Genomic DNA, 57098 nt, shown 5'->3' with positions numbered 1-57098 from the left:
CCGCCACGATCGTGCGGCTGACCCCGCTGATCGGGCTGGCGTCGATCATCGGGCGGCTGGTCGGTGGCTGGCTGCTCGACCGGTTCTGGGCCCCGGCCGTGGCCTTCGTCATCCTTGGCATGCCGGCGGTGTCCTGCGTGCTGCTGTCCGCCGGCGGTCTGCAGCCGGGCACCGGCGCCCTGGCCATCGTCCTGATCGGCTTCGCGCTGGGGATCGAGTACGACATCGTCGCCTACCTGACCGCGCGCTATTTCGGGATGCGGGCCTATGCCGCGATCTACAGCCTGCTCTACACCTGCTTCGCGGTGGGCGCCGGGTTCGCCCCGCTGGTCTTCGGCATGATCCGTGACCGCGCGCAGGACTATGCCCCCGCGCTGCTGCTGGCGGCGGTGATGCTGCCGGTCTGTTCGGCGGCCTTCCTGCTGCTCGGCCGCTACCCTGTGGCCGGGACGCGACAGTCCGGATAGTCGTAAGCGGCGCCATCCGGCTGACCGTTGGCCGGATAGGGATCGCTTGATTGCGGACAGGACAGGCGGGCATCCTGTCTGGATCACACGGATTGTCCCGCAAGGTGGAGCGCAGCATGGAACTGGTCGGCACGAAGATGGTCAGCGATGGCAGGACCGCGCGGCAGATCTTCGAGGACGTGATGGCCAATCCGGGCCGGGCGAAGTTCGGGTTCGGCACAAGGCTGGCCATCGTGAACGTCGATTTCCAGAACGCCTATACCCGGATCGACCGCTACAAGACCGCCTACGAGACCGATCCGCGCCAGATCGAGCACACCAACACGATCTCGCGCCTGGCCCGGGAGCGCGGCATGCCGGTGATCTGGACCCACGTCGCCTATGCCGACGATGCCAGCGACGCCGGGGTCTGGGGGACCCGCACCAACACGCCGGATTCGCTCCAGAACATCAAGGTCGACAGCGACCGTCACGCCTTCGACGAGCGCTGCGCAATCGCGCCGGAGGATACGGTCTATACCAAGCGCATGCCCTCGGCCTTCTTCGAAACGCCGCTGCAGAGCCTGCTGGTGTGGCACAAGGTGGATACCGTGGTGGTGACCGGCGGCAGCACCTCGGGCTGCGTCCGGGCGACCGCGGTGGATGCGCTGTCGCGCGGCTATCGCACGATCGTCCCGATCGAATGCTGCGCCGACAAGCACGAGAGCTACCACTTCGCCAACCTCACCGACCTCCAGCTGAAATATGCCGATGTCGAGCCGGTCCAGGCCGTGATCGACTGGCTGGAGGCGCGCTGACATGCAGGAAGGTGCGCCCGATCCCGGGCTCTACGACTTCACCCCCTATCGCGGCCGGCGGCCCTTCGCCTGGCCGAACGGCGGCAAGGTGGCGGTCTGGGTCTCGCCCAATCTCGAATATTACGAGATCGATCCCCCGGCCAATCCGCACCGCAAGGCCTGGACGCGGCCGCATCCCGACGTGGTCGGCTATGCCCACCGCGATCACGCCAACCGCGTGGGCCACTGGCGCATGGCCGAGGTGATGAGCAAGCACGGCTTTCCCGGCTCGGTCAGCCTCTCGGTGGCACTGTGCCAGCACCACCCCGAGGTGGTCGCCGACGCCAATGCCCGCGGCTGGGAGTTCTTCAGCCACGGGATCTACAACACCCGCTATTCCTACGGGATGGACGAGGCGCAGGAGCGCGCGATCATCGAGGATTCGATCCGCACCGTGCGCGAGGCGACCGGGCAGACGATCCGCGGCTGGCTGGCCCCGGCGCTGACCCACACCCCGCGCACGCTCGACCTGATCGCCGAATACGGGCTCGACTATACCTGCGACCTCTACCACGACGATCAGCCGTTTCCGGTCCGGACGCGCAGCGGCCACCTGATTTCGATGCCCTACAGCCTCGAGGTCAACGATCACTATGGCTTCTTCATCTACAACATGAGCCCGCGCGAATATGCCCGCACGCTGATCGCCCAGTTCGAGCGGCTCGCCGCCGAGCCGAGCGGGACGGTCATGTGCATCCCGCTCCATTCCTACCTGATCGGCCAGCCCCACCGGATCGGCGCCTTCGAGGAGGTGCTGCGCCACATCGCCGCCGACCCGCGCGCCTGGGTGACCCGCTCGGGCGACATTGCCGACGCCTGGCGCGCGGCCCATCCGGAGGCCCTGGCATGAGCCTCGATCCCGCCTATCTCGCCTATCCGCGCCGCCGGCTGGGCTATGACCACGATCTCTACCCCTATACGCCGCTGCCGCAGCGCGCACCGCTCGCCTGGCCCGGCGGCAAGGGCGTGGCGACCTGGCTGGTGGTCAGCCTCGAATGGTTTCCGATCACCCCGTCGGACACGCCGTTCCGCGCCCCCGGGCACATGCAGACCGCCTATCCCGACTACCGCCACTACACCGCGCGCGAATATGGCACCCGGGTGGGCTTCTACCGCCTGCTCGACGCCTTCGCCAAGGTGGGCGCGCGGGTGTCGGTGGCGGCCAACGCGGCGATCGCCGAACGCTATCCGCAGATCATCGCCGACATCGTCGAGGCCGGCCACGAGCTGATCGCCCATTCGACCGACATGAACGGAACCATCGCCTCGGGCTTGCCGCGCGAGGAGGAAGCGGCGCTGATCCGCCACGCCGTCGACGCGCTGACCGCTGTCTCCGGCCGGCGGCCGCGCGGCTGGCATTCGATCGCGCGCTCGCAAAGCTTCCACACGGTCGATCTGCTGCGGGAGGCCGGGCTCGACTACTGTGTCGACTGGGCCAACGACGAGGTGCCGTGGACCTTCGCCAACGGCCTGGTCAACATCCCGCTCAACCACGAGCTGTCCGATCGTCAGATCCTGACCGTGCAGCAGCAGTCCGTGGGATCCTATGCCGAACAGGTGCGCGACGCGCACGACTGGCTGGCCGCCGAGGCGCAGGCCCAGGGGGGACGGATCCTGCCGCTGCACCTCACCCCCTACATCATCGGGCTGCCCTACCGGATGGACGCGTTCGAGCGCCTGCTGGCGGAGCTCGCCGCGCGCCCCGCGACCTGGTTCGCCACCGGGTCCGACATTCTCGATGCCTTCAGGAGCCAGACGTGAAAGCCTACCAACTCGGCGCCCAAACGGGCCTTGCCTCGCTGACCCCGACCACCCGTCCCGATCCGGTGGCGGGTCCGGGCGAGGCGGTGCTCAAGGTCCGGCTGGTCAGCCTCAACAACCGCGACATCCAGGTCCTGGAGGGACGGTACGGGGCGAAGAAGGCCGAGGACCGGATTCCGCTCTCGGAAGGGGTCGGCGAGGTGGTGGCGGTGGCGCCGGGCGTGACCGCCGTGGCCCCCGGTGACCGCGTGATCTTCCCGCATTTTGCGGCCTGGACCGATGGCGCCTTCGGCTATTTCGCCTTCGCGGCCGACTATGGCATCACCCACGACGGCTGGCTCGCCGAGTTCATCCGCGTGCCGGCCGCCGCGCTGGTCAAGGTCCCCGCCGAGCTCAGCGATGAGCAGGTCGCCCCGCTTTCGGCCTCGGCGCTGACGGCCTGGCATGCCGTGGTCGAGGTCGGCCAGGTCAAGCCCGGCGATCTGGTCCTGGCGCTGGGGACCGGCGGGGTCGCGATCTGGGCGCTGAAGATCGCCAAGGCGGCGGGGGCGCGGGTGGCGATCACCTCGTCGAGCGACACGAAGCTGGCCCAGGCCCGCGCGCTCGGTGCCGACATCACGATCAACTATGCCACCCATCCCGACTGGGAGGCCGAACTGCTGCGCGAGACCGGCGGGGCCGGGGCCGATATCGTGGTCGAAACCGGTGGTCAGGGCACCCTCGCCAAGTCGATCGGAGCTGCCGCGGTCAACGGACGGATCGTGCTGATTGCGGTCGGCGCGGCCGACGGACCGCTGCCCAACTATGGCACGATCATCGGCAAGAACCTGACGATCAAGGGCATCGCGGCAGGCAGCCGGGCCATGCTGGCGCGGCTGGTCCGCGCCGTGGCGGCGCAGGGCATCGTGCCCGAGATCGACCGGGTCTTTCCCTTCGATCAGGCGCGCGAGGCGCTGGAGTACCTCAAGTCCGGCAGCCACGTCGGCAAGGTGATGATCAAGCTGGGCTAGAGCCTGTCCTGTTTAGGTGGATGCGCCGGGATTGGGCGGGCCGATTTTGGCCCAGCGCAGCGTCCCTCGTCGGTCACTATGCCACGGCATAGCTCCCTCCTCGCTCCTCGCCCTGAACCAAAATCGGCTCCGTCACGGCGTATTCACCTAAACGGGACAGGCTCTAGAGCGCGGCAAGGCCCGGACTGACCGCTGGTCGGACAGTGGGCCGGGTGGTTGTCATCCCGCCGTCCGACCTGCCAAACTCCGCTCCGGGCCGCGCCCGCAACCACTGGGGACTGGGGATGGACGTCAACACCGCCGCGATAGCCAAGGACCTGGCCGCGGAGACCGAAGCCCACCGGACCCACCACGTGCCGACCGGCATCGTCCTGCGTTATGGCATCGGCCAGCTTGGCGCGCAGGTGTTTCGCGATACCCCGGCGGTGCTGCTGCCGCTGTTCATGACGACCATGCTCGGGGTCGAGGCCTGGCTGGCCGGACTGGTCGTGCTGGTGCCCAAGCTCTGGCTGATCGTCTGCGACCCGCTGGTCGGGGCCTGGTCGGACCGCGCCCAGCACCGCCGTGGCCGCACCCCGTTCCTGATCGGCGGGGCGATCGCGACCAGCCTGGGCTTCGTCGCGCTGTTCACGCTGACCGCCATGGCCACCCCGCTGCTTTCGGCGCTGGTCACCTGCGCCCTGTTCTTCCTGGCGGCCACGGCCTTCTCGATGTTCTCGGTGCCCTATCTGGCGATCGCCGCGGCCCTTTCGTCCGATCCGCACCAGCGCACGCGGGTGATGGTCTACCGCATGATCTTCGCCACGCTCGGCGTGCTGATCGGCGTCGGCGTGGCGCAGCCGCTGATCTTCGCGTTGGGCGGCGGCATGCGGGGATGGACCGGCATGGCGCTGGTGCTGGGCGCCATCTGTCTGGTCTCGATGCTGGTCACCGCGGTCGGGCTGGCGAAGGTGCCGCTGATCCGTGACGAGGCCCGTCCGGGCAGCCTGCTCAGCCAGCTGGGCGCGATCCGCGGCAACCGGCCGTTTCTGGTGCTGCTGGCCACGACCTTCGTCCAGAACATCGGCCAGGCGGCCTCCTATACCGCGATCGGCTTCTTCTACCTCTACGCGGTCAAGGCGGTGTGGCTGGTGCCGGCCTTCATCCTTGGCCTGACCATCGCCGGCATCCTGGTACAGCCGCTGTGGCTGGGGATCTCGCGCCGGCTGGGCAAGGAGCGCGCCTATGTCCTGGCCTCGCTGGCCTGGACCGCGGTCACGGTCTCGTGGTTCTGGGCCCGCCCGGCCGACGACCTGCTGGTGACGCTGCCGATGGTCGGCGCGCTGGGCACGCAGCATGTGCTGGTCATCTTGCGCGGGATCCTGATCGGCCTGTTCAATGGACCCTTCGTGGTGCTCGCGATGTCGATGCTGACCGACACGATCGACTACCAGCGCCGCCAGACCGGACTGGCCAACGAAGGCCTGTTCGCCGGGCTGTTTTCTGCCGCCGAGAAGCTGGCCTTCGCGCTTGGCCCGGTGATTGCCGGGCTGGTGATGAGCGCCTTCGGCTTCGTCTCCTCGACCGGCGGCGCGGCGGCGCAGAGCGCTTCGGCGGTGCAGGGCATCGTCCTGCTCTACAGCCTGATTCCCGCGGGAATCCAGGTGCTGAGCCTGCTGCTGTTCACCCGCTATCGGCTGGATAAGGCATGAGGCCGGCCTATCCGCCCAATGGCCAGTGCCGCGGCCGCGCCTCGCCTCGCGGGTCGGCCTGCGGCATCCGCTGTTCCTCTTGTGCCACTACCGTGGAGCCCATGCTGTGTTGAACCGCCGTGACCTGATCGCCGCCGGGGTGGCCTCGGCCGCCACCCTGGCCCTGCCGCGCATGACCCTCGCGGCCGAGCGGGCCGACGTGGTGATCGTCGGCGCCGGGCTGTCGGGCATGCACGCCGCGCAGCTGCTGATCGATCTGGGTCTCAAGGTGATCGTGCTCGATGCCAACGCCCGGGTGGGCGGCCGCGTGCAGACGGTTCAGACCATGGATGGCCCGATCGACGTGGGCGCCAGCCAGATCGGCCGCGGCTATGCCCGCGTGCTCGACGCGGTGCAGCGCTATGGCCTCAAGCTGATCCCCGAGGACCGTGATCTGCTGGCGTTCGGAGGCCATTTCAAGGACACCTGGATCGATCCCAAGACCTGGGAGAGCAATCCGCTCAACCAGACCGTGGGAGACGAGCGCAAGATCTCGCCCTTCCTGATGGGCCAGGTGGTGGCGGCCCGGTTCAACCCGCTCAAGGAGGTCGACGACTGGCTCGATCCCCGCTTCGCCGATCTCGACATCTCGCTGCGCCAGCTGATGCAGCGCAACGGCTACAGCGCCGCCGCGATCGAGCTGGCCAGCCACTCGGCCCCGGGCATCGGCATCGACGAGACCTCGATGCTGCGGATGTGGCAGGAGGAGACCCGCGGCGCGGTCGACCGCAAGATCGGCGGCGCGCCGACCAGGCATGATCGCCAGCAGCCGTTCGGCGAGGTCAACGACCGCGCCAACCTGCTCGGCGGGCTCGCCACGATCAACAACATCGTCGGCGGCACCAGCCAGCTCCCGCTGGCCATGGCGGCCAAGCTGGGCGACGTGATCCGGCTGAACCGGAAGGTCGGCCGGATCGAGATGACCGACAGCGCCGCCACGGTGACCTGCACCGACGGCACCGCCTATGCCGCGCGCTTCGTGATCTCGACCTTGCCCTTCTCGGTGCTGCGCGAGGTCGAGATCGTCGCCGCGCCCAATCCGGTCGCCCGGCAGGCGATCACCACCATGCCCTATGCCAACACCGCGCGCATGTACCTGACCGTCGATCGTCCCTTCTGGCAGGACGACGGCCTCCCGGCCTCGTTCTCCACCGACGGCCCGATCGGCATGTTCTGGGCGATCGACAATCACACCGGGCAGGGCCGCCACCGCGCCATGGTGGTGATGGTCGGCAAGGTCGCCCAGGCGATCGCCCGGCTGGACCACGAGGAGGCCGAAGCCTTCGTGCTGAGCGAGCTGGTGCGGCTGCGTCCGGCCGCCAAGGGGCTGCTGCGCTACCAGACCTACAAGGACTGGCTGCGCGATCCGCTGCAGCGCGGCTGCGGCTTCAGCCTTGCGCCCGGACAGGTCAATGGCTTCGCCCGCGACATGCTCAAGCCCTGGCAGGTGCTCCACTTCGCCGGCGAGCACACCCGCCGGCTCGACTACGGAATGGAGGCCGCGATGGAGAGCGGCGAGCGCGTCGCGATCGAAATCGCCGGCCGGGTCTGACGCGATGCGCTGGCGCCGCGGACTTGCGCTGCTCGGCCTCGTGCTGGTCGGTGCGGCGGGCTTCGTGGGGACGGCGCGGAGCGGGCTGCTCAAGCCCGATACCGCCGCGATGCGCGCGCGCTACGGCCTGCCCGGCTCGCGCTACGAGACGATCGCCGGTCAGCCGCTGCATTACGTCGACGAGGGGCAGGGGCCGGCCGTGATCCTGGTCCATGGCTCGTTCGGCAGCCTGCGCATGTGGAACGACTGGGCCGCCGCGCTGCAGGGCCGCTACCGGGTGATCCGGTTCGACCGCCCGCGCATGGGCCTGAGCGCGCCGCCCCCGCCGGGCCAGAGCGGCGCCGACGCCGAGGTGCGGCTGATCGGCGCGCTGGCGGACCGGCTGGGGATCAGCCGCTTTGCCCTGGTCGGCACGTCGAGCGCCGGGGAAAGCGTGGCCCGCTTTGCCGCGCGCCGGCCCGAGCGGGTCAGCGCGGTCATCCTGGCCAATATCGCGGCCGGGCCGATCCGCCCGGCGCCGCCGCATTTTCCCGCCTGGTTCAAGGCGCTGCTGATCGTCGACCCGCTGTTCGGCGGCTGGCACCCGCGCGCGTTCTGGCGCGGCATTCTCGACCAGAACTACGCCGATCCGCGCCGGATCAGTCCGGCGCTGGTGCAGGAGTGGACCGATCTCAACAACCTGCCGCAGGGCAGCCCGCCGGGCTTCGTCCGCGGCGGACCGCCGCCCTTCGCGGGCACCCCGGCCGATCTCGCCGCGACCCGTGCCCCGGCGCTGGTGCTGTGGTCCGACCGTGACCCCGAGGTGCCGCTGGCCACCCATGGCCGGATGACCCTGGCGCGGCTGGGCAGCGCGACCAAGCGGCTCGAGGTGGTGCCGGATTGCGGGCACATGATGCCGCTGGAATGCGGCCCGGCCAGCGCCCGCCGCGCTGCCGCCTTCCTCGATGCTGTGCTGACCGCGGACCGGATAGATCCCCGCGGCCCCGCCCCGGCCGATCCGGCGCAGCTATCGTCGCCGAGATGACTCTTGCGATGGGCCCGGTCGGCTTGCATTCATCCGGCCCGGGCTATGCCAAACCCATCGCGCAACAGGTGAAAGGACCTTCGCACCCATGGCACCGCATTCCAGCCTCGCGCTGATCGCCGCCCTGGCCGCTGCCACGCTGCCCGGCCCGGTCGCAGCCCAGACCAAGCCCGCCAGCCCCGCGGCCGCCGGCAAGCTGGTCTTCATGCGCTGCATGGCCTGCCATTCGGTCGAGAAGAACGGCCCGAACAAGGTCGGCCCGAACCTGTCGGGCGTGGTCGGCCGCAAGTCGGGCGCGGTGGCGGGCTTCCGCTACTCGCCTGCGCTCGCCGCCGCGCAGCTCACCTGGAACGAGGCGACGCTGGACAAGTGGCTGCTCCGCCCTGCCGGGCTGGTGCCGGGCACCTCGATGGTCTTCGCCGGCCTGCCCAAGCCCGAGGACCGCGCCAAGCTGATCGCCTACCTCAAGAAGCCGGTCCCCTGACCGTGGCGGCGCCGGGGGGCTTCACCCGCCGCGCCGCAATCGGCGCAGGGCTGGCCGGCGCGGCGAGCACCATGGCCCCGCGCGCCCTCGGCGCGGCGCCAGCGGAGCCGCGCCGGTTCGATCTTGCCGTCCCCTCGGGCCGGGCCGTCACCGTCACCGAATGGCGCCCGGCGCGCGCGCCGCGCGGCACGATCCTGTTCTTCCACGGGGCCGGTTCCGCGCCGCAGTACTATCCCGACATGGTCGGCGCCTGGGTGCGGGCGGGCCACCGCGTGCTCGCCCCGCTCCACGTCGACAGCCGCGAGCATCCCCGCACCGCCGAATTCACCGGCCTCGCCAGCTGGGAGGCGCGGATCGCCGACATGCGCGCGCTGGTCGCGCACCTCGGGGCCGAGCCCTACGTCGCGGCCGGGCACTCCTATGGCGCGCTGGCCGCGCTGGCGCTGGGCGGGGCCGAGCCGATCCTCCCGGCGGGGCTGGCCGGACCGATCGTGCCGCGCCGCGCCCGCGCGGTGATCGCCTTCTCGCCGCCGGCACCGGTGCCGGTGCTGATCACCGAGCAGGGCTATGCCGCGCTGCAGGTCCCGGCGCTGATCCAGACCGGCACGCTCGACATCGTGCCCGGGATGGGCGCGGGCGGACCGGACGGCTGGCGCGGGCACCTCGCGCCGTTCACCGCCGCGACGCCGGGCGGGAACCGCTATGCGCTGGTCCTCACCGGGGTGAACCACTATTTCGGCGGCGCGATCTGCGACTTCCGCCAGCCGGGACCACCCCAGCGCGAAGGTCTGGCCGCGGCCTGCACGATCTCCGCCCTGTTTCTGGCCGCCCATGGGGACGGCCGTGGCGAAGCCCGCCGCCGGCTGGATCGCATGGTGGGCGATCGCCCCGGGCTGCAGCTGCTGCACAAGTAGCCGCGGCGCCGGAGCGCCGCCTTACTGTTCGGCGATTTCCGCGATGGTCCGGGTGTAGCCCTCGGCCGTCTGGGCCTGGGCAGCCTCGTCGGCGTCCTTGAGCTGGACATAGAACAGCCGCCGCATGAACTCCTGCCGCCGCGCCTCGCGCTCCTCCAGCGCGGCCTGGTCGAAGACCAGGGTCTCGATCCCTGCGGCCAGGTCGATCCCGTGGGCCTTGGCCACGCGCTCGGCGCTGTCGAGCCGGTCGCGCACCACGCACAGTTCGCTGGCCAGCACCATGATCATCGACATGGCCTGGTCGAGGCCCTCGGTCTCGTAGAACTCGGGGCGCTTGCCGCGCGCGTGGCGGAACACGTGGGGGCGATCGGAGGGGGCGGGGTGGGTCATGGTCCTGTCCTTCAAGCCGCGATGGCGCGCGGGCCGGCCTTGTGCGCGATCAGCACTTCCCAGCCGCCGCCGGGGGCGAATTCGCCGGCGGTGAAGTCCCGCTCGGCCACGTGTTCCGAGGCTTCCTGGCTGTAGCCTTCGGCCTGGGCGGCAAACTCCATCACCGCCATCGGCGCCGTGTCGAAGCGCACCTCGGCGCGATCGAACCCGGCGCGCTCGGCCAGGGCGAACTGGTCCATGTCGCGCATCGCCCCCCAGAACGGCTCGTTGTTGTACCAGGTCTCGTTGTCGAGGATGAACTGGGTGAAGGGATCCATCAGGTCGAAGGGCGGCAGGTCGGCGTGGATCATCAGCCCGCCCGGGGCCAGCACGCGGTGCGCCTCGGCGAAGATCCGCGGCATGGCCTTGCCGCTGGTCTCGTGCAGCAGGATGTGGCTGACCACCAGGTCGAAGTGCTCGTCCGGGAAGGTCGTCTCCTCGGCGTTCATCTGCGCGAAGTTGACCTCGAGCCCCATGGCCGCGGCGCGGGCATGGGCATAGCGCACGCAGGGGCCGCCCACGTCGATCCCCCAGACCTCGGCCTCGGGGAACAGCTCCTTGTAGGGCAGGGTCGAATGGCCCACGGTGCAGCCCATGTCGAGGATCCGCCGCGGCTTGAAGCCGGGCATGTTGCGCTTGAGGTAATTCACCACCGAGCGGCCCATGTCGTCGTTGTTCGGCCCGGTGTAGCCCATCGAATAGAGATAGACGCCGCGATCGTAGACCGCGCCGACCGAGATGTCCTCGGGGCAGGCCTCCGAACAGTAGCCGCCGGGCATGCAGTGGATGTCGAGCGCGGTGACATAGCGCGGCGGCTGGAAGCCCTCGGGGATCACCAGCTGTGCGGCCGATCCGGCCGACAGGTCGCGCGCCTTGGCGATCAGCTCGGGGAGCTGGCGGTCGACCGAACTCGAGACCGATTCCCACAGCAGCTCCTGCGCGATCCGGTTGGTTGCCGCATAGTGCTGGAAATACAGGTCCTTGACCATGCCGGTGCGGATATCGCGGCGATCGGCCGGCGGACGGCCATGCTCCCGCTCGAAGGTCCGGGCGACCCGGGTCTGGTAGACCGGACCCAGTCCGGGGAGCAGGGTGCTCTGAATGAAGCCCTTGAGGCTCTTGGCGAATTCCTGGCGTGACGCCTCGTCTGCCGTGGCTTCTGGCAGGGCCGCGTGCGGGGCCTGTTGGAAGGTGTTGAGCATGGGAGACTCCGCTGGCTGCTGTTCGGCGTGAGATGAGGGCAAACCGGCCGCCGAGGCAAGGTGCGCCGCAACCCGCTATCCGCTGGGTGGACAGACCAGGGTGCGCGGGTGCAGGCTTGGCCCCAAAGCGAACAGACAGCGGACATCGTCATTGCCGACCGGCTGCGCAGATCCTGCCCCGGTCCCTTTCCACGGAGGACACCGCCCATGGACGAGTTCAAGTTAAGCCGCCGCGACAGCCTGGGCCTGGCTGCGCTCGCCGGGGCCGTCGCCGCCGTGCCGGCCGCTGCGGGAGCCGCCACCCGGGGGTCGGGCAAGCAGAAGATTCCCTTCATCACCAAGATCGACTTCAAGGACCCCCACTGGACCCGCGACACCTATGCCCGGATCGACGCCGATCTCGATCCGACCAAGGAGAAGTGCGGCTGGATCAAGGGCAAGGCCTATGGCGTGCGCGACAACGAGAAGGTCCGCCCGCTGTTCGGCGTGGAAGGGTTCTCGCTCGTGCGGACCAAGCGGCTCGAGGACGGTTCGGTGCGCCGCATGCTGCGCGAGGTCGTGTTCTACCGCGATCTCGAGACCGGCAAGATCCTGACCGAATGGTTCAATCCCTACACCAAGGAAACGGTCAAGGTCGTCCCGATCGCCAACGATCCGTTCAACTTCACGATCAGCGCCTTCCAGCCGGAGCCGCCGTCCTATGGCGGGCTGCAGAAGGTCAAGACCGAGCCGAAGCCGTTTCTGCAGGACTGGGAATATGGCCCCGACGGGACGATGATCCTGCACACCGGGATCGACATGATCTATCCCAGCGCGTTGCAGCCCGACAAGTGGCCGCGCGAAAGCGCCGGTCCGATGAACCGGGTGTCGGAACATTTCATCTACGTGGTGAAGAAGGCCGACGTGGAGAACCCGAACCTGACCCACATCCCGCACATCGGCTCATGGAGCCGGGTCACGCCCTGGCTGCCGTGGATGCTGATGGGCCAGGCGCCGGGCAACATTTCCTACTTCACCCATTTCCAGACCATCCCCGAGGGGGTGAAGGGCCTGCCGGCCGATCTCGTCGCGGCAGCGCGGGCGATGGACGAGAAGTGGCTCCATGCCCCGACCGAGGACTACGGGCCCTCGCTGTCCAGCCTCGAAAACTATGCGCGCGAGCAGAAGCCGGCCCCGGTTCCGCCCGGCTGGTCGCCGCCCCAGCCCCCGGCCGTCGGGGCCGCCCCGTTCCCGCCCCGGCCCTAGGGGCGGTTGCACGGCTGCGGGTGCCGTGCCAGCCGGTTCCGGAACGCACAGAAAGGGCGCCGCGGGATCCCGCGGCGCCCTTTTCGTATCGTCCGTCAGGCCGGGTGGCCGCGGTTCAGAGCCCCAGCGCGCCCGGGTTCATCAGGCCCTGCGGATCGAGCTCGGTCTTGAGCGCGCGCAGCAGACCGCGCGCCGCCGGGGCCAGGCGCTGCTGGTAGGGATAGGCGCGGCCGATCTGGAAATGTCCGGCGCCGTGCTGCTGCATCAGCGCGATCAGATCGCCCTTGAGCGTCTCGACGTAGGCGCGCGCGTCCTCGCTGGGCGGGAAGCTGCGGACCCCGGCGAGGTGGTCGGGGCCGAGCGTGGTTTCGTGATAGGCGCTGCGGCTGTCCGGCCAGTAGAGCGCGATCTCGTAAAGGAAGCCGACCTGCGCGGCGGGCGAGAACATCGTGCCGAGCCACACCCCGAGCCGGTCCATCTCGGCCTTGCGGGCTGCGATCAGCGCCTTGAACGCGGTGTCGAACGGCACGGCCTGATCATGGGCGAACACGCCATGGATCGGCACCCAGCGCTCGCCCCCCGGGCCGAGGATGTTGAACAGCGGGGCGAAGGGCAGCGAACGGACGAAGGCCGGCACGGTGTTGGCGATCTCGCGCCCGAGCCCGGCCAGGCTGCGGCGCAGGTGCCGGGCCTTGTGCGCCGCGTCGGCGGGATCGATGCCCTCGACGATGACGTGCATCATGTATTCGCCCGCTCGCATCGGGTTCTCCCCGGCCAGGGCCATCTTCATCACCTGGGCCACGCCCTTGAGCTTGTCGGGCGATTTGCGCAGCACTTCGGCGGCGATCTTGAGCCGCGCCCCCATGCCTTCCTGCCGGGCGATCTGGCCCTGCGACAGCGCCATGTCGAGCGCGAACCAGCTATCGTCCAGCCGTGCCAGCTGGGCGCGGCGCGCAGCGGCGTGGAAGTCGGCGAAGCGGTCGAAGGCGAAGCTCAGCGCTTCGGCGTGCGGCAGCACCGGCAGCAGCGGCAGCCGGATCGCCGCCTTGATCCCCAGTGCGCCGCAGTCTCCCGTGAACAGGCCGGTCAGGTCCGGGCCATAGAACCGCAGGGCCGTGGCGGCGCTGGTGGTCAGCAGCTCGCCCGAGGCCAGCACCACGTCGAGCGACAGCACGGACTGCGCCGAAATGCCGTGCGCGGAACTGCCGTGGCTGAGCGTGTTCTGGCTGACCGACCCGCCGACCGTGGCCGCCAGTCCCGAGAACGGGCCCCAGAACGGGGTCCGCAGGCCGCGCGCTTCGAGCGCGCGCTTGAGGTTGGCCCAGGTCACTCCCGCCCCGACGGTGACAACCGAATTGACCTCGTCGATCGTGATGCTGTCGAGCGCGCCGGTGTCGATCAGCACGTGCCCGCCCTCGGGCCGGATGTAGCCATCCGTATAGGACGCCCCGCCGCCGCGCGGCACCATCGCCACCCCCGCCGCGCCGCACAGCCGCACCGCCGCCTGCAGGTCGGCCACGGTGGTCGGGCGGATGGCGGCGAGGGGCAGGCCGCCGGTACGGTAGACGTCGGCGGCAAGGTAGGACAGGTGCGGCCCGCCTGCGGTCACGGCAGCATCGCCGAGGGCCACCTTGAGATCGGTGACGAGCGACTGCGGAGCGGCGAGCGTTGCCATGGGTGCCTCTTGCATTGGAGTTGCCCGTGCTTGCGGGCAGGCTGCGCGCATCACCATTATGGCGGCGTGCGCTATCCGGCCAGCGGTCAAATCCCGCGCCGCGCGCGCGATGGTGGCGGGCGCGGCCATGACTATCGTCTCAAGGGTACCAGCCGCCATGGCCGGATCGCATCCGGCGCGGTAGGCTGGACCCTCCAGTCTGGGAACACGTCCGATGGAACTCGATCGCCGCACTGCTCTGGCCGCCCTGGCTGCCGTTCCCGCTCTGGCCGCCGGGCCGGCCGTTGCCGCCGGGCGGACCCGGCGCCGCACCGCGCTGGATCTGGCCAGTCCGGCCGACCGCCTGCGCGCCTTCCGGCTGATGCGTGGCGGGCTGGACGAGGCGCTGGCGGTCTCCTGGGTCTCGGCCCGCTACTATGGCGTGGTCGAGGATCGGATGGACCCGCTGTTCGCGGTGGTCTCGGCGGTATTCTCGCGCAGCCGGTCGGTGGCCGATGGCGGGTTCGACATGGTCAGTTTCGAGCTGGCCTGGTTCACCGATCCGGACAGCGGCAAGGCGCTCGACACCTGGCGCAACCCCTACACCGGGCAGGAGGTCAAGGTGCCGAGCGGCGGGTTCAATCCCTCGCGCGTGCATTTCTCGCCGAACCTCGATTTCAGCCTGGCCAAGCCGATCCCGGGGCTGGAGATGGCGCACGAGGTGCTGCCCTTCGACGCCCGTGGCGACGACGTCTGGGTGACCGAGCGTTCGCGCACCGCGCTGACCTTTCCGGGCGCGCCGCGGCCGTTCCGCTATTCGGAGAGCAACACCTTCCACGCCAGTCGTGCGGCGCTGGAAGCGCCCGGGGCGACCCGCGTGACCAGCGCGGTCGCTTTCACCAACGTCTGTTCCTGGCGCCCGTGGATGGGCATGGGCGACCGGCCGGGGCATCTGACCGCCACCGGGATCGGGCGCCAGAACGCGGCGCGGGATTCGCTGCCGCCGGCCTGGGTCGAGGCGACCACCGCGCGCCGGCCCGAGGTGCTGCGCGATCCGGGCGCGATCCTCGCCCCGCTCTGGCCGGCCGGCTGAGGCCGGCGGCGCGGTCAGGCCGCGTCGAAATAGGCCGACAGCGCGGCGGCGATGCGGCCCGGCGCGACGTCGAAGATGTCGCGGTCGAGCCCGGGCAGTTCCTGCCAGGTGAGGTGGCGCAGCGAGCGGCTGGCCTCGCGCGATGCTTCGAGCAGGTCCTCGTGGCTCTGCAGGACCAGGACTGGCTGGGTGACCAGGGCCAGGCGCGCGAAGTCCCAGGCCCAGACCCCCTGGTAGGCCCAGGTGAAGCGGTGCAGCACGCGGGCCTTGTCGGCGAAGTTGAGCAGGGCCTTCTCGAGCGGCACCGCGGGATCGCGCTCGCCCACGACGTAGCGGTAGAGCCGTTCCAGCAGGGCGAGGATCACCGTGCCCGCCTCGTCCGGCGCGGGATGGTCGAGCGCGCTGCGCAGCCTCGCCGCGGCCTCGTCGGCCGGAAACAGGGGAATCCCGGTCATCGCCACGCGCCGGACCAGGTCCGGTCGCAGGATCGCCAGTTCGGCGCCCAGCAGGGTGCCGGTGTGGAACCCGTAGAGATCGACCGGACCGGCGAGCAGTCCGTCCCGCGCGAGCGCGTCCAGCCCCTCGGAAAAGGCGGCGGCATAGCCGGCCATGCCCGGTGGCGCCGGCGGCGGATCGCTCATCCCGTAGCCCGGCGTGTCGAACGCGATCACCCGGCGCTCCCCGGCCAGGGCGGCGATCAGCGGTTCGTACTCGAACCCGGAGGAGGGGTTCTGGTGCAGCAGGATCACCGGCGGGCGGGGTGAGCCGAGCGGCCCGGCGGCGCGGTAATGGAGCTGGCCCCAGCGGCAGCGCGTGTAGGCCCGCAGGATGGGCGGCTCGGGAAGCGAGGTCACCATGCCCCGACCATGGCGCGGCCGCGGCCGGGGTGGTGCGCGGCGGGCGGGCTATCCGCCTCCCGGACATCTGCGCGCCGCGGCGATACCAAAAAGGGGCGGCCAACGCAGAGCCGCCCCTTCCGGAGGTTCAGATGATCCGACGCGGTGGCGTCAGAACTTGACCCGCACCTGGATCCCCGCCGTGCGCTTGTCGGGCAGGTTGTAGAACAGCGCGGCGTTGTTCCGCACCCCGAACGGCTGGCCGACCGGATCGAACAGGGTGTTGTCGGTCAGGCTGTTGATCTTGGTGTCGTTGAACAGGTTGGTGACGAAACCTTCGATCGTGTAGTCGCCCAGCGTGACGCCGAGGCGGGTGTTGACCACGTTGCGCCCGGCGGTGCGGGTGGTGTTGGCATGGCCCGACCAGAAGCCCGACCGGTAGGACCAGTCGGTCCGCCAGAACCAGCGCGCATCGCCGCTGCCCAGGGCATGGCCGAACTGCACCGCGACGTTGGTCGACCACTTCGAGGTGAAGGGCATTTCCTTGCCGGCGAAGTTGAAGATGCCGGTCAGCTGGCTGAGCGGCACGCTCTTGAAGGCCTTGATGTTGGTGTCGGTGAAGGCCCCGGCAAGCTCGAAGGTGACCAGGTCGTTGGCGCGCCACAACAGGTCGGCCTCGAGGCCCTTCACGTCGACCGAACCGGAGTTCTGGAAGCCGCCGGTGAGGGTCGGGGTGGGGAGCGTCGGGACCGCGATGGTGACCGTGTTGATCTGGTTGCGCCACTGGGCATAGAACGCCGCGACGGTGTAGCGCAGTGCGCCGTTCATTGCCCGGCCCTTGAGGCCCAGTTCCCAGTTGGTGATCTTTTCCGGTTCCACCGCCAGGCCGACGCCGGCCTGCGCCGCGGCGGTCTGGACCGCCGCCGGCTGGTTGAGGATCGCCGCGTTGAACTGCGAGGGGTTCACGCCCTTGGCCCACGAGGCATAGACCATCGTGTCGGGATTGATGTCGTAGTTGACGATCAGGCGCGGGGTGAAGTTCTTGAAGGTGCGGCTGGCCAGCAGCGAGCTCGGGGCATAGCTGCCGACCGCGATCAGGTCGGGCACGGTGATGTTGATCGTGGTCGCCCCGTTGAACAGATAGAGCCGGTCAACCTGGTAGCGGCCCTCGGCGCTGAACGACAGGCCGTCGGCCATGTCATAGGTCAGACCGAAGAAGGCGCCGAGCGTCTTGTTCTGGGCGGTGCCCCCCGGAGGTTGGGTGAGAGCCGCGGTCAGCAGGGCCGTCGTGCCGCGCTGGGCGGCCCGGGTCTTGGCGTTGAGGTAGCTCACGCCAACGACGCCGCGCAGGCGGTCAGAGGTGTAGGCCAGGCGGCCTTCGATCGAATTGTCCATGTTGAGACGCTCGACCAGGAACGGGAAGTCGTAGAAGCCGCGCGGAGCGCTGGGCGGGATCACCGCCGCCGAGGCCTGGCCCACCCGGATCGAGCTCGAATCGAACCCGTCGAGGTCGATCATCGTGGTGACCTCTTCCCTGTTCCACCCGGCCAGGGCGGTGAAGGTCAGCGAGTCGGTCAGATCCACGTCGGCCGACAGGTGATAGTGCCGGAACTGGCGCAGCAGGCCATAGCCCTGGGTGCCGTCCTCCGGCGCGATCAGACGGTTGTCGGGCAGGGCCAGGAAGGCCTTGGTGATCGCATCGTTGGTGTAGTTGCCCGAGGGCGCGACCGAGGGCCGCGAGACCGTGCCGCAGATGTAGGGGTTGGTCACCGGCACGCCCAGCGACTGGCCATTGGCGCCCAGCACGCCGCGCGTATCGCCGGTGAACGAGCAGTTGGCCGAGCCCGGGATCAGCACCTGACCGGCGCCGTTGCGCACGTCGGTGATGGTGATGCGGCCGGTGGCCGTCGGGCCGTCCTTGTCGCGCGAGGCCATGGCGAAGGCCTTGACCGTGAGGCCCGAAGTCGGCTGGAACACCGCCAGCGCCGTGCCCGAGATGGTCGACTGGTTGCCCAGCCGCTGGCCATCGGCGGAGTTCACCCAGCTGCCGTCGCGGCGGAAGTAGTCGCCGGTCAGGCGCAGCTTGAGCACGTCCTTGACCAGGGCCCCTTCCACGTCGCCGTGCAGGCGGACGTTGTTGAACGTCCCGGCCATGCTCGAGACCGAGCCGGAGAAGTCGTTACCGGGGATCTTGTTGACCACGTTGATCGCGCCGGCGAAGGTGTTGCGGCCATAAAACGCGCTCTGCGGGCCCTTGAGGATTTCGATCCGCTCGGGGCTGCTGATCGCGGTGAAAGCCGAAGGCGAGGCGATCGGCACGCCATCGATGAACAGCGAGGTGGTCGTGGAGTTCGGCGTGGCCGAGGCGAAACCGCGCAGCACGATCTGCTGGAAGCCGCGGTCGGCGCGACCCGACGCGTTGTCGTTGATGTTGATGCCAGGGGTTGACGCGGCCAGGTTCTGCATCGTCGTGATGCCCTTGATGTCCAGCGTCTCGGCGGTGACGGCGGTGACGGTCACCGGGGTCTTGAGGATGTTCTCGCTGCTCTTGCGGGCGGTGACGACGATAGTGCCTTCTTCCAGGACAGCTTCGTTCTCCGCAGCCTCGGCCGCGATGGCGGGCGCTGCGAGCGCGGTGGCGATGGCGATCGCGGCCAGCGAGCTGGCGGCGCGGCTCAGAAATGCCGTCGTGTTCATGAGATCCCTGTGTCCCTTGTTGTCGCTCCCCGCGGCGACGTCCCCATTGTCGTGGCGGTCCGGCAGATGGATGCCGGGCGCCTCCCTGCGCATCGTACCGCTGCTGCGCTGCGGCCGCCTCCCGGGGAGGGAGCGGCCGAGACGCACGGCCTTGATGCTGCGCTGGGTATCCTTTGGCCGTGTCGACACGGCAATTCGAACAGTTGCCCTATCCGCACTCCGGATAGGTTGCGGGTCGCGCGGGAGGCTGGCCAACCCGCCGCGGCACCCGGGGCCGCTCAACCGGGCGGGGTCTGGGTGGCCAGATAGTCCATGATATCGTTGTGCGGCTTGCTCCAGTTCCGCCACTCGAAGATGTCCGGGGTCTTGGCTTCGAATGACTTGCGCGCCGCTGCCGGCAACTGGTCGAGCGTGGCCAGCTTGGCGCCATGCGCCTTGCCCCAGGTCCGTCCGGGCCGTCCCGCCATGGCCATCCACGGCTGCCACGAGGCCAGGTTCTGGAACTGGAGGAAGGCCGGGGCGCTGCCCAGGTCCTCGTTGAACGCGTCCTCGGCCTTGGCGGCATAGGTGGCGTGGCTTTCCCAGAAGATGGTCCGGCCCGAGGACAGCTTTGGCCAGGTTTCGGGATTGGCCGGGTTGGGGAACGCGGCGCTGGCGGCGGTCGGGACGAAGACCATGCCGCCCAGCTCCTCCATCCGCAGCGTCTTGGGCGCCAGGTCGGCGCCGCGCGTGACCACGCCATCCGGCCCGATCGTCACGCTGAAGGGCCCGCCGCGGAAATGCCACACCTTGCGCCGTTCGCCGGTCAGGGGGTTGTCCCAGGTGTCGAGCGGTTCGTCGGTATCGAACCGGCAGTAGACCCCGGATTCGAGGGTGCGATTGGCATAGGTGCCATCGGGCAGCGGGCTCCATTGCCCGATCTGCAGATTGTTGAGGGTGAAGAACGGGATCAGATTGCCGTCCCCCGTGAAGCCGTAGATGTTCAGCCGGAAGAAGGCGAAAGTCGTCTCGGCGTGGCATGAGCCGATGATCCGGGCGCGCACCCGCGCCCGGTTGGCCGGATCGGCCAGATCCCGGTTGAGCCGCCGGGTGCCGGCCGCGGCCGGCGCTGCCAGCAGTGCCGCGCCGGCCAGCGCGGGGGTGCCGGCGATCACGGTGCGGCGAGAGATCGGGTTGGGCATCGCAGGGTCTCCTCGGGCCGGGCCGGGGCCATCGACCGCCCCGCGCGGCAGCCTATGGCCGGGGTGCGGGCCGGGAACGCGTCTGCCCGGCCTATCCACTGGGCGGATATCCCGCGGGGCGGGCTCGCCGCCGCCGGCCCGGGCCGCGACCCTGCGGCCATGGCGTCCGACCCCCTCGACAATGGCTTTGCCGAAGCCGTCGCCATCGTGGCCGACGTCGACGCCAGCACCGCGCGGCTCTGCGCCGCCACGGGGTTCGCGCGCCGCGGACCCGGCGGGGCGGTCCCGGCGGGGGCGCTGGCCCTGCTCGGACTGGACGAAGGCACCGGCGGACGCGAGGTGCTGCTGGGACACCCCGACAGCGCGCGCGGCGCGATCCGCCTGATCCAGCTGGACGGTCCCACCGCACCGCGCCTGCGCGACGGGGCCCAGGCCTGGGACAGCGGCGGTATCTTCGACATCAACCTGCGCGCGCTGCCCTCGATCGAGGCGCTGCATGCCCGGTTCGCGGCGCAGGGCTTCCTCGCCCGCGCGCCGATCACCGACTGGGACTTCGGCCCGCTGGCCGTGCGCGAGGTGGTTGAGGACGATGCCGATGGTCTCGCCATCGCCCTGATGGAGCGTGTCCGCCCGCCGCTGGCCGGCTACGAGGGCCTGCGCGGTCCGGCCTCATGGGTGTTCAACTCGACCCAGGTGGTAGCCGATTTCGATCTGGCCCGGCGCTTCTACACGAAGACGCTCGGCTGGCAGGTGGTGCAGGAGACCGAAGGCATGGCAGCCCAGCCCGGGGGGCGCAACTGCATGGGCCTGCCGCTCGGGCTCGCCGCCGACCTGCCGATGCGGATCGGCATCTATCACCCCGCCGGGCGGATGGAGGGCTCGGTCGAGATCATCGCTTTCGGCTGCCCGACGCTCGACTTTGCCGACCGCGCCCCGCCGCTGCGCGGCTGGGCCGCGCTGCGTTTCCCGGTGCGCGATCTGGCGGCCGTGCTGCGCCGGCTGGACGGGCAGCGGGTGATCGGCCCGGTGGCCTTCGACTGCGCGCCCCATGGCCGGGTCCAGGCCGCGGCGGTGGTCACGCCGTGGGGCGCGCGGCTCGAGTTCCTGCAGGCGGGCTAGCGGGGGAGCCCGCCAGGGGGCCGCCGTCCGGTCAGGCCCCCAGTCCGGCGAGAAAGGCGATCACCTCGGCCTCGCTGACCACGTCGGCATACTTCGCGTTCATGTCGAACAGGTTGGCCTCGTGCGGGGCGGCGTGCCGGTCGCCGCAGGCCTCGGCGACGACCGCGGTGCGGAAGCCGTGGCTCATCGCATCGACGCAGGTGGCGCGGACGCAGCCCGAGGTGGTCAGCCCGGTCAGGATCACGCTGTCGATCCCGGCCGCGGTCAGGGTCGAGGCCAGCGAGGTTCCGAAGAACGCGCTGGGATACTGCTTGGACACGACCAGCTCGTCCGCCGCGGGCTCCAGCCCCGGTCCCCAGGCGCCCATCGCGCTGCCGCGCACGAAGTTGCGCAGCGGCAGGGCCTTCTCGAAGAAGCGCCCGCCGTCGATCCCGCTCGGATGGTAGACCACGTTGGTCAGCACCACCGGCACCCCGGCCGCGCGCGCCGCGGCCCGGACCCGCAGCGCGGCGCCGAGCGCGTCCTCGACCCCGGCGTGGAGCGGGTTGCCGGGCTCGAAATAGGCCTGGCAGAAGTCGATCAGGAGCAGCGCCGGGCGCTGCCCGAAGCCGACGCGATTGTCGTAGGCCCGCTTGTAGTTCGCCAGGAGTTCGTCGTCGCTGCTCATTGCGGGGTCCTCAGACGTGGAGCCAGGGCTGCGTGCGGCGCTGCCAGGCTTCGAAGGCGGCGATATCGGCGCCATGGGTGTTGATGACCTGGTCGGTCTCGTCCCAGCCGTTCAGCAGGGCCAGCCGCCGCTCGCGCGGGATGGCGAAGGGGATCGGGTCCTCGCCGGTGACGGTCAGCGTCTGCGCCGCCAGATCGACGGTGAAGGCCAGCCCCGCCTCGGCCCGGTCCATCAGGGCGGTTACCACTTCGCGGCCCAGCAGGATCGGGACGATGCCGTTGCGCAGGCAGTTGCCGTGGAAGATCTCGCCGAACCCGGGGGCGATCACCGCGCGCACGCCCAGCCCGTGCAGGGCCCAGACCGCCTGCTCGCGGCTCGAGCCCGAGCCGAAATTGGCCCCCGCCACCAGGACCGGCGCCGCGCGGAAGCGCGGATCGTTGTAGACGAAGCCCGCGATTGCCTGCCCGTCGCCAGCGAAGCGGCGGTCGTGGAAGGCATAGCGGCCCAGCCCCTCGCGCGCGGTGATCAGCAGGAAGCGGGCGGGAAAGATGATGTCGGTGTCGATGTTGTCCTCGCGCAGCGCGGCGGCGCGACCATGGACGGTGGTGAACGGCTCGGCCGGCATTACACGAACTCCCGCACGTCGGCCAGGCGCCCGGCGATCGCGGCGGCGGCGGCCATGGCCGGGCTCATCAGGTGGGTCCGCCCGCCGGGCCCCTGGCGGCCCTCGAAATTGCGGTTCGACGTGCTGGCGCAGCGCTGGCCCGGAGCCAGGCGATCGTCGTTCATCGCCACGCACAGCGAACAGCCGGCATGGCGCCAGGAGAAGCCGGCCGCGGTGAAGATCCGGTCGAGCCCCTCGGCCTCGGCCTGGGCCCGCGTCGCCGCCGAGCCCGGCACCACCAGCGCGGTCACCCCGGGCGCGACGCGCCGGCCCATCGCGATCGCCGCCGCGGCGCGCAGGTCCTCGATCCGGCCATTGGTGCACGAGCCGATGAACACCGTGTCGATCGCCACCGAATCGAGCCGCTGCCCGGGGACCAGGCCCATGTAGGCAAGGGCCTTTTCGGCCTCGCGCCGGGCCACCGGATCGGCGATTGCGGCGGGATCGGGCACGGTGCGGTCGATCGGCAGGGTCTGGTCCGGGCTGGTGCCCCAGCTGACCTGGGGCGCGATGGTGCCGACATCGAGCGTGACGACGCGGTCGTAGCGCGCGCCGGGATCGCTCGGCAGGGTCCGCCAGTAGGCCACCGCCGCGTCCCACAGCTCGCCCCTGGGGGCGAGGCGCCGGCCCTCGAGATAGGCGAAGGTGCGCGCGTCGGGTGCCACCATGCCGATCCGGCTGCCCGCCTCGATCGTCATGTTGCACAGGGTCATGCGCTCGGACATGGCCATGCCGCTGACCACCTCGCCGGTGTACTCCACCGCATGGCCGACCGCACCGTTGGCCCCGATCCGGGCGATCAGCGCCAGCGCCATGTCCTTGGCATCGATCAGCGGGTGGCGCTTGCCGACCAGCTCGACCTGCATCGTCGCGGCGCGCTGCTGGGGCAGGCACTGCGCCGCCATGATCGTGCCCTGCTCGCTCGCCCCGACGCCGAAGGCCAGCGCGCCGAAGGCGCCGTGGGTGGTGGTGTGGCTGTCGCCGCAGGCGATCGTCGTGCCCGGCAGGGTAAAGCCGGTCTCCGGTCCGATCACGTGGACGATGCCCTGCTCGGGGCCGTCCAGCCGGGCATAGGGCACGGCGAACTCGGCCACGTTGGCCTCCAGTTCGGCCACCTGCGAGCGCGCCAGCGGATCGGCGATCTCGCCCCCGCGCTCACGGGTGGGGACGGCATGGTCGGCCACGCCGAGGTGCGTTTCGGGGCGCCGCAGCCGCCGCCCGCTGGCGCGCAGCGCCACGAAGGCCTGGGGGCTCGACACCTCGTGGACGATGTGCCGGTCGATGTAGAGCAGGGCCGAGCCGTCGGGGCGGTTGGCGACGACGTGGCTGTCCCACAGCTTTTCATACAGCGTGCGCGGTCGGCCGGCACCGGACGGGAGGGGGCGGGTGATCATGGTGCTCTATTTGGCTTAATCTTAGAACAAATGCTAGGGCTTCAGCGCGGCGGCGGGGACGCCGGCCTCGAGATAGGCGGCCAGCAGCTGGGCGAAGCGGTCGGGCACCTCGAGCGGCGGGTAATGTCCGACATCGGGCATCATCACCTTGGAAATGCGGGCATTGGCCAGGTAGCGGGTGATGGCGTTGAGCGCGGATTCGGGCAGCAGGGGATCGCCGGTGCCCCAGATCAGGAACGTCGGCACGGTCACCTTGGCCATCTCGATCGTCGCCTGTTTGCCATCGCCGATCCGGGCGATCAGCGCGATCAGGTTCTTTTCCGGCTCGCGGCGCGCAAAGTCGTAGTATTCGCGGCGCGTCCGGGCCGGGATGCGGGCCGGGTCGCCGGCGAAGTAGCTGAGGAACTGGTCCCAGAAGTCCTGGTCGCGGAAGCCGGTGGCCTTGACCCGCGCCTGCGCCGCGATGAACGCCGGGGTCAGCACCAGGTGGCTGGTATCGACCGGATCGGACGGGGTATTCGACAGCACCAGCCGCTCGACCAGGTCGGGCCGCCGCGCTGCCAGGTACATGCCCATGGTCCCGCCGCTCGACACCCCGACGAACGAGACCCGCCGGATCCCCAGCCGGTCAAGCAGGCCGATCGGCAGGTCGGTCGGCACCATGGCCTTGGCCGCAGCATCGGTCGTGCCCTGCGACAGGCCATACCCCGGCATGTCGAAGCGCACGATGCGGTAGCGCCGCTTGAGCAGGACGGCGATGCGGTCCCAGGTCTTCAGGCTTGATTCGGACCCGTGGACCATCAGCAGCACCGGGGCGCCGCGCGGTCCCTCGTCCTTGTAGTGGATCGACAGCCCGCCGATCTCCGCGAACCGGCTCTGGCCGTCGCGGTAGCGCGCCCGCAACTGGGCGAGCGTCAGGTAGGGGTGGGCGGCCGGGGCCGCCGGTCCGGCGGTCGCTCCCGCCGCCGCGGTCTGCGCGCTGGCCGGGGCACCCGCCAGCAACAGGACCCCCAGCGCCATGGCCGCGATGCGGTGGGCGGACGATGGGGCGGTCAAGGATGCGGGCATGGGCAACGGTTCCCCGGCTTGGAAGGGCGCTCGGCGGGGCCAGACTACCGGGCGCCGAGGGCCCTATCCGGACGCGGCCCGATACTATCCGCCTAGTGGTGACCGGTCAGTGGCTTGATCGACAGTTGCGGCCCGCTTGTAGGACCATTGCAGTGATGTAGCATGGCCCTCTCATAGGGCGCTTGAGTGGGATTGGCACGGTTATGGGGATCGACAGGCGGGGCTTCACCCTCGGTGCCGCGGGGCTCGGCCTGACCGCCCTGGCCGGAGCCGGTACCGCCGCCGGAGCGGCCAGGCCAGCCCGCTCGGTCAAGCCCGCGCCGGGCCCGGCCGTGCCGGGGCGCCCGGACGTGGTGGTGCTCGGCGCCGGAGTGTCGGGTCTGCAGGCCGCCTGGCTGCTCGAGCAGCAGGGTCTGCGCGTCACCGTGCTGGAAGGCCGCACCCGCGTCGGCGGCCGGGTGATGACCCTGCTCGACGAACCCGGCTATCCCGAGATGGGCTTCAATTCCATGGCCGAGGGCTATGGCCGCGGCATCGATGCCGCCAGCCGCGCCGGGGTGGAACTGCAGGAGGTCGGCGCGCGCTACCGGATGGGTCCGCCGCCCGGACTGTGGATCAACGGCCAGCCGCTGACCCGCGAGGAATGGGCCCGTTTCCCCGGCAATCCCTTCCCGGCCGCGCTCAAGGCGGTGATGCCGGCCGAGCTGGTCGGGCGGCTGGTGGCCGAGCGCACCCGGCTCAAGGACTGGACCGCCTGGACCGATCCCGCCCAGGCCGGGCTCGACATCTCGCTGCACGATTTCCTGCGCGAACAGGGTCTGTCCGACGCGGCGATCCGCCTCGCCTACGATGTCTCGCCCTACTACGGGACCAGCGCCTACGACGTCTCGGCGCTGATGATGGAGTACAACGACGGCTTCGTGAAGGCGCAGTTCGCGGCCGGACCCAAGTCGCTGGCGGTGAAGGGGGGCAACCTCCACCTGCCGCAGGGCATGGCGCGTCTGCTCAAGGGCGATGTCATCCTGGGCAAGGAGGTCACCGCGATCGAGGCCGGCGCGACCGGCTGCGTGGTGACCTGCCGCGACGGCTCGCGCTTCGAGGCCGGGCGCGTGGTCTGCTCCTTGCCGTTCTCCACGCTGCGCTTCGTCTCGATCCTGCCCGGCCTTGCGGGCGCCCAGGCCCGGGCCGTCGCGACCCTGCCCTACCAGCCGCTGTCGATCGCCTTCATCACCGCCGCGGCGCCGTTCTGGGAGGAGGACAAGCTGGCCCCCGGCATGTGGACCGACGGGCTGACCGGGACCGTGATCCCCCAGCGCTATGGCGCCACCCCCGAGGAGATCACCGGCTTCCAGGTCCAGGCGCGCGGCGCGCTGGCCAACTACTGGGACCGGCTGGGCCGCGACGGCGCGCTGCGGATGATTGTTGCCGGGCTCGAGGCGATGCGCCCGGCGGCGCGTGGCAAGCTCGTGCCACGGGCCTATTTCTCGTGGAGCCAGGAGGCGTTCAATGGCGGCGACTGGGCCTATTTCGGCCCCGGTCACGTGCGCGACTTCGCCACCACCATGAGCCTGCCGGCCGGCCGCCTGCATTTCTGCGGCGAACACACCGCGACCGGCGCGCGCGGCCTCGAGGGCGCGCTGGAAAGCGCCGAGCGGGCCGCGCTCGAAGTTCTCGGCGCCTGACCGGCGCCGCCACCCAACCTGCCGAGTGGAGCACCATGGACTACGATTACGTTCCCCTTCCTGCCCGCCAGCCGCTGGTCTGGCCGAATGGCGCCCGGGTGGCCCTGATCCTGACCTTCAATCTCGAGACCTGGGACCTCACCAAGGACACCGACAAGCCCTACTATGCGGGCGGGCCGGCGATCCTGCCTGACGTCCTGCCCGGCAACGTCCCGGACTTCCCCAACTTCACCTGGCGCGAATATGGCCAGCGGGTGGGCATCTGGCGGCTGTTCGACCTGTTCGACGAGCTTGGGGTGAAGGCCTCTTGCACCACCAACGCGGTGACCTTCGAGCGGCGCAAGGCGATGACCGATGCCGTGCTCGAGCGCGGCTGGGAGCTGCTCACCCACAACTGGGAACAGGGCGAGCTGCTCTCCTCCTTCGCGCACGATCCGGCCCGCGAGCGCGAGATCATCCTTGCCAGCCTGCGCCAGTTCGAGACCTATACCGGGCGCAGGTCGAAGGGGTGGCTGTCGAGCTCGCTGCGCGGGACGATGCAGACTGCCGACATCCTCGCCGAGCAGGGCTGCACCTTCTACTGCGACATCATGAACGATGATCAGCCCTATCTGCTGCGGACCCCCAACGGGCCGATCGTTTCGGTGCCCTATTCCAACGAGATCAACGACTTCACCTTCATCACCCGCAAGAACTTCACCACTGACCAGTTCCGCGACGCGCTGATCGAGGAGCTCGACGTGCTCTATGCGGAAGGGGCCAGGACCGGGCGGATCATGAACGTCGGGCTGCACCCCCACGTCTCGGGCCGGGCCCACCGGGTCCGCGCCCTGCGCGAGTTCATCGAACATGCCAAGGCGCTCCCCGGGGTATGGTGGGCCACCCGCGAGGAGATCGCCGAGTGGTATCTGGCCAACCACGAAAGCCATATCCCCGGACAACTGGAGCCGCGCTGAGATGAGCCGGCCCGAGACCGTCCTCATCGTCGGCGGCGGCATCGCCGGGATGACCGCCAGCGCCGCGCTGGCGCAGCAGGGTTTCAAGGTGACGCTGCTCGAAGCCGCGCCGGCCTTCGGCGAGATCGGGGCAGGGCTCACCCTGACCCCCAACGCGATGAAGGGGCTGGACTTCATCGGCATCTGCGAGGCGGCGACGGCGGTCGGGGTCGAACCGACCCGCCAGCGGATCCAGCACTGGCGCGATGGCCGGACGCTGATCGCCTTCGACCGGTCGACCCAGCGCGCGACCTATGGCGCGCCCTACATCACGGTGCATCGCGCCGATCTCCACGCGGTGATGACCGCCGCGGCGGAGCGCGCCGGGGTGACCATGATCGCCGGCGCCAATGTCATCGACAGCGCCGGCACCACGGTGACCTGCGCCGATGGACGGACCTTCTCGGCCGACGTGCTGGTCGGGGCCGACGGTGTGAAGAGCGTGATCCGCCGCCGGTTCGAGGCGACCGCGCCGCATTTCACCGGGCACGTCGCCTGGCGTTGTCTCGTGCCGGTCACGCCGGAGATCCAGGATCTGTCCGACTTTCCCGGCGTGATCATCGGCCCGGGCGCCATGCTCAACCGTTACAACGTGCGCGGCTCGCAGATCATGAACTTCGTGTTCTTCGCCCGGCAGGAGGGCTGGAACGAGGAGGGGTGGACCACCCCGGCCGATCCGGCCGAGCTCCAGGCAATCTATGGCCACTGGTGCGACGACGCGCAGCGGATGCTGGCGGCGGCGGTGCGCCAGCCCCTGTTCAAATGGGCGATCAACGCACGCGAGCCCTTGGCCAGCTGGGTGCTCGACGACAGCGTGACCTTGCTCGGCGATGCAGCCCACGCGATGACCCCGTTTCTCGGCCATGGCGCTGCCTGCGGGATCGAGGACGCGGTGGTCCTGGCCCGGGCGCTGGCCGCCTCTGCTTCGGCCGGCGAGGGCCTGGCGCGCTACCAGGCCGCCCGGCACGCACGGGCGACCTTCATCCAGCGCGAGAGCAATGCCAATGCCGACCGGATGCAGGGTCAGGACACGGACCTGTTCGGACTGGAAGGAACCAAGGATGAGGAATCGCTCGGCCTGTTCACCTACGATCCGCGGACGGTGACGGTATGATTGCGCCCACGCCCTTCGACGGACACGCCATCGCCGCCGAGACGGCAGCCTTCCTGGCGCAGCCCCACCGCTTGCTGATCGGGGGCGAGTGGGTCGATGGCAGCGGCGAACTGGCCACGCTCGACCCGGCCACCGGGCTCGAGCTGGCGCGGTTTCACACCGGCGGGGCGGCCGAGATCGACCGGGCGGTGCGAGCCGCCCATGCGGCTTTCGCCGGTCCCTGGCGCCGCATGACCGTGGCCGATCGCACCGCCATCCTGCACCGGCTGGCCCGGATCATGGAGCGCCATGCGACGCTACTCACCGAACTGGACATCGTCGACAACGGCATGCCCGGGTTCATCGCCCGGCTGACCACGGCCAACTGCGTCGAGATGGTCGATTACTATGCCGGGGCGGTGATGCGCATCGCCGGCAAGACCATTGCCCCGCCCCGGCACATCGCCGCCGAGACCGAGGCGCTGACCTACACGCTGCGCGAACCGGTTGGCGTCGCCGGGCTGATCGTGCCGTGGAACGTGCCGCTCTCCACGGCGATCCTCAAGCTGGCCCCGGCGCTGGCCGCCGGTTGCACCGTGGTGGTGAAGCCGAGCGAGGAAACCCCGCTGTCGGTCCTCGCGCTCGGCCAGATGATCCTCGAGGCGGGCTTCCCCGCCGGGGTGGTCAACATCGTCAACGGGCTCGGGGCCGAGGCGGGGCAGGCGCTGGCCGAACATCCCCTGGTCGACAAGATCTCGTTCACCGGCTCCACCGCGACCGGGCGCAAGATCGTGATGGCCGCGCTGGGCAATCTCAAGAAGGTCGGGCTCGAGCTGGGCGGAAAAAGCCCGGTCATGGTCATGCCCGATGCCGATCTCGCTCAGGCGGTGCCAGGAGTCGCCCTGGCGACCTTCTTCCTCCAGGGCCAGAACTGCATGGCCGGGACGCGGATCTTCGCCCATGCCGCGATCCACGATCAGCTGGTCGAGGGCCTCGCCGGGTTTGCCGCAAGCATGACGCTGGGCCACGGGCTCGATCCGGCCACGCTGCAGGGGCCGCTGATCTCGGCGGCGCACACGGCCAAGGTGATGGGCCACATCGCCGGGGCCCAGGCCTCGGGAGCGACACTGGTCGCCGGCGGCGCGCGGCTCGACCGGCCCGGGAACTTCGTGCAACCGACGATCTTCACCGGATGCGACAATGCCATGCCGGTGATGCGCCAGGAGATCTTCGGCCCGGTCATGGCGATCCAGCGGGTCGAGACCACCGACCTCGACGAACTCGCCGCCCTCGCCAACGATACCCCCTATGGCCTGTCGGGCTCGGTCTGGACCCAGGATCTCTCGATCGCCCATCGCCTCGCGGCGCGGATCCGCTCGGGCCATGTGTCGGTCAATTGCCACGGCGCGGTCGGCACCAACATCCCGTTCGGCGGCTACGCCCAGTCGGGCTGGGGTCGCGAGTTCGGCGAGGAGGGGCTCGACGCCTACCTCGAGACCAAGGCGGTGACGGCGCGGTTGTAGTTCCGCTGTGGGGCGGGCTGCCGCGCGCGGCCTTCGACAGGCTCAGGCTGAGCGGGCCTGGGTGAAAACGGGTGAAGGCCAACGCGCTTCCCGTTGGTCTGCCAATCCTCACCTCCGCTCAGGCTGAGCCTGTCGAAGCCCACGCGCGGCGGTCGGGCCAGGTCCGGACCGAGCGGACCTCCCCTCAGGCGTTGCCCATCGGGACCGGGTTGGACAGGTCGTGGCTGATCGCCGCGGCCGTTGCCTTGAGATCCTCGAGATAGAGTTCGAGGGCGTTCGACAGCTTCATCGCGGCGACAAAGAAGACCATGGTCATCGCCGCCTCGAACCGGCCATTCTTGAAGATCGGCACGGCAATCGACGAGGTCTTGCCCGGGGTCAGGTTGAAGTGGTTGCGCCCCTGCGCGGCATAGCCCTCGGCGCGGATCCGCTCGACGTTGAGACTGACCTCGGCGGTGGCGAGATAGTTGAGGTCGATCTCCTGCGAGACCCGGATGAAGCGCAGGATCATCTCGCGCTCCTCGTCGTCGGCGAAGGCCATCGAGACCTTGCCCGAGGCGCTGTCGAGGATCGGCAGGGTGAAGCCGGGATAGTAATGCTCGAAGGTGAGCGACGAATTGGCGTGGGTGCTGTCGCGCAGCATCATCTCGCGGCCGACGCGGATTGCGATCGACACCGGCCAGCCGACCCGCTTGGTCAGGGCGACGATGTGCGGACGGGCGACGTGGACCAGTTCGTCGTCATGCTGGAATCCCGTGGCCAGGGTCTGGACCAGGGCGGTCGCGCGGTAGCGCTTGCGGGCCGGTTCCTGTTCGATCAGGCCTTCATAGAGCAGCGTCTGCACGATCCGGCAGGCCGTGGGGTAGGGCACCTGGCTGGCCTTGGCGATTTCCATCATCGACAGCGAGCCATGGCGATTGATCGCCTTGAGCGCGGCGATCGACCGCGTGATCGAGCGAATCGGAACTCCCTTTTCCATGTGCAACTCCCCGCATGCCGCTGACAGCACGAAGAGTGACAAAGGAATGACGTTTGCCCGAATTAATCAAGGCAATATCCGCCAGGCGGATAAATTAGCTCACCAGTCGGGAACGATCACCTGGCGGATCGCCTTGCCCTCGGCCAGCCGGTCCATCAGCTCGTTGATGTCCTCCAGCGCGCCGACCGAAGAGAGCAGGCGTTCGACCGGCAGGCGCCCGGCGCGCCACAGCGCGATGTAGCGCGGAATGTCGCGGCTGGGGATCGACGAGCCCATGTAGCTGCCCATCAGGGTCTTGCCCTCGGCCACCAGCGACAGCGCGTTGATCGACAGCTGCTCCGCCGGATTGGGCAGGCCGACCGTGACCACCCGTCCGCCGCGGCGGGCGGCGGCATAGGCCCGGGCCAGGACGGCGGACTTGCCGACCGTCTCGATCACCACGTCGCTGCCCAGCGCGGCGGCATCGTCCTCGGGCGCCAGGGCCGAGGCGGCACCGAGTTCGAGCGCGAGCGCCCGCTTTTCGGGGGCCGGATCGATCGCGTGGACCGGCTGCGCGCCCGAGGCCAGGGCACCGAGCAGGGCGGCGAGCCCGACCCCGCCCAGGCCATAGACCGTCACGCTCTCACCCGGCCGCACCCGCGCGGTGTTCATCACGGCCCCCACCCCGGTGAGCACCGCGCAACCGAACAGCGCCGCGGTTTCGGGCGGGATATCGGCATCGACCTTCACCAGCGAGCGGCGGTCGACCACGGCCTGGGTGGCGAAGGCCGAGACGCCGAGATGGTGATGCACCGCGTGGTCGCCTTGCGCGGTGCGGCAGGTCAGCCGCGAGCCGCCGCGGATCAGTTCGCCCCGCCCGTTGGCGGCGGCGGCGGCGGCGCAGAGGTAGCCTTCGCCCGAGAGGCATTGCGGACACTGTCCGCAGCTGGGCAGGAACACGAGCACGACGCGATCCCCCACGGCGAGTCCGGGCTCGTCCGGATCGCCCAGCGCGAGGACCGTGCCGGCGGCCTCGTGGCCCAGCGCCATCGGCATCGGGCGGGGACGGTCGCCGTTGATCACCGAGAGGTCGGAGTGGCAGATCCCGGCGGCGTCGATCCGCACCAGCACTTCGCCCGGGCGTGGATCGGCCAGGTCGAGCGTGGTGATCGCCAGCGGCGCGCTCGCGCCGTAGGGGCGGGCGTGGTCTCCGCTGCGCGCCAGCACGGCGGCGGCGATGCGGCGCTCGGTCATGTGTCGTCCTCTCCCTTGCGGCCGGCCCGCGCTACTTGGCGAGCGCCCACTTCTTCTCGAACTCCCACACCTCGGGGAAGCCGATCAGGTGGCAGAACTCGGTGAAGTCGAACAGGCCGTCGGGCTGGCCGATCCCCTGCTGCTTGAGGTCGAGCAGGGCCTTCTCCATCGCCGCCGCGGCCGCCAGCGAGGTGAGGCTGGGATAGATCGCATAGGCATAGCCGATCTCGGCCAGCACCGCCGCCGGCGGCACCGGCGTCTTGCCGTGGTTCGACATGTTGGCCATGCACGGCCGGTCAAGCACGCTGCAGGCCTTGCGCATTTCCTCCTCGGAATGGAGTGCCTCGGGGAACAGGACATCGGCGCCCGCCTTGGCATAGGCCTCCATCCGCCGCAGCGCGCCGTCCAGCCCTTCGCTCTCGCGCGCGTCGGTGCGGGCGATGATCACGAAGTCCTCGCTGCTCCGGGCGTCGACCGCGACGCGGATCTTCTCCACCATGTCTTCGGCCGGGATCAGCCGCTTGTACGGGGTGTGTCCGCACTTCTTGGGGAACTCCTGGTCCTCGAGCTGGATCGCGGTCACCCCGCTCGCCTCGTAGCCCTTCACGGTGTGATGGACATTGAGCAGCCCGCCATAGCCGGTGTCGCCATCGGCGATCACCGCGGCATTGCTGGTCCGCGCCAGGGTTTCCATGCGGTTGCGCATCTCGGTATAGGTGGCGATCCCGGCATCGGGCAGCCCCCAGGCCGAGGCGGTCAGCCAGTAGCCCGTGCCGTAAACGATATCGAAGCCGACCTTGTTGGCGATCACCGCGGCGATCATGTCCTGGATGCCCGGGACGACGAAGAACGTCCCGGCCTGCAGTTTCTCGCGAAAGATGGGGTTCGCCATGCGCTACTCCGCGGCCTCGGCCTGATGGGTCCACTGCGGCCGGCGCGGGGCGGGCAGGCCGGTTTCGGCCAGGCAGTTGGCGCGCAGTGTATCGATATCCGGCCCGAAGTCGAACACGGCGATCGGGCCGCGCTCGGCCCGCATCCGCTCGCGCAGCGCCGTGGTGGCGGCGGCGTCGACCGCGCCCTCGGCGGTCAGGACCACGCCATAGCGCAGCGCGCCCTGCGCGGTGACCAGACCCTGTGCCAGCTCTTTCGCCAGCAGCGCGGGATCACGCTCGAGCGGATCGCCCCAGCCGCCGCCGCCCCAGGTGATGAAGTGCAGGCGGTCGCCCGGCTCGACCGGGTAGTCCTCGATCTTGTTGCCGACGACGATCTCGGTGCCGTCGGCCTTGATCAGTACCTTGCGCGCGCGGGCCCCCGGCAGACCGCCGTTGACCCCCCAGGGCGGGACGAACCAGCGATCGTCATGGATCGCGATGACCCCGGGCTCGAGGAAGCGGTAGACCATGTCGATCCCGTTGCCGCCACGGTGCAGTCCGGCCCCGCCACTGTCGGGGACGGTCTCGTAGCGTTCGATCACCAGCGGGAAGTACCGCTCGAGGAACTCGTTGGGCACGTTGGTGAAGCCGGGGAACAGCGAGTGGCCGTCAGGCCCGTCGCCCAGCGGCCGGCCGGGGATCCCGCCGAAGCCGATCTGGAACAGCTGGAACCATTTTCCGGTCTTGTCGGTGCCGGCGTAGAACAGGTGCGGCGAGGACGAGAAGCCCGCGGCGTTGAGGAACTCCGGGGTCTTCTGGCCGAGCAGCCCGCCGAGGATGTCGAACAGGCGGCCGAGGACGTGGGTGCGCCCCGACAGCGCAGCGGGGAACCGCGGCTTGAGCAGCGAGCCTTCGGGAATGCGCACGTGGATCAGGTCGTAGTAGCCGTCGTTGAACAGGATCTGCGGGTCGAAGACCATGATCATGTAGATCCCGAAGAACATGCGCATCATGTTTTCGTTCAGGAACATGTTGATCGAGGCCGAGCTCTGCGGATCGGTCCCGGCGAAGTCCAGCACCACGCGGCCGTTCTCGCGCCACATTGTGCACTTGATCTTGTAGGGGCCGAAGCCCTTGCCGTCATCGCAGATGTAGTCCTCGAAGCTCACCGGCTCCTCGCCGATCGAGCTTTCGATCAGGTGCTTCATCGCGCGGTGGTTGCGCTCGAGCAGCAGGTCGGTGGCCGAGACGAACACGTCGTCGCCGAACCGCTCGGCCATCTCGACCACGCGGCGCGCGGCCACCCGGCACGAGGCGATCAGCGCATTGAGATCGGCCTTGCACCAGTCCGGGGTGCGGACCTGGTGCATCACCAGCTTCATCAGGTCCTCGTTGTATTCGCCCTTCTTCCAGATCTTGACCGGCGGGATGCGCACCCCCTCCTGGAAGATCGTGGTGGCGTTGATCGGCATCGATCCCGGGACCATCCCGCCGATGTCGCTCTGGTGCCCGAACATCGAGGTGTAGGCGATCAGGCGGCCGTCCTTGAACACGGGCAGCAGCACCAGCCAGTCGTTCGAATGGCTGATCGCCCCGCCGACCGAGTAGGGATCGGACAGGAAGATCATGTCGCCATCCTCGACCGTGCCCTCATAGCCGTCGAGGAAGGGGCCGATGTACGAGCCGAACTGGCCGACGATCATCTTGCCGGAGTGGTCGGCGATCAGCGGGAAGGCGTCGCCCTGTTCGCGGATGCCGGGCGACATCGCGGTGCGCACCAGGGTGGCGTCCATCTCGATGCGGGCATTGCGCAGCGCGTTCTCGATGATGTCGAGCGTGACCGGGTCGACTGGGACGGTGGCAAAGGGCGTTTCGTTGGCCTGGATGATCCGTGCGGGCATGGGCTGGGCTCCTTCAGGCGAGATGGATCAGGATGTTGCCGACATGGTCGACGGTGCCGACGCAGTCGGCTTCGATCAGCGTGGTCGAGTCCATCTCGACGACGATGGCGGGACCGGGGATGACATCGCCGCAGCGCAACCGGGCGCGATCGTAGATCACCGCCGGCTTCATCTGCCCGTCCACCCACAGGCTGTGGTCACGGATCTTGGCCCGCGCGGGATCCCCGTCCCCCTTCTCCAGCGGCGGTGCCGGCAGCTCGAGCGCCGGACCCATCGCCACGGCGCGCAGGTTGACCAGCTCATGGGCCGAATCCATGTTGAAGGTGAACAGGCGCAGGTGCTCGGCATCGAAGCGGTCGGTCACGCCCTTGAGCCCGTCGCGCCGCAGTGTTTCGGCGTCGATCGCCAGCGGCACCTCGAAGGCCTGCCCCTCGTAGCGGATGTCGAGCTCGAACAGGCTGGTCACGTCGGCGTCGGCGATCCCTTCCGCGGTCAGCTCGGCGCGGGTCTGCGCGGCCATCTCGTCGAGGATCGCCTGGACCACCGCCTCGTCGGTGTCCTGCACGCGCTGGGAGAAGCTGCGCGCGGTTTCGGTGCGCATGCGGGTGGTGGCATCGCCCAGCGCGCAGAGCACGCCCGGCGAGACCGGCGAGACCGCGGGCCACGAGCCCATCAGCCGCGCCACGGCATTGACGTGGAGCGGCCCCGCCCCGCCGAAGCCCATCAGCGCGAAGTCGCGCGGATCGTAGCCCTGCTGCACCGAGATCATCCGCAGCGCGCCGAACATGTTCTCGTTGACGATGTCGATGATCCCGCGCGCCGCGGCCATCAGGTCGATGCCCAGGGCATCGGCGATGGTCTGCACCGCCCGCTTCGCCCCCTCGCGGTCGAGCTGGAAGGTGCCGCCCAGCAGGTTCTCGGGCAGGTAGCCCAGCACCACGTTGGCGTCGGTCACGGTCGGCAGGGTGCCGCCCTTGCCATAGGCCACCGGCCCCGGCACCGCGCCGGCCGACTGCGGCCCCACGCGCAGGGCCTTGGTCAGTTCCGGCACATAGGCGATCGAGCCGCCGCCGGCGCCCACGGTCTTCACGTCGAGCGCCGAGGCGCGGACCTTGAGGTGGCCCACCTCGGTCTCGCGCTGGCGGCGCGCCTCGAGGTTCTCGATCAGCGCGACGTCGGTGGAGGTCCCGCCGACGTCGAGCGTGAGGATGTTTTTCAGCCCGGCGTTGCGCCCGACCCAGATCGCCCCGGTCACGCCGCCCGCTGGACCCGACATCAGCAGCGACACCGGATGCTCCTCGGACTTCTCCGAGCTCATCAGGCCGCCGTCCGAGCGCAGCAGCGACAGCGAGCCCGCCATGCCGGCGCCCCGCAGCCGGTCGCGCAGGTTGCGCACGTACTTGCCCACCACCGGGCGGACCGCGGCATTGGCCACCGTGGTCAGGGTGCGTTCGTACTCCTGCATCTCGGGCAGGACCTCGTGGCTGAGCGAGACCGGGATATCCGGCATGATCTCGGCCGCAATTTCGCCCACCCGGGTCTCGTGCGCCCCGTTCAGATAGGCGTTGACCAGGCTGACGGTGAGCGCCTCGATCCCGCTGTCGCGGAGGCGGATCAGCGATGTCCGGATCTGGGCCTCGTCCAGGTCGGCCAGGATCTCGCCGCGGGCGTCGATCCGGCCGGTGATCTCGCAGGTGTCCTCGAGCGCGGCGAGCGGCGTCGGCTTGGGCCAGACGATCCAACCGGCGAGGCCGCCCGGCACGAAGGACCGGGCGATCTGCATCACCTGGCGATAGCCATCGGTGGTGACCAGCCCGACCCGGGCACCCTTGCCCTCGAGCACGGCATTGGTTGCCACGGTCGTGCCGTGCAGGAAGAATTCAACCTGCTCCGGGGTGATCCCCGCCTCGGCCGTGATCGCGCGCACGCCGTTCAGGATGCCCTCCGAGCTGTCATGCGGCGTGGACGGGGTCTTGTGCCGCCAGAAGGCGCCGGAGCGCTGATCGAACAGCAAGAGATCGGTGAAGGTGCCGCCAACGTCGACTCCCAGGCGATAGGTCATGGCTTCCCCATTGGCTGCACCGGAGATGGCAGGGTCGCTTGCGACGGACTGCCAGCCGGCTGGACTGAAATGATATATACATATGACAATACGGCGAACCGCAAGCCCCTTCGCTAACCGGTGATGCGGCCGCTGCCGCAGTTTCGGACAGACTTATCCGCCCTGCGAATTTTCGGTCCTGCGGGGATGGTCCGGCGCAGCCGTCTGCGGCACGACGAAGGCCTTCAGGGGAGTTTCAACCGTGACCTTTGATTCGCGCAACCTGCACGCCGACAACCAGGCCTTTCTGGCCCGCCGCGGCCAGGACGGCCTTTGCGTGGGCGGCGAGTGGCGTGCAGCCGCCAGCGGCGAGAGCTTTGCCACGATCGACCCGGCAACTGGCCGGGAAATCGGCCGGATCGCCCGGGCCGGCGCGGCGGATGTCGACCAGGCGGTGGCCGCGGCCCGCGCGGCCTTGCCCGGCTGGTCTGCCACGACGCCGGTTGAGCGTGCCCGCATCCTGTGGAAGGTCGCCGACCTGATCGAGACCCATATCGATGCCCTCGCGGAACTCGAAACGCTCGACCAGGGCAAACCCCTGTTCGTCGGGCGCTGGGCCGAGATCCCGGGCGCCGTCAACCAGTTCCGCTTCTTTGCCGGCCAGGCCATGGCGATCGAGGGCAGCACGCTGGAAAGCTCGATCAACTACCAGCCGCAGGGCAAGCAGGTGCGCACCTGGACGGTGCGCGAGCCGGTCGGCGTGGTCGCAGCGATCGTACCGTGGAACTCGCCGTTGGTGCTGACTGCGATGAAGCTGGCCCCGGCGCTCGCCGCCGGCTGCACCGTCGTGCTCAAGCCGGCCGAGGACACGTCGCTCACCGCCCTGCGGCTGGTCGAGCTGATGCTCGAAGCCGGAGTTCCCGCGGGCGTCATCAACGTGGTGACCGGTTTCGGAGCCGAGACCGGCGCGGTGCTGGCCGCGCACCCCGGGGTCGACAAGATCGCCTTTACCGGCTCGACCGCCACCGGCCGCGCCGTGCTGGATGCGGCCAAGACCAATTTCAAGCGGGTCACGCTCGAACTGGGCGGCAAGTCCCCCGCGATCGTCCTGCCCGATGCCGATCTCAGCCTTGCGATCCCCGGGGTCGCCAATGCGATCTTCTTCAACAGCGGCCAGGTCTGCATCGCCGGCTCGCGGCTCTACGTCCACCGTTCGGTCCACGATCAGGTCGTCGAGGGCGTGGCGGCCTATGCCCGCAGCCTCAAGCTGGGCCACGGCCTGGCGCCCGACACGCAGATGGGGCCGGTGGTCTCGGCCCGCCATGCCGAACGGGTCGAGGGCTATCTCGGCCGGGCGCGGCGCGATGGCGCCACCATGCTGACCGGCGGCGAGCGGACCGGCGAGGCCGGGACCTTCATCACCCCGACGGTGGTCACCGGGGTGCGCCCGGACATGGAGATCGTTCGTGAGGAGGTGTTCGGCCCGGTCGTGGTTGTGCAGCCGTTCGACGAGGTCGACGAGGTGATCGCCTCGGCCAATGACAGCGAGTACGGCCTCGCCGCGTCGGTCTGGACCGAGAGCCTCAGCACGGCGCACCGCATGACCAGCGCGATCCGGGCCGGGACGGTGTGGATCAATTGTCACGCGATGTATGATGCCAGCCTCGCCATTGGCGGGATCAAGCAATCGGGCTGGGGGCGCGACAGCGGACGCCAGGCGCTGGACAACTACCTCGAGTGGAAGACCGTCTGCGCCGTCGTCTGAGTGGCGTTCCGGATGGAGCGACCGGCGGCGCCGGCGGGCGTCGTCACCGGCCGCGCGGCGCCGGTGGCCGGATCGCCCGGATCAGCGTGTTGGGCAGAAAGGCATTGTCCCATTCCTGACCAGGACCGGCAGGGGTCGGCGGGGTCGGGCCCATGCGCAGCACGATCAGCCGATGCCGCGGCGAGACGAACACGGTCTGGTTCGAATTGCCATCGAACAGGAACAGGTCCGGATCCAGATAGGGTGCCGAGTGCAGCACCTGCGGTCCGGGCCGGCCCGGTGCGCCGAAGCCGCGGCGCAGCTGGTAAGGCTGGCCAAGCCAGATCCCCAGCCCGAAGTTGGGGTTCTGCGGCGTGCCCTGGCGCATGGCCGCCACATAGCCGCGCGGCAGCAGCCGCCGGCCCTGCCAGCGCCCGTCCTCGAGCAGCAGGATCGCCATGCGCAGGAAGGCCTCCGCCGGGAGCATGGTGCAGCAGCCCGAATGGGCCAGCCCGCCCGGCCGGTTGACCCAGATCTCCCCGCCCGGCGCGCCGATCGGGCGCAGCACCTCGGTCCCGACGAACTCGCCATAGCGCCGCCCGGTGGCCCGCTCGATCACCAGGGCGACCAGATCGCTCGGGGCGTTGGCATAGGCATAGCGCGTCCCCGGCGCGCTGGTCATCGGATAGGATTCGACGATCCGGCGGCCATGGTCGGGATCCAGGTAGCCGCGGTTCAGCGGGTGCTCCGGATCGGTGCTGAACCCCTGGTCGAGCATCCCCGAACGCATGTCGAGCAGATGCCGCACGAGGATTCCGGCCTTGGCCGTGCCGCGCAGCTCCGGCAGGACGTCGGCGATCGGCTGGTCGAGCGAGGCGATCTTGCCGAGCGCGATCGCCCGGCCCACTGCGAGGGCGGTCAGCGGCTTTGACAGCGACTTCGACACCAGCGGCGTAGTGGCCTGTGCCCCGTTGCCGAAGGATGCGGCCTCGAGCCGGCCGTCGTGCCAGACCAGCAGGGCGCTGCTGCGCATCCGGTCCGCATAGGCCGCCGCTTCCGCCAGCGCGGCCGGGTCGAGCCGCCGTTGCGCCGGCGCCACCGGAGTCATCGGCCGCCACTGTGGCGCGCCACTGACCGGCTCCATCGGACTGTAGGGAAAGTTGCCGGGATCCTTGAGAAAGGTTGCCAGGCGGGCGCGGTAGACGGCTTCGGGATCGGACCAGTCGGGCGTCTGCGGCACGGCGGCCGTGCTGTTCGCCAGGGCGATCAAGCCGAGGGCCCAGTGTGGGATGCGATGGCGATGGATCATGCGATATCCCCTTGATGGCACGGGCTTCGGCCCTGTCACCGGCCTTCATGCCCGCGGTTCCCGCCCTGTCCGGGCCGTGCCGGCCCAATCACCGCAAGGCGGATAATTCCGTGACGTGCTCGGTCTCGTCCGGCTCGTCGGTTCATAGCCGGTGACGAGACGAGAAGTGAAGAAACGGAGTCCTCGCGGTATGTCAGGGGTTGAACGCTGCCAGGTGGCGATTGTCGGGGCGGGACCCGTCGGGACGGTCATGGCCACCCTGCTTGCCCAGGCGGGTGTGGACGTGGTCGTCCTCGAGGCCGGAGATGACTGCGCGCAGGATCTGCGCGCCTCGACCTTCCATCCGCCGACGCTCGAGATGCTCGACCAGATCGGCATCACGCCGATGCTGTTGCAGAAGGGGCTCAAGGCGCCGGTCTACCACTGGCGGGATCGTGCCACGGGCGAGGTGATCGATTTCGACCTCGGCGAAGTGGCAGACGTCACCCGCTACCCTTTCCGGATCCAGTGCGAGCAGTACCATCTCTCGCGTGGTCTGGCCGCCGCGCTGGACAATTACGCCAATGCCCAGGTGCGCTTCTCGCACCGGGTGCTGACCTTCAGCCAGGATGATCGCGGGGTCGATCTGGCGGTCGAGACCATGACCGGGATCGAGCACCTGCGCGCGGACTATCTGATTGCGGCCGACGGCGCCAACTCGATCGTGCGCAAGTGGCTGGGGATCGAATTCGACGGTTTCACCTATCCCGAGCGGTTCCTGTGCCTGTCGACCGAAGTGGAGCTGGCCGACTATCTGCCCAATCTGGCCTATGTGAACTACGTCAGCGACGCCAAGGAATGGCTGGTGCTGCTGCGGGTTCCGTCGGTGTGGCGGGTGCTGGTGCCGACCGATGCCTCGCTGGGTGACGAGGAGCTGCGGAGCGAGCGGATGAAGACCGGGATCTTCGAGCGGCTGATCGGCCCCGACGTGACCGTGCGGACCGAGCATCGCACGCTGTACCGGGTCCATCAGCGGGTGGCGAAGTCGTTCCGCGAGGGGCGGGTGCTGCTGGCGGGCGACAGCGCCCACCTCAACAATCCGCTGGGCGGGTTCGGGATGAACTCGGGCGTGCACGATGCGTTCAACCTGTTCGACAAGTTGCTGCCCGTGCTCAAGGGCCGGGCCGGCGAGGCCAACCTGGCGCTCTACGATCGCCAGCGGCGCGAGGTGACGCACAGCTTCACGCAGATGCAGACCAAGGAAAACATGGCCTTCATCCGCGGCGGACAGGACAGCGCCCACGAGGCGCGGCGCAGCAAGATGCTGGAGACCAAGCAGGATGACCGGCTGCGCCGGGCCTACCTGCTGCGCCAGGCCATGTTCGAAAGCCTGGCCCAGGCGGCGGCGATCGCCTGAACGCCGGCGGCCAGGGCCAACCGAACGGCGCGCCGCGCTGGGGCGCCGACAAGGAGTGCAAGCATGGGTGACGTACTCGGCTGGCGCAAACTCTTCGGAGTGATCGCGCCTTCGACCAATACCATCGTGCAGCCCGACATGGAGCGGATGCGGCCGGCGGGGGTGACCAACCACTTTTCGCGGATCTTCGTCGAGGATCCGGTCGCGCTGTCGAACGAGGATTTCATCGCCGGCACCACGGCGATTGCCGCCAACACGCTCGACGCGGTCCGTTCCGTCATGACCTGCCGTCCCGACTATCTGGTGCTCGGCATGTCGGCGATCACCTTCTACGGCGGGGTGGAAGGCAGCCGGGCCTGGAAGAAGCAGGTCGAAGACCTGGCCGGGGTTGGCGCCTCGACGGGGGCCGAATCCGTTGCCGCCGCACTGCGCGCCTATGGCACGGTGAACACGGTCTCGTTCGTGTCGCCCTACTATCCGGTGGCCAATGCCGAAGTCCGCCGGTTTCTCGAGGAAAGCGGCTTCACGGTGAAGCGCGATGTGCCGCTGCAGTGCCGGCGCTGGACCGATATTGCCAAGGTCACCCCCGACCGTCTGCGCGAGGTGATTGCCGAACTGGACGGCGATGACGTCGACGCGATCGTCCAGGTCGGGACCAACCTCTCGATGGTCGACCTTGCGGCGGAGTATGAGGCCAAGCTCGCCAAGCCGGTGATCGCGATCAATACCGCCACCTACTGGCACGCCCTGCGGGCCGTCGGGATCGAGGATCAGATGGCAGGATTCGGCCGCTTGCTGGCCGAGTACTGAGCGACAGTTTCCGGGCCTGCACAGGGCGGGCCCGGCATGGATGGGGCCTGTCATGAGGGCGCAGCGATGCGCCCGCGTCGGGCGCGGCAACCGGGGCACGGCTTTCCCGCCCGGCACGCGCAAGGCTTAGGGGCAGGCCTGCAAGGACAAGGGGAAAGTCATGATTCAGGAAGTACTGGTTCTCCGCTGGCTCCACATCATCTGCATGGTCTACTGGCTGGGCGGTGAGTGGGGCGTGTTCCAGACCAGCTACAACATCGTCAACCGCAAGCTCTCGATGGAGGAACGGCGCCGCCACATGGAAACGGCCTACCGCATCGACGTGCTTGCCCGCACCGGGATCATCACGCTGCTGCCGCTGGGCCTGCACATGGGCCACATCTATGGCCTGCAGCCCTATGGCGGCAATTTCCTGGTCGGCATGTGGATCTTCGTCGCCGGCTGGCTCGGCCTGTGCTGGTCGGCCTTCATCTTCCGCGAGACCGACCGCGGCATCGCGCTGACCAAGCTGGACGAGAAGATCCGCTGGGTGCTGATCCCGACGATCTTCGTGGTCGGCATCTCCTCGCTGCTCGGCCATGGCCCGTTCGAGGCCGGCGAGGGCAACCGCTGGTATGCCTCCAAGTTCACGCTCTATGGCTTCACCCTGTGCATCGGCCTGGGCCTGCGCTGGATCATGCGGCTGTGGACCGTGCGCTTCCGTCGTCTCGCGGCCGGTCCCGATCCGGTCCAGGAGGCCGCGCTCGAGCGCGAGTTCCTCTATGGCCGGCTGATGGCCTATGTTTACTGGATCACGATTTCGGGGATCTGCTTCCTTGGCACCGTGAAGCCGTTCTGACCTCAGCGCCGCGATCCCTGAACGGGCGATCCCCAGGTGGGATCGCCCGTTTTGCGTGGCAGGTCTGGGAGGCGGTTCAGCCCTTGTAGGCGGCTTCGGCGCGGGCGAAGACCGAGAGCGGATCGGCCGCGATCGCCGGATCGGCCTTGGCGAGCATCGCGATCCAGTCGCGCGGCATGTCCTGGAAGCGCGCCACCTTGGCTCCGATCGAGCGCAGCGTCTGGGTCCCCGATCCGGCAGGCATCTTCAACCAGCGGGCGTAGTCGGTGACGTCGGTTCCCGAAATCCAGGCCGGGGCACTGGCGACGCGCGGATCCAACGCGGTGCGCGCCGGACCATAGATCATGCCGAAATCGTTGATCGTGCGATCCGACTGCCCGGCGGTTTCGACCCGCGTCTCGGCCTGGTACTGGATGAACACCGTATCCCCGGCGCGCCAGAACTGCTCGGGCACGTGGCGGTAGTGCAGGGCCGAGCCGCCCAGCGTGGGCGGCACCTCGGGAACGTTGTCGGCCGTGAAGCGCAGCCGGGTCGGGCCGACCGGGGCATAGGGGATGGCGATCGTCTCGCCGGTCACCGGGTTGCGCAACTGGTCGATCCGTTCGCCGGTGACCAGGTCGGTGCGGAAACCAAGTTCGTACTGGATCGCGTCGAAACCCCCGTCGGCGCGCGGGGCGACCTTGATCATCGACCCGTGGACCATGCCGCACAGCGGGAACAACCGGGCGCCCTGCTGGCCGAACATGCGGCCACGGAACCACCAGAACACCAGCCCGGCATCGCTGCGGTAGCGCATCCGCCGGACAATGCCGGCGCGCTCCCCGGCCGCTTCGGGCAAGCCTTCGGTCCCGGGGGGGACGGCCGTGGCGTGGCCGGGGAGCAATCCCGCGCCGGCGAGACCCAGCATTCCGCCCAGCGTGCCACGCCGGCTGACCGCTAGCGGCGTGCGGGGCGGCGAGCCCGCGGTCACGCTGCGGCCGCCTCGACCACGCCCTTGCCGATCAGCTGCTCGATCCGCTCGGGTGGATAGCCCAGTCCGCCCAGGACCGCGCGGGCATCGGCCCCCGGGGCGGGGAGGGTGACCGGGCCGCCCGGGCGCTTGCCGTCCATCTCGAGCGGGATCGTCGGCAGCCGTGTCTTCGTGCCATCGGCCAGGTTGACCGGCTCGAGCCCGCCGCCCTGCAGCTGCGGATCGTCGAACATGTCTTCCGGGCGTCCGATCGGCGCGAAGGGCAGGCCGGTGCCTTCGAGCCGGGCGATGATCTCGGCGCGGGTCATGGTCTGCACCAGCGCGCGAACCTGCGGCAGGATCCGGTCACGCGCGAGCACGCGGGCATTGTTGGTGCGCAGCGACTGGTCGGCCCACAGCTCGTCCAGCCCGAACACGGCGCAGAACGTCTCCCACAGTGTGTCCGAGACCACGCCGATGAACACCGGATCGTCCCGCGTCTCGAACACGTCATAGATCGCCCAGGCCGAAATCCGCGCCGGCATCGGCGCGGCCGGCTGCCCGGTGACCGCAAACTGCGCCATGTGCTGGCCGATCAGGTAGACCGTGGTCTCGAACAGGCTCGCCACGACCTTCTGGCCCCGGCCGGTGCGGTGGCGTTCCTCCAGCGCGGCGAGGATGCCGATCACCCCGAACATGCCGCCGGCCACGTCGATCACGCTCGAGCCGGCGCGCAGCGGTCGGCCCGGGGGGCCGGTCATGTAGGCCAGCCCGCCCATCATCTGCGCCACCTCGTCAAGCGCGGTGCGGTTCTCGTAGGGGCCCGGGAGGAAGCCCTTCTCCGAGCAGTAGATCAGCCCGGGATTGAGCGCGCTCAGCGCCGCGTAGGACAGCCCGGCCCGGTCGAGCGCGCCCGGCCGGAAGTTCTCCACGAGCACGTCCGCCCCGGCGCACAGATCGCGGGCCACGGCCTGGCCATCGGCGCTCTTGAGGTCGAGGCAGATCGACTGCTTGCCGCGGTTGTACATCGAGAAGTAGCCCGCGCCGGAGCCGAGCAGGCTGCGCGTGCGGTCGCCGCCCATCGGCTCGATCCGGACCACCTCGGCACCCAGCCCGGCGAGGATGTGGCCGACCGCCGGCCCCATCACCATGTGCGTAAATTCAACCACCTTGATCCCGGCCAGGGGGGCCGGCGAGGCGCCGTTCGGGGATTCGGAGGGGGGGAACTGGGCACTCAACGTGCGATCCTTTCCGCATAGTCGAGCATCGGCCCGGCATCCGGAGTGAAGCCGTAGAGCGGCTCGCCGGGCAGGGCTTCTGCCAGGATCGTCCGCACCGCGATCAGTTGGTCGAGGTCGATGCCGGTCTCGTAGCCCATCGCGTTGAGCATCAGCACCAGATCCTCGGTCACCAGATTGCCCGAGGCGCCCGGCGCATAGGGGCAGCCGCCAAGCCCGCCCAGCGAGGCATCGAGGGTGGTGATGCCCTCATCCAGCCCGGCCAGCGCATTGGCCAGCCCGAGACCCCGGGTGTTGTGGAGGTGCAGCGTCGTGAGCAGGTCGCCGACCTCGGCCCGCACCCGCCGCACCAGTCGCCGCACCTGCGCCGGATCGGCATAACCGGTCGTGTCCGAGAGGCTGAACTCCATCGCCCCGGCCTCGGCTGCGGCGACGGCCAGACGGACCACCGTGTCTTCGGGCACCGCGCCCTCGAGCGTGCAACCGAACGCGGTCGAGAGGCCCACGGCGAAGTGGACTCCGCCGGCCCGGGCGATCGCGGCGACAGCGGCGATCTCGGCCAGCATCGCGGGATGGTCCTTGCGCACGTTGCGCAGCGAGTGGGTCTCGCTCATCGAGAACGGGATCGACAGGCCGTGGACCCCGGCCTCGACCGCGCGCGCCGCGCCCTTCGCATTGGGCACCAGCGCCACCACGTTCAGGCCCGGGATGGTCCGGGCGAAGGCGACCAGTTCGGGCGTGTCGGCCATCTGCGGCAGCAAGGCCGGCGGGACGAAACTGCCCACCTCGATCTCGCGCACACCGGCTGCGGCCTCGGCGCGGATCCAGGCCTGCTTCGCCGCGAGCGGCATGATCGACTTGATCGACTGCAGCCCGTCGCGCGGGCCAACCTCGGAGACAAGAATGGCGGTCATCGCGGTCCCTCCGGATAGACCCAGGGCCGGGCCAGGCGATCGGCCTGCGTCCAGGCATCGATCGCAGGCAGGGCTTTCAGTGTCAGGTCGATCGCGTCCAGCCCGCCCAGCAGCATCTCCTTGGGCTCGGGCTCGATGGCGAAGCCGTGGACGGCGTCCCCGGCCTTGACCGTCTGCGCGGCGAGGTCGACGACCACGGGCTGCCAGGCGAGGGTGGCGATCGTATCCCCCGGCAGGATCAGGGGGAGCAGGCCGTTGCGCAGGCAGTTGCCCCGGAAGATCGGCGCGAAGCTCTCGGCGATGACACAGCGGATGCCATGCTCGGCCAGGGCCCAGACGGCATGCTCGCGGCTCGAGCCGCAGCCGAAGTTGGCGCCGCCGAGCAGGATCTGTGCCCCGTGCGCCTGCGGCTGGTTGAGCGCGAAGCTCGGGTCGGGCACCCGCGCGGCCGCGTCGCTGTAGCGCCATGGGGCGAACAGGCCGGCGGCCAGCCCGGTGCGCCCCGTGGTCTTCATCTCGCGGCTGGGAATGATCGTGTCGGTATCGATGTTGTCGCGCAGCAGCGGCACGGCGGTCGAGGCCAGGACAGTGAACGGGGTCATGCCGCGATCTCCCGCGGATCGGCGATCATCCCGGCGATCGCGCTGGCTGCCACGGTTTCGGGGCTGGCGATGTGGGTGCGGATGCCCGGACCCTGCCGGCCTTCGAAATTGCGGTTGGTGCTGCTGATCGTGCGGCTTCCGGGCGGAAAGCCCTCGCCGCCCGCATAGAAGCACAGCGAGCAGCCACTTTCGCGCCATTCGAACCCTGCGGCGGTGAAAACCTGGTCCAGTCCCTCGGCCTCGGCGGCCCGCTTGATCGCCGAACTGCCCGGCACGACCAGCGCCTTGCGGATCGACGGGGCGATCTGCCGGCCCTTCAGCAGGGCGGCGGCGCGGCGCAGATCGGACAGGCGGGCATTGGTGCACGAGCCGATGAAGGCGGCGTCGACCGGGGTGCCGAGCAGCGTCTGGCCGGGTTCCAGACCGATATAGGCATGGGCTCCGGGCGGGCCTTGCGGGACCACCCCGTCGATCGCGATGGCATGTTCAGGACTGGTGCCCCAGGTCACCATCGGCGCGATCGCGCCGGCATCGATCGCGATCTCGCGGTCGAACACCGCGCCCTCGTCGCTGTGCAGCTCGCGCCAGTACGGGTCGTCGAAGTGCGCCGGGGCGTAGCGCCGCCCGGCGAGCCAGGCGAAAGTGGTCTCGTCCGGGGCGATGATCGCGGTGACGGCGGCGAACTCGGTCGCCATGTTGCACAGCGTCATGCGCGCTTCCATGTCCAGCGCGCGCACGGCCTCGCCGGCGAACTCGACGATGTGGCCGGCCCCGCCGCCCGCGCCGTGACGCGCGATGAGCGCCAGCGCCATGTCCTTGGCGGTCACGCCGGGGGCCAGCGTTCCGCTGAAGGTCACCCGCATGGTCCGCGCCGGTTCCAGCCGCAGCACGCCGGTGGCCATGGCATGTTCGGCCTCGGACGAGCCGATCCCCCAGGCCGCCGCGCCCACTGCGCCCTGGGTGCAGGTGTGGCTGTCCGGGGCGACCAGGTTCATGCCGGGCAGGACGATGCCAAGCTCGGTGCTGATCACGTGGGTGATCCCCTGGTCCGGATCGTTCACGTCGATCAGCGTGATCCCCGCCGCCAGGGCAGCAGCGCGGGTCTCGGTGATGAAATCCTGTCCGCCGGGCATCAGCGTCTGGTCGCCGCGGCCGGGGCGCGTGTCGACGATGTGGTCCATCACGCAGAACACGCGCGAGGGATCGCGCACCTTGCGGCCCGCGGCCGCCATCGACTTCAAGGCCGAGGCTCCGGTCCGCTCGTGGAGGAACACCCGGTCGATCGCGACCAGCGCGGCCCCGCCGGGTGTGTCGGTGACGAGATGCGTGTCGCGGATCTTCTGCGACAGGGTGCGGGGCGTGGAGTGGTTCATGGGCCTGTGGGTCATTGTGGTTCAGGCGGGCATCAGGTCGACGACGACCTTGCCAATCGACCGGCCCGAGAGCAGCCGCTCGACCCCGTCGAACACCCCGGCGATCCCGCGGTTGGCCTGCACATCAAGCGTCACCTGCAACAGTCCGCGGGCGTGCAGGTCGAACAGTCGCCGCCGGGCATCGTCCCAGTGCCGCGCAAGCAGGCCGTTCATGAACCCTCGGACCGAGGCGCCCTTGTAGTACAAGGCATGGGCGATGCGCGGACCGGTGACGATCTCCGGGCGCCCCTCGAGATCGGATGCGGCACCGCCCACCACCAGCCGGCCGTGATGGGCCAGATTGGCCAGAAACGCGTCGAAGACCGGTCCGCTCACCGTGTCGATCGCGACATCCAGCGCATCGCGGTAGTCCGCGGCCAGCACCGCGCCCACGTCCTCGTGGCGATAGTCGATCACCCGTTCGGCCCCCAGCGAGCGGACGAAAGCACACTTTTCAGCGCCTCCGGCCACGCCGATCACGCGGCAGCCCTTGCCCACGGCGAGCTGGACGAGCAGGTGTCCGAGCCCACCGGCCGCCGCAGAAATCGCCACTGTCTCACCCTGGCGGGCCTCGGCGATCTGCTCGAGCGCCACCATGGCCGAGACCCCGGTCGAGGCAAGCGCCAGCCATTCCGGAGCCAGCGCCGGGGCAGCGACGAACTGGTGGGCCGGACCGGTATTGGCCTCGCGGTAGCCGCCGGTGAAGCGCGTGGTGATCGCCGCGTCGCCGACGGCGAAGCCGCGCACACCCGGCCCGACCGCGGTGACCGTGCCGATCGCCTCGACGCCGGTGAAGCTCGGCAAGGCGATCGTCACATAGTCAACCGCGTTGCGCGCCATCTGCGTATCGAAGATTCCATTGATTCCGCACCACCGGTTGGCGACCTGGATCTCGCCCGGACCTGGCGCGACCAGCGGCACGTCGACCACCGCGCAGGCTTCGCGGAAGCTGGGTGCGACCCGGTCGAGGCGGATCGCGCGGTAGGTCGGGACGGCGGCTCCGCTCACTGCGGAAAGCCCAGCCCGCCCGGATTGAACCGCCCCTGGGGATCGACCACCTGCTTGACCGCGTCGAGCACCTTGCGGAACGCCGCATCGCGGCTCTCGCGATAGGGATAGGCGCGGCCGATCTGGAAATGGGCCGCGCCGAAGCGCTGGCAGATCGCCTTGACCTGCTCCCGTGCCGCAGTGACCAGCGCGGTCGCCTCGGGATGGGGGCCAAGCTGCTTGAGCCGTGCCAGGTGGGCCGGTTCGACCATGGTCTCGTGGATCGGGCGATAGCCCTCGGGCCAGAAGAACACCGGCTCGATCGTGATCGCATTGGTCGACAGGCTCGAGAACAGGAAGCCGTTGTAGATGCCCAGCCGGTCGAACTCGGCCTGCATGCTGTCGAAGTAGTCGCGGATCGCGCGGAACATCGCGGGGGCGGTGGACAGCGAAGCGTGGCCATGGACCGGCACCCAGCTCTCGCCCTCGGGCCCGAGGATCGAGTTCGGCGCCGGGAAGGGCATGGCCCGGATCACCTTGGCGATGGTGTTCTCGATCTCCACGCCCTCGAACCGCCTCGCAATCTCGCGCGCGGTGGCGAGGTCGGCGGCAACGGCCTCCTTGCACCGGCCTTCGGCCGTGATGTGCAGCGGATACTCGTCCTCCTCGATGAAGTTGCGCCCGCCGATCGCGATCTTGGCCGCGGCCAGGAGACCTTTGCCGAGCGACTTCTCCTTCGCGATCACCGCCCCCAGCGCCTTGACGTCGGCGGTCATCGACATGCGCTTCATCCGCACCTTGGTCAGCCCCGGATCGAAGCCGCAGGTCTCGGCGGCGATCCCCGCGCGCGCCATTTCGGCCAGCGCCTCGAGCATCAGTTCGCCGGTCTTGAAGCTGAACGAGGCCGAGTCCTCGAAGGCCGGCGTGCGGATCAGGCGCAGGGTGATCTCGGCCTTGATCCCCAGCGTGCCGCTATCGCCGCAGAACAGCCCGGCGAGGTCGGGGCCGTAGTGGCGGTAGAACGGGGTCTCGCCATCAGGCCCGCGCGCGCCGGTCTTGAGCATGCGCCCATCGGCCAGGATCACGGTCAGCGCGATCATGCTCTCGCTCGAGGTGCCGTAGTGGCCGGCGCCGAACATCGCGTTGAGCTGGGACAGCCCGGCCCCCACGGTGGAATAGATCCCCGACATCGGCCCCCAGAACGGCGTGCGCAGCCCGAGCGGCTTGAGCGCCTCGTTGAGCGCAAGCCAGGTGCAGCCGGCCTCGACCGTCACCGTCATGTCCTCGGGGCTGATCGCCAGGACCCGGTTGAGCCGCCGGGTGTCGAGCGCCACGGTGTGGTCGTCGGCCGGCACGTAGCCGCTGGTATAGCTCATCCCGGCGCCGCGCGGGGCGATCGACAGCCCGGCCTCGGCCGCTGCCCTGACCACCGCCGCCAGCTCTGCGGTCGAGCCCGGCGCGACGATCAGCACCGCGGTCTGGTCGGCGCGGCGCCACACGTCCTCGCTGAACAGGGCCAGACTGGCCTCGTCGTGGCGGACATGGTCGGCCCCGACGATGGCGGCAAAGCGCCCGACCAGATCGTTGGGGCGGGCGAGGGCGACGGATTCAGGCATGGTCAGGTCCCCGGAGCAGGCGCGGCAGGCATTTAATGTTATATAAACATATCAAATCAGAGCGGAAGCCTTTTCGCCCGGGGCGACGACCTGGGCAGCCCCCAGCCCGGCGAGGCGGCCGAAGGTGACGGCGGTCGAGAGACCCATCGCCGGCAGGTAGCCCCAGTGCGCCGGTCCCGAGACCGACCGCGCCGCCCCGCCGCCCGCGAACAGGTTGGGCAAGGGGGTGCCATCGGGGCGCACCACGCGCGCGCCGCCATCGATCTGCAGGCCCCCCTGGGTATGGTAGATCGCGCCGATCACCTTCAGCGCGCGGTAGGGGGCGACCGGAGGCCGGTCGTCCCCCCAGGCTCGGCCGAAGCTGTCGGACCGGCCGGCGGCCTGGGCCGCGTGCGCTTCGGCGAGGGTGGCGGACAGCGCCGCGGCCGGAACGCCGATGGCGGCCGCAAGGGCCTCGACCGTATCGGCCTGACGTGCCGCATTCAGTTCGAGCAGCGCCTGCATTTCCGGGATGTACTCGACCAGGGATTCGATCCGCCGGTCATACACCACCCAGACGTGATCGCCGGGTTGGGCCATGACCGGGTGGACCATGCCGGCGATGTCGGCGAGCTCGTCGGTAAAGCGGCGGCCCTCGACATTGACGAGGATCCCGCCGGCGATCGGCACGCCCGGGGGCACGCTGATGCCCTGCGGATCGGTCAGCATGGCATAGCCCTGGTAGGCTCCCATGTCGCCGAATGCCGCGCCCAGCCGTTCGCCAACCCACAGCCCGGTGCCCTGGCTGCCCTCGTGGCCGTTGTTCCGGGCCTGGGCCATCTCAGGCATGTAGCGGGCGACCAGCGCGCGGTTGGCGGCGAAGCCGCCACAGGCGAGCACCAGCGCCTGGCACCCCACCCGCTCGATCGCGCCATCGGGTCGCTGGAGCGAGACCCCCAGCACCCGCCCGGTGGAATCGGCGTGGATATCCACCAGCTGCGCCGGCAACAGCACGTCGACCCCGGCGTCGGCGAGGCGGGCGTGCAGCAGATCGACCATGTCCTGCCCGCCATGACCGCGCCAGCCATGCACCCGGAAGGTGGAATTGCCATAGGCCGGGCGGAAGCCGGTATCGAGCTCCCATGGCAGATCGTGGGCCTCTGCCATCCAGTCGAGGGTGGGGCCGGAATGGTCGGCGATCGCACGGGCCAGCACGGGATCGGTCAAGCCCCTGGTCTTGGCCATGATGTCGGCGAAGAACGCGTCGGGACTGTCAACGATCGCGTGCCGGGCCTGAGCCCTGGTGCCGGCGGCGCAGACCAGTCCCTGCGACATCCCGGTCGAACCCATCGGCCGCTCGTCCTGTTCGACCAGCAGCACTTCGGCCCCGGCGTCGCGGGCGGCGAGCGCGGCGATGCAACCGCACGCGCCGCCGCCGACGACCAGCACCGGCACGGTGAATTCGAACAGGTCGGCGCCGTTGTCCTCGCTCATGGCCGCCTCAGGCCTCCGCGGCCAGCTCGGCGGCCAGTTCGCCCGAGCTCGATTCGTCCAAACGCACCGCGGCCTCGTTCTCCTGCTGCACGATCCGCAGCACGCGCGCGATGTACTCCTGGTTCCACATCTGCCGTTCGGCGCTGGCGGTCGCATCCGGCACGAAGGCGTCGATCTCGCCCGCAGCGAGCACGCCCTTGGCGAGCAGCAGCCGCTCGAGCGTGTCGATCCGCTGACGGGCCACGGCCAGCTCCTGCGCGATCGTCATGGTGATGGCGAGGACCCGTTCGACCTGCGGCTCGAGGAAGTAGGGCCGCTTCCCGGCCGCCTTGGCGCCAGCCCCGGCGAGTGCGTCTGCGAAGCTCATGCCACCACTCCGATCACTTCCCATGCGGCCTTGCGGCCATAGTCTTCGGTCTCGTCTTCCTGCGCGTCGGGGAACAGGTCACGATCGACCACGCCAAACACCGCACCGTGGATAATCCGGCTGCGTTCGAACCCGGCCCGCTCCATTTCGGCATCGAGGTCCATCTCGTGCAGGCGGCTCCAGAACGGCTCGGCGTTGTAGAAGGCGTCCCAGTCGCGCATGGCCTGCTCGAAGTAGGACATCTCAGGCGTGTACTGCGGCTGCTCGACATGCAGCACGATCCCGCCATCGCGCACCAGGCGACGCGATTCGCGCAGGATGTTGCGCAGCGCCGGCAGCGACAGCTCGTGCAGGAACATCGTCGTCTGCACCCAGTCGAAGCTGCCGTCGGCGAAGCGCGACAGGTCCTCGCCGCTGGCCTGGACGAAGCGCACATTGTCCACCCCCAGCGACTTGGCGCGCGCCAGACCATAGCGCAGCATCGGCGTGCCGAGGTCGACCACGGTCAACTCGGCCTCCGGGAAGGCCTGGGCCAGCGGCAGGCTGGAATGGCCCACGGTTCCCCCGATCTCGAGGATCTTCCTGGGCTTGAAGTCCGGGAGGTGCTTGCGGACCCACTTGACCACGGCCTGTCCGCCGCCATCGACATATTTGCCCAGCAGGCCGCCGGTGGTGACAAATCCGCCGTGGTCATAGTTGGCGCCGTTGGTCACGTCGCCGGGGAAGTATTCGGTGTGGTAGGAGCCCGGCATGCAGTGGTGATCGACCGCCGAAACATAGCGCGGAATCGCCACGGACGGGTCCAGCTCGAGCCGCGGATCGCCCTCGGTCAGCGCCGCGGCCTTCGCGGCCAGGGTCTCGCACTGGCGCAGCGCGGTCCAGCGCCCGGCCTGCTGGCGCTGCTCCATGGTGGCGCGCCGCAGGGCCGACCAGGTCTGGAACGCGGGATCGGCCAGCATCGCCTTGCGGGCCTCGTGGCGATGGCCGATCGGCCGCCCGTTGGCCGCTTCGAAGGCGGGAGCCACTCGGCTCTCGTAGGCGGCTCGCACCCCGGGTACGACCCGTGCGGCGAGGTGCCGGTTCATCTGTGCGAGGAAGTTGATCCGCTCGATCTCGTCGTGGCTGGTCTCCGGGAAAACCGCGTGTCGGCCAATCACCCGATAGTCCGGCGGGCCGTCATATTCGGCACTAGGATGGTTCGGGACGGGGGTGCTCGAAGGTGCTGTCACTGGGAGCCTCACTTGTTATATAAATAAGGTATATTGACCTTGGGATCGAGGCAAGGAATGTCGTTGATCCTGATCAACCGACCAACCAGCGAGGATCGGCCATGCATCTGATCGCCACGTTCACCCTCAAGCCCGGCACGTCCGTGGAAGCCTATGAAACCTGGGCCCGGACGGTCGACCTGCCCACGGTCAGGGCGCTGCCCTCGATTGCGGGTTTTCGCGTTTTTCGCTGCACTGGCCTGTTCGGAGCTGAAGGCTCTCCGCCCTTCGGATATGTCGAGCTGATCGAGGTCAGCGACATGGACCGGTTTCTCGCCGACATCGCCCAGCCGGCGATGCAGGAGGTGGCCGCGGCCTTCGGCGGCATGGTCGATGTGACCTTCCTCACCGCCGAGGAGCTGGTGGCGTGAGGTTCGCCGGCAAGGTCGCGGTCGTCACCGGCTCGGGCCGGGCCGGGGGGCTGGGCGAGGGCATCGCCCACCGGCTCGCCGCCGAAGGGGCCACGGTGGTGATCGCGGACATCGGCGGATCGCGCGATGCGGCCACGCCGGGCGACATGGTTGGCGGCTCGGCCGAGATGCAGGCGATCGCCGCCGCTCTGCCGCACGGCGGTTCGACCTTCGTCTGCGACGTGCGCGATCCGGTCGCGGTGCGGGCGCTCGCCGCCCATGCCCGCGACACCCACGGCGGGCTCGACATCTGGGTCAACAATGCCGGCATCGGCTACATCATGAAGCCGCTGCTCGAGGTTTCCGCCGACGACTGGCGCGCGGTGATCGACGTCAACCTCACGGGGGCCTGGTATGGCCTCCAGGCCGCCGCCGAGATCATGGTGGCCCAGGGGCGCGGCGGGCGCATCATCAACATCGCCAGCCAGGCGGCCAAGTCGGGCTTCCCCCACGCTCAGGCCTATACGGCCTCGAAACACGGTCTGGTCGGACTGGTGCGGTCAGCAGCGATCGAGCTGGGGCCGCGCGGGATCACCGTCAACAACGTCTGCCCGAACCATGTCACCACCGGGCTCGGCAAGTGGCAGAACGAGCATTTCGCCGCGGTCCAGGGCGTCACCGTCGACGAATATCTGGCGCGGATGGCGGCGCGGATCCCGATGGGGCGACCCGGCCTGCCGTCCGACACGGCCGCTGCCGTGGCCTTCCTCTGCTCGGATGAGGCGATCTACATCACCGGCGAATCGATGAACGTGTCGGGCGGTGAAGAGCCACACTGAGATGGAGCCCAATCCGGCCCACGTGCTGGTCGATCATGCGCTGGCGCTGGCCTGGCCGCGCCTGCCCGCGCGCGATCGCGAGCGGACCCTCGCCTTCGTCCATGATTCGCTCGCGGTGGGCGTGGCCGGGCGCCAGGCCGCCCATGCCGAGGCCGTGCTGGCCGTGGCGCGGAGCTGGGGCGAGGGGGGCGTGGCCCCGGTGCTCGGCCGGCCCGGACTGGCCCTGCCGGCCCCCTCGGCGGCGTTCGTCAACGCCTTCCAGATCCACGGCCAGGAGTTCGACTGCGTCCACGAGCCGGCCGTGCTCCACCCGATGGCCACGGTGCTCTCGGCCCTGCTCGCCGAAGCCGCGCGCGGCGGCCCGGTGGCGGGCGAGGACTTGCTGGCCGCGGTGGTTGCCGGAGTCGACGTGGCGGTCACGCTGGGGCTCGCCGCCCCCGATGCGCTGCGCTTCTTCCGCCCGGCGACCGCGGGGATCTTCGGCTGCGTCGCGGCGATCGCGCGGCTGCGCCGGCTGCCGCGCGCGATCGCACTCGATGCCATGGGCCATGCCCTCGCGCTGGTTTCGGGAACGATGCAGGCCCATGTCGAAGGCAAGCCCGCCCTGCCGATCCAGGTGGCCAATGCCGCCCGCAACGCGCTGGTCGCGGTCGATCTGGCCGTGGCGGGGATTCCCGGGGTGACCCGCCCGTTCGACGGACCCTTCGGGTACTTCGCGCTGATGGAAACCCGCGCGGCGCTGGCCCCGGCGCTGGCGCGGCTGGCCAGCGGGGGCCGCATCGCCGAGGTCAGCTGGAAGCCGTTCCCCACCGGCCGCGCCGGCCATGGCGGGATCGTCGCGATCCAGCGGCTGATGCGCGACCAGGGTCTGACCGCGGGCGCGCTCGACCGGCTGGATTACCACGCCCCGCCGCTCATCGCGCGGCTGGTGGGCCGGCCCGCCACGGCGGCGATGGAGCCCGGCTATGCCCGGCTGTGCCTGGCCTATCTCGGTGCGGTCACCCTGCTGCGCGGGACGGTCGGGCTGGGAGACTTCACGCGCGAGCGGCTGGATGACCCGGCGGTCCTGGCCTTGGCCGAGCGCATCCGCGTGGTGCCCGACGCCAATCCCGATCAGGCCGCCTTCGTCCCGGCCCGGGCCGAGGCCCGCCTGACCTCCGGCGGCGTTCTGGTGCAGACCGTCACAGCCCAGTTCGGTTCGCCGGACTGGCCACTGGGCGAGGCCGAGCGACAGGACAAGGCGCGGGCCTGCCTGGCCTTCGCCGGGCTCGAGGCGTGCCATGACCGGCTGAGCGCCGCGGTCATGGCCCTGCCCGGTGCGGCGGACAGCCTGGCCTGCCTGGTCGCGAGCGGGATCATGGGGGGAAACGGACGCCCCGCGGATTAAGCCCTTGCGCTCATTATATGACCTAATGATATATCAAACAATGCGGTGCCGGATGGGCCGCGCAACCGGGACCTGACATGACCCTGCTCAAGTGTGCCACGCACGTTGTCGCCGACCTTGCCGCCGCGATCGAACGCTACACCACCTGGATGGACTACAGCCTGGTCGAATCGGGCGAGGTGCCGGACGATCTGGCCGCGGCCTGGGGTGCCCCGGCATCGGCCGGACGGGGCTATGCCGTGCTCGGTCCCGC

At 69.7% G+C, this 57098-nt stretch carries 51 protein-coding genes (2 of these 51 running past the window's edge); 25 read left to right on the top strand and 26 right to left on the bottom strand.

Features of this window, described 5'->3' with window-relative positions:
* From H7F53_RS12115 to H7F53_RS12070, 10 genes are all read left to right on the top strand, one after another.
* Window positions 1-467, top strand: the final stretch of a protein-coding gene (locus tag H7F53_RS12115) for an MFS transporter (RefSeq protein ID WP_185679749.1). Its footprint begins 781 nt before the window's first position; 467 of the gene's 1248 nt are visible here — the last part of the coding sequence; the start codon falls outside the window, past its left edge; it ends in the stop codon at window positions 465-467.
* A 116-nt stretch (window positions 468-583) separates the two neighbouring features.
* Complete coding sequence (locus H7F53_RS12110; protein ID WP_185679767.1) at window positions 584-1264, top strand: isochorismatase family protein; 681 nt, start codon at window positions 584-586, stop codon at window positions 1262-1264.
* 1 nt (window position 1265) lies between these two features.
* Complete coding sequence (locus tag H7F53_RS12105; protein ID WP_185679748.1) at window positions 1266-2153, top strand: polysaccharide deacetylase family protein; 888 nt, start codon at window positions 1266-1268, stop codon at window positions 2151-2153.
* On the top strand, window positions 2150-3064 hold the full coding sequence (locus tag H7F53_RS12100; RefSeq protein WP_185679747.1) for a polysaccharide deacetylase family protein: 915 nt from the start codon (window positions 2150-2152) through the stop codon (window positions 3062-3064). The genes H7F53_RS12105 and H7F53_RS12100 overlap by 4 nt, the downstream gene beginning before the upstream one ends.
* Complete coding sequence (locus H7F53_RS12095) at window positions 3061-4074, top strand: zinc-binding dehydrogenase (RefSeq protein ID WP_185679746.1); 1014 nt, start codon at window positions 3061-3063, stop codon at window positions 4072-4074. Before H7F53_RS12100 ends, H7F53_RS12095 begins: the two co-directional genes overlap by 4 nt.
* Window positions 4075-4358: 284 nt before the next feature.
* The gene (locus H7F53_RS12090; RefSeq protein ID WP_185679745.1) at window positions 4359-5765 is read left to right on the top strand and encodes an MFS transporter; all 1407 of its coding nucleotides are present in this window, start codon (window positions 4359-4361) and stop codon (window positions 5763-5765) included.
* Window positions 5766-5874: 109 nt separating this feature from the next.
* On the top strand, window positions 5875-7356 hold the full coding sequence (locus tag H7F53_RS12085) for a flavin monoamine oxidase family protein (RefSeq protein WP_185679744.1): 1482 nt from the start codon (window positions 5875-5877) through the stop codon (window positions 7354-7356).
* Window positions 7357-7360: 4 nt separating this feature from the next.
* A complete protein-coding gene (locus H7F53_RS12080; RefSeq protein WP_185679743.1) occupies window positions 7361-8380 on the top strand; it encodes an alpha/beta fold hydrolase in 1020 nt (339 codons plus the stop codon).
* Window positions 8381-8468: 88 nt separating this feature from the next.
* Complete coding sequence (locus tag H7F53_RS12075; RefSeq protein WP_185679742.1) at window positions 8469-8864, top strand: c-type cytochrome; 396 nt, start codon at window positions 8469-8471, stop codon at window positions 8862-8864.
* A 2-nt stretch (window positions 8865-8866) separates the two neighbouring features.
* The gene (locus H7F53_RS12070; RefSeq protein WP_221773712.1) at window positions 8867-9778 is read left to right on the top strand and encodes a serine aminopeptidase domain-containing protein; all 912 of its coding nucleotides are present in this window, start codon (window positions 8867-8869) and stop codon (window positions 9776-9778) included.
* A 21-nt stretch (window positions 9779-9799) separates the two neighbouring features.
* Here H7F53_RS12070 and H7F53_RS12065 read toward each other — a convergent pair whose 3' ends face one another.
* Together H7F53_RS12065 and H7F53_RS12060 are read right to left on the bottom strand one after the other, a co-directional pair.
* On the bottom strand, window positions 9800-10168 hold the full coding sequence (locus tag H7F53_RS12065) for a hypothetical protein (protein ID WP_185679741.1): 369 nt from the start codon (window positions 10166-10168) through the stop codon (window positions 9800-9802).
* Between the two features lie 11 nt (window positions 10169-10179).
* Complete coding sequence (locus tag H7F53_RS12060; RefSeq protein WP_185679740.1) at window positions 10180-11409, bottom strand: class I SAM-dependent methyltransferase; 1230 nt, start codon at window positions 11407-11409, stop codon at window positions 10180-10182.
* A 207-nt stretch (window positions 11410-11616) separates the two neighbouring features.
* Here H7F53_RS12060 and H7F53_RS12055 point away from each other — a divergent pair, with 207 nt between their 5' ends.
* Entirely contained in the window at window positions 11617-12654 is a 1038-nt protein-coding gene (locus H7F53_RS12055; RefSeq protein ID WP_185679739.1) for a DUF1838 family protein, read from the top strand.
* Window positions 12655-12769: 115 nt separating this feature from the next.
* Here H7F53_RS12055 and H7F53_RS12050 read toward each other — a convergent pair whose 3' ends face one another.
* Window positions 12770-14329 carry an FAD-binding oxidoreductase gene (locus H7F53_RS12050; RefSeq protein ID WP_185679738.1) on the bottom strand — a complete coding sequence of 520 codons (1560 nt, stop codon included), beginning with the start codon at window positions 14327-14329 and terminating at the stop codon, window positions 12770-12772.
* A 214-nt stretch (window positions 14330-14543) separates the two neighbouring features.
* On the opposite strand from H7F53_RS12050, the gene H7F53_RS12045 reads away from it, so the two are divergent.
* A complete protein-coding gene (locus tag H7F53_RS12045; RefSeq protein WP_185679737.1) occupies window positions 14544-15401 on the top strand; it encodes a DUF1838 family protein in 858 nt (285 codons plus the stop codon).
* 14 nt (window positions 15402-15415) lie between these two features.
* Here H7F53_RS12045 and H7F53_RS12040 read toward each other — a convergent pair whose 3' ends face one another.
* The 3 genes from H7F53_RS12040 to H7F53_RS12030 all read right to left on the bottom strand — a co-directional run bounded on the left by H7F53_RS12040 (window position 15416) and on the right by H7F53_RS12030 (window position 20115).
* Complete coding sequence (locus H7F53_RS12040) at window positions 15416-16258, bottom strand: alpha/beta fold hydrolase (RefSeq protein WP_185679736.1); 843 nt, start codon at window positions 16256-16258, stop codon at window positions 15416-15418.
* 150 nt (window positions 16259-16408) lie between these two features.
* On the bottom strand, window positions 16409-18934 hold the full coding sequence (locus H7F53_RS12035) for a TonB-dependent receptor (protein WP_185679735.1): 2526 nt from the start codon (window positions 18932-18934) through the stop codon (window positions 16409-16411).
* Between the two features lie 278 nt (window positions 18935-19212).
* A complete protein-coding gene (locus H7F53_RS12030; protein WP_185679734.1) occupies window positions 19213-20115 on the bottom strand; it encodes a DUF1838 family protein in 903 nt (300 codons plus the stop codon).
* Between the two features lie 159 nt (window positions 20116-20274).
* On the opposite strand from H7F53_RS12030, the gene H7F53_RS12025 reads away from it, so the two are divergent.
* Entirely contained in the window at window positions 20275-21234 is a 960-nt protein-coding gene (locus tag H7F53_RS12025; protein WP_185679733.1) for a VOC family protein, read from the top strand.
* A gap of 31 nt (window positions 21235-21265) precedes the next feature.
* On the opposite strand, the gene H7F53_RS12020 is transcribed toward H7F53_RS12025, so the two are convergent.
* From H7F53_RS12020 to H7F53_RS12005, 4 genes are read right to left on the bottom strand one after another with little or no spacing between them, the layout of a single operon-like run.
* On the bottom strand, window positions 21266-21901 hold the full coding sequence (locus H7F53_RS12020; protein ID WP_185679732.1) for an isochorismatase family protein: 636 nt from the start codon (window positions 21899-21901) through the stop codon (window positions 21266-21268).
* Between the two features lie 10 nt (window positions 21902-21911).
* Window positions 21912-22526, bottom strand: a complete 615-nt coding sequence (gene leuD, locus H7F53_RS12015) for a 3-isopropylmalate dehydratase small subunit (protein WP_185679731.1) — start codon at window positions 22524-22526, stop codon at window positions 21912-21914.
* Window positions 22526-23959 (bottom strand): 3-isopropylmalate dehydratase large subunit, encoded by a 1434-nt coding sequence (gene leuC, locus H7F53_RS12010; RefSeq protein ID WP_185679730.1) that lies wholly within the window; start codon window positions 23957-23959, stop codon window positions 22526-22528. Before leuC ends, leuD (H7F53_RS12015) begins: the two co-directional genes overlap by 1 nt.
* A 33-nt stretch (window positions 23960-23992) precedes the next feature.
* Window positions 23993-25027: an alpha/beta fold hydrolase gene (locus tag H7F53_RS12005; RefSeq protein ID WP_246438864.1), complete on the bottom strand. Its 1035-nt coding sequence runs from the start codon at window positions 25025-25027 to the stop codon at window positions 23993-23995.
* Between the two features lie 182 nt (window positions 25028-25209).
* On the opposite strand from H7F53_RS12005, the gene H7F53_RS12000 reads away from it, so the two are divergent.
* Genes H7F53_RS12000 through H7F53_RS11985 form a run of 4 tightly spaced genes read left to right on the top strand, consistent with a single transcriptional unit; the run spans window position 25210 to window position 30320 of the window.
* Complete coding sequence (locus H7F53_RS12000; RefSeq protein ID WP_246438863.1) at window positions 25210-26709, top strand: flavin monoamine oxidase family protein; 1500 nt, start codon at window positions 25210-25212, stop codon at window positions 26707-26709.
* A 35-nt stretch (window positions 26710-26744) separates the two neighbouring features.
* Window positions 26745-27665 carry a polysaccharide deacetylase family protein gene (locus H7F53_RS11995; protein ID WP_185679729.1) on the top strand — a complete coding sequence of 307 codons (921 nt, stop codon included), beginning with the start codon at window positions 26745-26747 and terminating at the stop codon, window positions 27663-27665.
* Window position 27666: 1 nt separating this feature from the next.
* Window positions 27667-28818 (top strand): FAD-dependent monooxygenase, encoded by a 1152-nt coding sequence (locus tag H7F53_RS11990; RefSeq protein ID WP_185679728.1) that lies wholly within the window; start codon window positions 27667-27669, stop codon window positions 28816-28818.
* A complete protein-coding gene (locus H7F53_RS11985; protein WP_185679727.1) occupies window positions 28815-30320 on the top strand; it encodes an aldehyde dehydrogenase family protein in 1506 nt (501 codons plus the stop codon). The genes H7F53_RS11990 and H7F53_RS11985 overlap by 4 nt, the downstream gene beginning before the upstream one ends.
* A gap of 184 nt (window positions 30321-30504) precedes the next feature.
* Here the strand turns inward: H7F53_RS11985 and H7F53_RS11980 are convergent, their stop codons facing one another.
* The 5 genes from H7F53_RS11980 to H7F53_RS11960 form a co-directional block, all read right to left on the bottom strand.
* Window positions 30505-31299, bottom strand: coding sequence for an IclR family transcriptional regulator domain-containing protein (locus H7F53_RS11980; RefSeq protein ID WP_185679726.1), 795 nt, complete (start codon window positions 31297-31299; stop codon window positions 30505-30507).
* 99 nt (window positions 31300-31398) lie between these two features.
* On the bottom strand, window positions 31399-32532 hold the full coding sequence (locus H7F53_RS11975; protein WP_185679725.1) for an alcohol dehydrogenase catalytic domain-containing protein: 1134 nt from the start codon (window positions 32530-32532) through the stop codon (window positions 31399-31401).
* Between the two features lie 31 nt (window positions 32533-32563).
* Complete coding sequence (locus H7F53_RS11970) at window positions 32564-33424, bottom strand: isocitrate lyase/PEP mutase family protein (RefSeq protein ID WP_185679724.1); 861 nt, start codon at window positions 33422-33424, stop codon at window positions 32564-32566.
* Window positions 33425-33427: 3 nt separating this feature from the next.
* The gene (locus tag H7F53_RS11965; protein ID WP_185679723.1) at window positions 33428-35305 is read right to left on the bottom strand and encodes a hydantoinase B/oxoprolinase family protein; all 1878 of its coding nucleotides are present in this window, start codon (window positions 35303-35305) and stop codon (window positions 33428-33430) included.
* Between the two features lie 13 nt (window positions 35306-35318).
* A complete protein-coding gene (locus H7F53_RS11960; RefSeq protein ID WP_185679722.1) occupies window positions 35319-37367 on the bottom strand; it encodes a hydantoinase/oxoprolinase family protein in 2049 nt (682 codons plus the stop codon).
* 241 nt (window positions 37368-37608) lie between these two features.
* Between H7F53_RS11960 and H7F53_RS11955 the strand changes: the two genes are divergently transcribed.
* Window positions 37609-39111: an aldehyde dehydrogenase family protein gene (locus tag H7F53_RS11955; protein WP_185679721.1), complete on the top strand. Its 1503-nt coding sequence runs from the start codon at window positions 37609-37611 to the stop codon at window positions 39109-39111.
* A 43-nt stretch (window positions 39112-39154) separates the two neighbouring features.
* On the opposite strand, the gene H7F53_RS11950 is transcribed toward H7F53_RS11955, so the two are convergent.
* Window positions 39155-40399, bottom strand: coding sequence for a serine hydrolase domain-containing protein (locus tag H7F53_RS11950; RefSeq protein WP_185679720.1), 1245 nt, complete (start codon window positions 40397-40399; stop codon window positions 39155-39157).
* Between the two features lie 190 nt (window positions 40400-40589).
* Between H7F53_RS11950 and H7F53_RS11945 the strand changes: the two genes are divergently transcribed.
* From H7F53_RS11945 to H7F53_RS11935, 3 genes are all read left to right on the top strand, one after another.
* Window positions 40590-41795 (top strand): FAD-dependent oxidoreductase, encoded by a 1206-nt coding sequence (locus H7F53_RS11945; RefSeq protein ID WP_185679719.1) that lies wholly within the window; start codon window positions 40590-40592, stop codon window positions 41793-41795.
* Window positions 41796-41858: 63 nt separating this feature from the next.
* Window positions 41859-42605 carry a maleate cis-trans isomerase family protein gene (locus H7F53_RS11940; protein ID WP_185679718.1) on the top strand — a complete coding sequence of 249 codons (747 nt, stop codon included), beginning with the start codon at window positions 41859-41861 and terminating at the stop codon, window positions 42603-42605.
* Between the two features lie 160 nt (window positions 42606-42765).
* A complete protein-coding gene (locus tag H7F53_RS11935; RefSeq protein ID WP_185679717.1) occupies window positions 42766-43443 on the top strand; it encodes a hypothetical protein in 678 nt (225 codons plus the stop codon).
* A 76-nt stretch (window positions 43444-43519) separates the two neighbouring features.
* On the opposite strand, the gene H7F53_RS11930 is transcribed toward H7F53_RS11935, so the two are convergent.
* Genes H7F53_RS11930 through H7F53_RS11885 form a run of 10 tightly spaced genes read right to left on the bottom strand, consistent with a single transcriptional unit; the run spans window position 43520 to window position 54158 of the window.
* On the bottom strand, window positions 43520-44413 hold the full coding sequence (locus H7F53_RS11930; RefSeq protein ID WP_185679716.1) for a DUF1838 family protein: 894 nt from the start codon (window positions 44411-44413) through the stop codon (window positions 43520-43522).
* Window positions 44410-45630, bottom strand: a complete 1221-nt coding sequence (locus H7F53_RS11925) for a CaiB/BaiF CoA transferase family protein (RefSeq protein WP_281384791.1) — start codon at window positions 45628-45630, stop codon at window positions 44410-44412. The genes H7F53_RS11930 and H7F53_RS11925 overlap by 4 nt, the downstream gene beginning before the upstream one ends.
* Window positions 45627-46544: a hydroxymethylglutaryl-CoA lyase gene (locus H7F53_RS11920; RefSeq protein ID WP_185679715.1), complete on the bottom strand. Its 918-nt coding sequence runs from the start codon at window positions 46542-46544 to the stop codon at window positions 45627-45629. The genes H7F53_RS11925 and H7F53_RS11920 overlap by 4 nt, the downstream gene beginning before the upstream one ends.
* A complete protein-coding gene (gene leuD / locus H7F53_RS11915; RefSeq protein WP_185679714.1) occupies window positions 46541-47146 on the bottom strand; it encodes a 3-isopropylmalate dehydratase small subunit in 606 nt (201 codons plus the stop codon). The genes H7F53_RS11920 and leuD (H7F53_RS11915) overlap by 4 nt, the downstream gene beginning before the upstream one ends.
* A complete protein-coding gene (locus H7F53_RS11910; protein WP_185679713.1) occupies window positions 47143-48519 on the bottom strand; it encodes a 3-isopropylmalate dehydratase large subunit in 1377 nt (458 codons plus the stop codon). The genes leuD (H7F53_RS11915) and H7F53_RS11910 overlap by 4 nt, the downstream gene beginning before the upstream one ends.
* A 21-nt stretch (window positions 48520-48540) precedes the next feature.
* A complete protein-coding gene (locus H7F53_RS11905) occupies window positions 48541-49566 on the bottom strand; it encodes a zinc-binding dehydrogenase (RefSeq protein ID WP_185679712.1) in 1026 nt (341 codons plus the stop codon).
* Window positions 49563-51161 carry an FAD-binding oxidoreductase gene (locus H7F53_RS11900; protein WP_185679711.1) on the bottom strand — a complete coding sequence of 533 codons (1599 nt, stop codon included), beginning with the start codon at window positions 51159-51161 and terminating at the stop codon, window positions 49563-49565. Before H7F53_RS11900 ends, H7F53_RS11905 begins: the two co-directional genes overlap by 4 nt.
* Before the next feature lie 51 nt (window positions 51162-51212).
* The gene (locus H7F53_RS11895) at window positions 51213-52634 is read right to left on the bottom strand and encodes an FAD-dependent oxidoreductase (RefSeq protein WP_185679710.1); all 1422 of its coding nucleotides are present in this window, start codon (window positions 52632-52634) and stop codon (window positions 51213-51215) included.
* Between the two features lie 7 nt (window positions 52635-52641).
* Complete coding sequence (locus H7F53_RS11890) at window positions 52642-53001, bottom strand: hypothetical protein (protein WP_185679709.1); 360 nt, start codon at window positions 52999-53001, stop codon at window positions 52642-52644.
* Entirely contained in the window at window positions 52998-54158 is a 1161-nt protein-coding gene (locus H7F53_RS11885) for a methyltransferase domain-containing protein (RefSeq protein WP_185679708.1), read from the bottom strand. The genes H7F53_RS11890 and H7F53_RS11885 overlap by 4 nt, the downstream gene beginning before the upstream one ends.
* A 173-nt stretch (window positions 54159-54331) precedes the next feature.
* Here H7F53_RS11885 and H7F53_RS11880 point away from each other — a divergent pair, with 173 nt between their 5' ends.
* From H7F53_RS11880 to H7F53_RS11865, 4 genes are all read left to right on the top strand, one after another.
* Entirely contained in the window at window positions 54332-54640 is a 309-nt protein-coding gene (locus H7F53_RS11880) for an REDY-like protein HapK (RefSeq protein ID WP_185679707.1), read from the top strand.
* Entirely contained in the window at window positions 54637-55458 is an 822-nt protein-coding gene (locus H7F53_RS11875; RefSeq protein WP_185679706.1) for an SDR family oxidoreductase, read from the top strand. The genes H7F53_RS11880 and H7F53_RS11875 overlap by 4 nt, the downstream gene beginning before the upstream one ends.
* Entirely contained in the window at window positions 55442-56845 is a 1404-nt protein-coding gene (locus H7F53_RS11870; protein ID WP_343062044.1) for an MmgE/PrpD family protein, read from the top strand. Before H7F53_RS11875 ends, H7F53_RS11870 begins: the two co-directional genes overlap by 17 nt.
* A gap of 77 nt (window positions 56846-56922) precedes the next feature.
* Window positions 56923-57098 carry the 5' portion of a VOC family protein gene (locus H7F53_RS11865; RefSeq protein WP_185679705.1) on the top strand. 715 nt of this gene lie beyond the right edge of the window, so only the first 176 of its 891 coding nucleotides appear in the window; the start codon lies at window positions 56923-56925; its stop codon lies beyond the right edge, outside the window.

Source organism: Novosphingobium piscinae (genome assembly GCF_014230355.1).
GTDB classification, from domain to species: domain Bacteria; phylum Pseudomonadota; class Alphaproteobacteria; order Sphingomonadales; family Sphingomonadaceae; genus Novosphingobium; species Novosphingobium piscinae.
The sequence above is the reverse complement of the archived record's forward strand: the minus strand, read 5'-3'. Positions and strand labels throughout refer to the sequence as shown.

What these genes read in the sequence shown, in the direction of transcription:
- H7F53_RS12110 (WP_185679767.1), top strand. Translation starts at nt 584, where the DNA reads ATGGAACTGGTCGGCACGAAGATGGTCAGCGATGGCAGGACCGCGCGG.
- H7F53_RS12105 (WP_185679748.1), top strand. Translation starts at nt 1,266, where the DNA reads ATGCAGGAAGGTGCGCCCGATCCCGGGCTCTACGACTTCACCCCCTAT.
- H7F53_RS12100 (WP_185679747.1), top strand. Translation starts at nt 2,150, where the DNA reads ATGAGCCTCGATCCCGCCTATCTCGCCTATCCGCGCCGCCGGCTGGGC.
- H7F53_RS12090 (WP_185679745.1), top strand. Translation starts at nt 4,359, where the DNA reads ATGGACGTCAACACCGCCGCGATAGCCAAGGACCTGGCCGCGGAGACC.
- H7F53_RS12080 (WP_185679743.1), top strand. Translation starts at nt 7,361, where the DNA reads ATGCGCTGGCGCCGCGGACTTGCGCTGCTCGGCCTCGTGCTGGTCGGT.
- H7F53_RS12075 (WP_185679742.1), top strand. Translation starts at nt 8,469, where the DNA reads ATGGCACCGCATTCCAGCCTCGCGCTGATCGCCGCCCTGGCCGCTGCC.
- H7F53_RS12065 (WP_185679741.1), bottom strand. Translation starts at nt 10,168, where the DNA reads ATGACCCACCCCGCCCCCTCCGATCGCCCCCACGTGTTCCGCCACGCG.
- H7F53_RS12060 (WP_185679740.1), bottom strand. Translation starts at nt 11,409, where the DNA reads ATGCTCAACACCTTCCAACAGGCCCCGCACGCGGCCCTGCCAGAAGCC.
- H7F53_RS12055 (WP_185679739.1), top strand. Translation starts at nt 11,617, where the DNA reads ATGGACGAGTTCAAGTTAAGCCGCCGCGACAGCCTGGGCCTGGCTGCG.
- H7F53_RS12050 (WP_185679738.1), bottom strand. Translation starts at nt 14,329, where the DNA reads ATGGCAACGCTCGCCGCTCCGCAGTCGCTCGTCACCGATCTCAAGGTG.
- H7F53_RS12045 (WP_185679737.1), top strand. Translation starts at nt 14,544, where the DNA reads ATGGAACTCGATCGCCGCACTGCTCTGGCCGCCCTGGCTGCCGTTCCC.
- H7F53_RS12040 (WP_185679736.1), bottom strand. Translation starts at nt 16,258, where the DNA reads ATGGTGACCTCGCTTCCCGAGCCGCCCATCCTGCGGGCCTACACGCGC.
- H7F53_RS12035 (WP_185679735.1), bottom strand. Translation starts at nt 18,934, where the DNA reads ATGAACACGACGGCATTTCTGAGCCGCGCCGCCAGCTCGCTGGCCGCG.
- H7F53_RS12030 (WP_185679734.1), bottom strand. Translation starts at nt 20,115, where the DNA reads ATGCCCAACCCGATCTCTCGCCGCACCGTGATCGCCGGCACCCCCGCG.
- H7F53_RS12025 (WP_185679733.1), top strand. Translation starts at nt 20,275, where the DNA reads ATGGCGTCCGACCCCCTCGACAATGGCTTTGCCGAAGCCGTCGCCATC.
- H7F53_RS12020 (WP_185679732.1), bottom strand. Translation starts at nt 21,901, where the DNA reads ATGAGCAGCGACGACGAACTCCTGGCGAACTACAAGCGGGCCTACGAC.
- leuD (WP_185679731.1), bottom strand. Translation starts at nt 22,526, where the DNA reads ATGCCGGCCGAGCCGTTCACCACCGTCCATGGTCGCGCCGCCGCGCTG.
- leuC (WP_185679730.1), bottom strand. Translation starts at nt 23,959, where the DNA reads ATGATCACCCGCCCCCTCCCGTCCGGTGCCGGCCGACCGCGCACGCTG.
- H7F53_RS12005 (WP_246438864.1), bottom strand. Translation starts at nt 25,027, where the DNA reads ATGCCCGCATCCTTGACCGCCCCATCGTCCGCCCACCGCATCGCGGCC.
- H7F53_RS11995 (WP_185679729.1), top strand. Translation starts at nt 26,745, where the DNA reads ATGGACTACGATTACGTTCCCCTTCCTGCCCGCCAGCCGCTGGTCTGG.
- H7F53_RS11990 (WP_185679728.1), top strand. Translation starts at nt 27,667, where the DNA reads ATGAGCCGGCCCGAGACCGTCCTCATCGTCGGCGGCGGCATCGCCGGG.
- H7F53_RS11985 (WP_185679727.1), top strand. Translation starts at nt 28,815, where the DNA reads ATGATTGCGCCCACGCCCTTCGACGGACACGCCATCGCCGCCGAGACG.
- H7F53_RS11980 (WP_185679726.1), bottom strand. Translation starts at nt 31,299, where the DNA reads ATGGAAAAGGGAGTTCCGATTCGCTCGATCACGCGGTCGATCGCCGCG.
- H7F53_RS11975 (WP_185679725.1), bottom strand. Translation starts at nt 32,532, where the DNA reads ATGACCGAGCGCCGCATCGCCGCCGCCGTGCTGGCGCGCAGCGGAGAC.
- H7F53_RS11970 (WP_185679724.1), bottom strand. Translation starts at nt 33,424, where the DNA reads ATGGCGAACCCCATCTTTCGCGAGAAACTGCAGGCCGGGACGTTCTTC.
- H7F53_RS11965 (WP_185679723.1), bottom strand. Translation starts at nt 35,305, where the DNA reads ATGCCCGCACGGATCATCCAGGCCAACGAAACGCCCTTTGCCACCGTC.
- H7F53_RS11960 (WP_185679722.1), bottom strand. Translation starts at nt 37,367, where the DNA reads ATGACCTATCGCCTGGGAGTCGACGTTGGCGGCACCTTCACCGATCTC.
- H7F53_RS11950 (WP_185679720.1), bottom strand. Translation starts at nt 40,399, where the DNA reads ATGATCCATCGCCATCGCATCCCACACTGGGCCCTCGGCTTGATCGCC.
- H7F53_RS11945 (WP_185679719.1), top strand. Translation starts at nt 40,590, where the DNA reads ATGTCAGGGGTTGAACGCTGCCAGGTGGCGATTGTCGGGGCGGGACCC.
- H7F53_RS11940 (WP_185679718.1), top strand. Translation starts at nt 41,859, where the DNA reads ATGGGTGACGTACTCGGCTGGCGCAAACTCTTCGGAGTGATCGCGCCT.
- H7F53_RS11935 (WP_185679717.1), top strand. Translation starts at nt 42,766, where the DNA reads ATGATTCAGGAAGTACTGGTTCTCCGCTGGCTCCACATCATCTGCATG.
- H7F53_RS11920 (WP_185679715.1), bottom strand. Translation starts at nt 46,544, where the DNA reads ATGACCGCCATTCTTGTCTCCGAGGTTGGCCCGCGCGACGGGCTGCAG.
- leuD (WP_185679714.1), bottom strand. Translation starts at nt 47,146, where the DNA reads ATGACCCCGTTCACTGTCCTGGCCTCGACCGCCGTGCCGCTGCTGCGC.
- H7F53_RS11910 (WP_185679713.1), bottom strand. Translation starts at nt 48,519, where the DNA reads ATGAACCACTCCACGCCCCGCACCCTGTCGCAGAAGATCCGCGACACG.
- H7F53_RS11900 (WP_185679711.1), bottom strand. Translation starts at nt 51,161, where the DNA reads ATGCCTGAATCCGTCGCCCTCGCCCGCCCCAACGATCTGGTCGGGCGC.
- H7F53_RS11895 (WP_185679710.1), bottom strand. Translation starts at nt 52,634, where the DNA reads ATGAGCGAGGACAACGGCGCCGACCTGTTCGAATTCACCGTGCCGGTG.
- H7F53_RS11890 (WP_185679709.1), bottom strand. Translation starts at nt 53,001, where the DNA reads ATGAGCTTCGCAGACGCACTCGCCGGGGCTGGCGCCAAGGCGGCCGGG.
- H7F53_RS11880 (WP_185679707.1), top strand. Translation starts at nt 54,332, where the DNA reads ATGCATCTGATCGCCACGTTCACCCTCAAGCCCGGCACGTCCGTGGAA.